This is a genomic window from Azospirillum sp. A1-3 (genome assembly GCF_023806445.1).
In the GTDB taxonomy this organism is placed as follows: domain Bacteria; phylum Pseudomonadota; class Alphaproteobacteria; order Azospirillales; family Azospirillaceae; genus Azospirillum.
Genome location: NZ_JAMSLU010000005.1, coordinates 56983 through 112786, shown reverse-complemented (window position 1 = coordinate 112786; position 55804 = coordinate 56983). Strand labels below are relative to the sequence as shown.

Here is a 55804-nt window from a genome sequence, read left to right as displayed (position 1 = left end):
TCAGTCGCGAGCCCGGCGATCAGCGGTGCGTGGCTGTTGGCCAGCAGCCGGGCCGCCTCGGCGACGGCATCGTCCATGGAAACGGCCGTACCGCCCATGCGGGCGTCCGTCGGCACCGTTGCGGACCGGCGGAACAGCCGGTCGGCTTGCGGACAGCCGCTCGGCCGGGGAGCGATGCCGGAATCGTCCTGGTCGATTCCGATGTCACCGCAGCCGAGGCCGCAGAACGGACAGAGAATGTCGGGGTGGAAGGTCATGGCCCCCCAATTCGGCTGAGCGGAAAGTCGCTTTTGCGGGAAAACGCAGTCAATCCGAGTAGTTCGAGAAGAGTGGCGGTCTTCGCCAGGGGGCGCCCAAGCACAAGGCCCGGAACAGAGTTGACAATATTCGGTCATGGTCGGTCATCGGCAGGCAGAGCGGTCCGGTCATGCCCGTTTTCCTCCCCGTGTTTCCGTGCCCCGTTTGGGTTACCGCGCGTGGATACTCGTTCGCGCTACGGACAATTTTGTTCGTAACGCTAACATTGTGCGGTGACCCGCGCAAAGGGAATGCAGATGAGCCACCAGCGCAATCGGATAGGAGAGGTGTGGGTCCGTGCGCCTGCACGCCTGCATGCCGGCTTCGTCGATCTCAATGGCGGGTTGGGACGCCGCTTCGGCAGTCTCGGCATCGCCATCGATCGGCCGGCCATCGTCCTGCGCGCCCGCCCGGCCGACCGGCTGACGGTCAGCGGGCCATCGGCCGACCGCGTCCGCCGCAGCATCGAACGGCTGGTCCGGGAAGCGGGCCTGCCGGATGCCGTCGCCGTGACGGTGGAGGAGGCGATTCCGTCCCATGTCGGCTTGGGCTCCGGCACCCAAACGGATCTCGCGGTCGCAACGGCGCTCACCTGCCTGGAGGGGCGGGGCACCGCCGCCCGCGATCTGGCCCGCGCCTTAGAGCGGGGAGCACGTTCCGGCATCGGGCTGGCTGCCTTCGAGCAGGGCGGGGTGCTGCTGGACGGTGGCCGGGGCGGGCTGGACGCCGCGCCGCCGGTGATCGCGCGGGCGCCTTTCCCGGAGGAATGGCGCATCCTGTTGCTGCTCCATCGCGGCGGCCACGGGCTGCACGGCGCGCCGGAAGTCGAAGCCTTCCGCCGGCTGCCGCCTTTTCCGCCCGACGCCGCGGCGCATCTCTGCCGACTGATGCTGATGGTTGCGCTGCCGGCGCTGGCCGAACGCGATGTGGAGCGGTTCGGCCAGGCTATCGGCGAGCTTCAGCGCACGGTCGGCGACCATTTCGCCCCGGCCCAGGGTGGGCGCTTCACCAGCCCCTTGGTGGCCGAGGCGTTGGCATGGCTGGAGGCGCAGGGGATCGCCGGAGTCGGGCAAAGCTCGTGGGGGCCGACCTGCTTCGCCATCGTCGGCGATGCGGCGCTGGCGGAACGGTTGGCCGGCGAGATGCGCGTGCGTTGGGCCGGCTCGCCGCTGGAGGTGATGGTCTGCCGCGGGCGGAATATCGGCGCGACGGTGCGGAACCTTTCGGCCGAGGCGGAACCGGCGCCCCCGATCCGGCGCGCCGCGGGTGAATGACCGGACTGGTGAACGATTGAAATGGAGGCAGGCATGGGCGCCCCTTACGTGCTGCACATGATTTCGCCGCTGGCGAATATCAGCCCGTTCGACGTCAACATGGCGGTGGATGCCGGCATCGACACGGTGGTCCCCTACACCGGCATCGAGACCGCCCAGGTCGAGGCGCTGACCCAGGACGCCATGTTCTCCCGCGATCCGAAGAACGCGGTGCGCACCGGCCTTTTCATCGGCGGGCGCGACGCGGCGATGGCGCTGGACATGCTCGACGTCGCGCGCAAGGCGATGTTTCCGCCCTTCCAGATCTCGGTCTTCGCCGACCCGTCCGGCGCCTTCACCACCGCCGCCGCCATGGTCGCCGTGGTCGAACGCGCCCTGCGGCGGTCGGGAGTCGATGGCCTCACTGGGCTGGATGTCCAGGTCTATGGCGCCACCGGCGTGGTCGGCGGCATCGCCGGATTGATCGCCGCACAGGCCGGCGGCAACGTCACCCTGGTCAGCCACCGCGGCGTTTCGGCCGTGCAGGGCAAGGCGGAGGAGTTCGGCCGGCGCTATGGCGTCAGGATGTCCTGCGCCGACACGTCCACCGGCGGCAAGGCGGCGCTGATGGACCGGGTGGAGGTCGTGCTGGCCTGCGGCAAGGCCGGGGTCACGGTGCTGACCGCCGACGATCTGCGCACTGCCAAGCGCCTGCGCGTAGCGGCCGACATCAACGCCGTGCCGCCGGCCGGCGTGGAGGGTATCGGCGTGCAGGATGACGGCACACCCTTGCCCGGCCATTCCAGCGCCGTCGGCATTGGCGCGCTTGCCATCGGCAACGTCAAGTTCAAGGTCCAGCACCATCTGCTGGAGCGGATGCAGACCGGCGGCACCGCCGTCGCCTTCGATTTCCAGGACGCGATGGACGCGGCGCGGACCATTGCGGGAAAGGCCAAGTGATGCAGCAGCGCCCCAGCCTGTCGGCCCTTGCCGGCCCGCTCGCCGCCGCCCTGGTCGCCGATGCGGCACAGTTGCGGCTCGGCATCGACAGTTTGGCCGGCGCGACGATCGTCGATGGCGGAATTGCCCGCTCCGGCGGTCTGGAGGCCGGGCGGCGTATCGCCGAGCTGTGCATGGGCGGCCTGGGCCGGGTGACGCTTCAGGCCGATACTCAGTCGGACCGCTGGCCTTTCCTGGTGGCGGTGCACAGCACCGATCCGGTGCTCGCCTGCCTGGGCAGCCAATATGCCGGCTGGAGCCTGTCGCACAAGGACGAGGCCGGGTCCTTCTTCGCGCTCGGCTCCGGCCCCGGCCGCGCCCTTGCCCGCAAGGAGACTCTGTTCGACGAACTGGGCTATGGCGACAGCGGCGATCACGCCGTGCTGGTGCTGGAAAGCGGTGCCGTCCCGCCGGCCCCGCTGGTCGAGCGGATCGCGGCCGATTGCGGGGTGGCGCCGGAGCGGCTGACGCTGGTCCTTACGCCGACGGCAAGCCTCGCCGGCACGGTGCAGATCGCCGCCCGCGTGCTGGAGGTGGCATTGCACAAGGTGCATGCGCTGGGCTTCCCGCTGGAGCATGTCGCCGATGGAGTCGGCGTGGCCCCCCTGCCGCCGCCCGGCAAGGGCTTTGTCGAGGCGATGGGGCGGACCAACGACGCCATCCTGTTCGGCGGCACCGTCCAGCTTTTCGTCACCGGACCGGAGGATGCCGCCGCCGATCTGGCGCGGCGCCTGCCCAGCACGGAGTCCCGCGACTACGGGCGTCCCTTCGCCGAGGTGTTCGCGGCGGTGAACAAGGATTTCTACGCCATCGATCCGCTGCTGTTCGCGCCGGCCCGCGTGGTGGTGACTGCGCTCGACAGTGGGCGCAGCTTCCATGGCGGGCGCCTTGCGCTGGACATGCTCGACCGCTCCTTCAGCGGGACAGGGGGTGGAGGGGCAGGGGCCAAAGAGGCGGGGGGATGAACGCCGCGGTGGCAGAGCTGTTCATGGCCGTCTGCCGGACGGAGGTGATGGCGCTGAAGCCCGGCAACGTCCATGTGCACGCCGCCGGCCACGGCATGACGGTGGAGGACTTCCTGCTGTCGGCGGAAGCCGCCGGGCCGGAGATCGCGCGGGCGCACGCTCCGGTTGGCGAACGCATTCTGCGGGCGGTGCAGGCGACCCGCGCGGTGGTGGGCTGCAACACCAACCTTGGCATCCTGCTGCTGTGCGCCCCGCTGGCCTACGCCGCCGAGATGCCGGCCGCGCGCCCTCTGCGGGATCGGGTGGGCGATGTGCTGACAACGCTGACGGTGGAGGATGCCGAGGCTGCGTTCGCGGCGATTCGCCTTGCTTCGCCCGGCGGGCTGGGCCAAGCGCCGGAGCATGACGTCGCCGGCCCGGCGACGGTGGATCTGCGCGAGGCGATGGCAGCCGCCCGGTCGCGCGACCGCATCGCCGCCCAATATGCCGACGGCTACCGCGACGTTTTCGACATCGGGGTCGCCTGCGCCCGGTCGCTGGCGAACAGGTCGGCGGCGGACGCCGATGCGGTGTCGCTGGCCGAAGCCGTTTACCTGGAATTCCTGACCGCCTTCCCCGACAGCCACATCCTGCGCAAGCATGGGGAGGTGATTGCCGCGGCCGTGCTGACCGAAGCCCGCGATGTGCGCAGGCAGGTGGCGGAGGCATCGTCGGCAGCCCTTCGGCGCGAGCATCTGTTCGTCTTCGATGCGCGGTTGAAATGGCAGGGCATCAACCCCGGCACGTCCGCCGACCTCACCGTCGCCAGCCTCTTCGCCTATCTGCTGGAAAAGCGCGAAGATGACCACACGGGAACACAGGCATGACCGCTGGTCTCGACATCGGCCTCCGACTGACCGTCGCCGCCGCGCTGTGCCTCATGGTGGCAACCGCGTCCGCATCGGCGGAACCGTTGGCGGTGACGGAGGTGGCGCCCGGCGTCTTCGTCCACCAGGGCGTCATCGCCGAACCGGCGCCGGACAACCATGGTGATACAGCCAACATGGGCTTCATCGTCGGCGACAGCGGGGTGGCGGTCATCGACGCCGGCGGCACGCCGGAACTGGGGCGGCGCCTGCGCGAGGCCATCGCCGCCCGCACCGACAGAAAGCCGGTGGTCGTCATCAACACCCACATGCACCCCGACCATGTCTTCGGCAACGCCGCCTTCGCCGACGTGCCGATCGCCGGCCATGCCAATCTCCGGGATGCGCTGGCTGCCCGGCAGGAGGTCTATCGGCAGCGTCTGGCCGACGAGTTGGGAGAGGACGCGGCTGCCGGCATCGCCCCGGTCCGGGTCGACCGGCCTGTTGCCGAGGAGGTGCGGATCGACCTCGGCAACCGCATCATCGTGATGACCGCCTATCCCACGGCGCACACCAACAATGACCTGACGGTCTTCGATCGCAAGACGGGTATCCTGTTCGCCGGCGACCTGCTGTTCGTCGATCATCTTCCGGCGGTGGACGGCAATGCGCTTGGCTGGCTGCGGGTGATCGACAGTCTGGAGCGGGTGCCGGCGGTGCGTGCCGTTCCCGGCCATGGTCCTGCGGTCGTCGATTGGCCGGGCGCGCTGGACGCCGAACGGCGTTACCTGACGGTGCTGGTGGAAGGAGTGCGGCGGGTGCTGAAGGCCGGCGGCAGCATCCAGGATGCCGTTGCAAGCGTGGCGGAGGACGAACGGGACCGCTGGCTGTTGTTCGATGCATATAACCCGCGCAACGTCACGGCGACCTTCGCCGAGCTGGAATGGGAATAGGAGCGGACGACACGGGACAAATCCAGGGAGGGAGCAATGACGCGATATCCGCTATCGGGGCCGCTGATGGGGCTTTTGGTCGTCTTGTCCACGCCTGTGCTCGCCGCTGGCGATGCGGCTGACGACTCGGCGCGCTGGGACGTGCTGCACGACATGTACTTCAAGGACCGCCCGATCGAGGAGGCTGGCGACCGCATCCGCATCGACGCGCCGGCCCGCGCCTATGACGCGGCGCTGGTGCCGGTGCGGGTCGAGGTCGAACCGTCGCTTCACCTGAAGACGCTGTCGCTGCTGGTCGACAAGAACCCGGTGCCGCTGGCCGCCACCTTCCGTTTCGGCCCGGCCAGCGCCGGCAGCGGCATCGAGACCCGCGTGCGCGTCAACGAATACACCAATGTCCGCGCCGTGGGAGAGACCCTGGACGGCCGGCTGCTGATGACGGAAGCCTACGTCAAGGCGGCCGGCGGCTGTTCCGCCCCCGCCGTCAAGGACCCGCAGGAGGCGATGGCGCGCCTCGGCCGCATCAAGGTGAAACTGCCGGAGACGTTGACTCCCGGCAGCCCGGCGACGGCCCAGGTCATGATCAGCCATCCCAACAGCAGCGGTCTGCAGTTCGATCAGGTCAGCCGCACCTATATCCCGGCCCATTATGTCCAATCCATCGCCATCCGGGTCGGCGGGCAGACGGTGCTGGAGGCGGACACCGACATCTCCATCAGCGAAGACCCGAACCTCCGCTTCAGTTTCGTTCCGGTGGAGGGCGGCAGCCTGGAGGTGGTCGCCCACGACACCAAGGGCGCCACCTTCACCCGTACCGTTCCCCTGGCCGCCGGAAGCGCCAAGGATGAGCCGGCGCTTTAGCCGCCGGCCGCGATCCTTTCGGAAGCACTGGTCAGAAGCACTGGCGGTCGGCGGCGACCTGGGCCTGGCGGAAGCGGTCCATCAGGTCCTTGGCCCAGCCCGCGCTGCGGAAGATTCCGGCGCGCTCGCCCGGCTGGTCGGCCATCACCTTCACCGTCTCGATGGCCGTATAGTCGTCATAGCTGATGCGGTTGGCGATGGCGTCGATGCTGCAGGCGCATTTCTCCATGACGATGTGCGACTGGCCGTTGGATGCCATGCAGGCGATCACATAATCGGCCCGCGCCGCCGTGGGATAGTCGTTCGCCGGGCTGGCGGCGGCAGGACCCGCCGACAGCAGGGCCGCCGCGAGGACAAACGCGATGCGAACAGGCATGGCCGGAATTCTCCCATCTTACCCATGGGTGCGTGCCGGGGAGGACGGTCCCATGGTTCAGCAATGATTGCTCTATATAACAATCACGGATGCGGATGGAATTGGGCCACTCAAAAGGGGTGGGTGTCTTTCGGGGTGGGCCGCGCGGCGCCATGCCCGGGCGCATTGCGGACGCACCGAAAACCACCCGCCCCTTGCCGGCTCACCCGTGTCAGATCTGGCGCTGTCCGCATTTCCAGCGGCGGACGGTGTATTTCGGGTGCTGTTCCGCCCATTCGGCGGCACGGAACATGCCATTGCGCGAACAGGCCATCACATTGACGAACGGTTCCTGGAATGCGGGGCGTTCGACAGTGCAGCGGTCGGGATCGGAAACGAGGCAGACCACGAGGAACAACTCGATCATGACATCTCCAGCCGTCATGGATGTTGGGGCGACCTCGGTTGGGCGCCTTGATTCGACGGCGGCCGTCCAGGTTCATGCACGGGGAATTATGTTGCACTGCACACAAATCCAGCGCCGGAGTCAAGGCGCATGGTTTATGGAAAACCAACTTTGTGTGAACACCCGGGACTGCAGATCGTCGCGGCGGGGAGCGTCTACGGCAGCTTGCGCATTGCGGGCAGGGTCACGTGGGCGTTCATCCCTGCATCGCCTTGGCCAGGAACCTGTCGATCATCCCGGCGACGGTCTCGCTGTCGAGATCGTCCAGCCGGCAGGTCCGCACATCGGTCGTCTTCACCGGCGTCAGGAAATTCTCGGACACCGAGGTCGTGCCGTCCTCTCCGACATGGAAGGTCATATAGGCGCGCGGGGCATCCATCCCGGTGTCGAGCGAGGTGAAATGGACGATGGCGCGCGGCATCTCGTGGACAAGGTCGATGTCCTCCTGGAACCATACTGTGCCGACATCGCGGACGATCGGTTGCCGCGAGACGGTAATGGGCCGGATGATGCGGTCGTGCAGGTCGCGGATGTCCTTCAGCACCGTCACCTTGCGGCCGTCACGAGCGCCTTCGCCAAAATGTTCGATGGCCTCGCGCCGTGCGGCGTCCAGCATGCGGCGGGTGCGGACCACGGCATCGACCAGCCGGCTGGTGGCGTCTGAATGCATCGCGTCTGCCTCCTCTTTTGCCGGATCAGCGGTTGCCCGGCTGGTGTTCGCGTCCCGTGGGCGCCGGCAGGTCGCCCGCATGCTCCACCTTGCGGGTCAGGTAGTCTGTCGCCGACAGCGCGAACAGCACGCCCAGCCAGAACAGCCCAGCCGCCGCAGCCGCGCGGGTCAGTGCCGGTGCCCGGAACAGCTTCATGAACAGCGCCAGCACCAGAAGCGCCTTCGCCACCGAGATGCCGAGCGCCACGACGAGGTTCATCGGCCCCGGCATCGGCACATAGGCAAGGCCGAGCGTCGCCGCCAGCAGTGCCAGCAGCGCCGCCCAGGTCAACAGCAGGGGGAGGGGGGGTGTCTTCATGGTCCGCTCCGTCCGACCAGATAGATCAGCGGGTAGAGGAAGATCCAGACGATGTCGACGAAGTGCCAGTAGAGCCCCGTCACTTCCACCGGGGTGTAATAGCGGGAGGAGAAGGCGCCGCGCCGCGCCCGCACCGCCATCACCGCGATCAGCCCGATGCCGATGGTGACGTGGATGCCGTGGATTCCCGTCAGCAGGAAATAGAGGAAATAGAACAGCTCGATCGTCTGGGCATGCGCGCTGTCCTCGTGAAAATTCAGCCCCGGCACCAGATGCTCGGTCCACTCCTTGTGGTATTCGTAGCCCTTCAGCCCGAGGAACAGCAGCCCGAGCAGAGCGGTGACAGCCAGCAGCCGGGTCAGAGCCTTGGCCCGGCCATGCTCCGCCGCATGGACGGCCCAGGCCATGGTGAGGCTGCTGGTCAGCAGCACCAGCGTGTTGACGGAGCCGATGACGATCTTGGTATGGCGCCCGGCCTCCGCCACGCCTTCCGGGTAGGTGGTGCGCAGCCATGTGTAGGCCAGCAGCATTCCTCCGAAGAACAGGATCTCCGTCGCCAGGAACACCCACATGCCGAAGGTTGCAGTCTCCGCCTGCTGTTCCGCCGTCGCGTATTGCGGTTCGGGCTGTGGGAGGGCGGGTGCGTCAGACATCCTGCGGCTCCGGTTCCGGCCGGTACTGGTAGGGCGGGCGGGTGACGGTGGGCGTCTTGTCGAAATTGTGGGCGGGCGGCGGGGAGGAGGTCTGCCATTCCAGCCCGGTCGCCGCCCACGGGTTGGCGCCCGCCCGCTTGCCGCGGAACAGCGACCAGCCGAGATAGAAGAAGGGCAGTGCATAGCCGACCGCCAGCACCGACGCGCCGGCCGACGAGAAGATGTTCCAGACCTGGAATTCCGGCGGATAGGAATAGTAACGCCGCTCCATCCCCAGATAGCCCAGGATGAATTGCGGGAAGAAGGTCAGGTTGAAGCCGAAGAAGATCAGCAATGCCGCGATGCGCGCCCACCATTCGGGATAAAGCCGCCCCGTCACCTTCGGCCACCAGTAATGCAGCCCGCCGAAATAGGCGCTGACCATGCCGCCGACCATGATGTAGTGGAAGTGCGCCACGACGAAATAGGTGTCGGTGACATGGACGTCGAACGCGAGGTTGGCGACGAACAGCCCGGTCAACCCGCCGATGGTGAACAGCCCGATGAAGCCCAGGGCATAGAGCATCGGCGCGTCGAAGCTGATCCAGCCCTTGTGCAGCGTGGCGGTCCAATTGAACACCTTGATCGCCGACGGCACCGCGATGACGTAGCTGAGCAGCGAGAAGACCAGCCCGGCATAAAGCGAGATCCCGGCGACGAACATGTGGTGCGCCCACACGAAGAAGCCGATGATCGCGATGGTGATGCTCGACCACACCACGAATTTGTAGCCGAATAGAGGCTTGCGGGCGAAGCAGGGCACGATCTCGCTGATCACGCCGAAGCCCGGCAGGATCATGATGTAGACCGCGGGGTGGGAGTAGAACCAGAACAGGTGCTGGAACAGCAGCGGATCGCCGCCCAGCGCCGGGTCGAAGATGCCGACCCGCAGCAGCCGTTCCACCGCCACCAGCATCAGCGTGATCGCCAGCACCGGCGTGGCCAGCACCATGATGACGGAGGTGGCGTAGTTCGACCAGACGAACACCGGCAGTCGGTACCACGTCATCCCCGGCGCCCGCATCCGGTGGGTGGTGACGATGAAGTTCAGCCCGGTCAGGATGGAGGAGAAGCCGACGGCGAACACGGCGGCCAGCGCCAGCACCACATAGCCGTTGGAATAGAGCGAGGAGAAGGGCGTGTAGAAGGTCCAGCCGGTGTCGACCCCGCCGATCAGGATGGCGAACAGTGCCAGGAAGCCGGCCCCGACATACAGGTACCAGCTGAGCAGGTTCAGGCGCGGAAAGGCCAGATCCTTGGCGCCGATCATCAGCGGGATCAGGAAGTTGCCCATGGTGTTGGGAATCGACGGGATCAGGAAGAACCAGACCATCACAATGCCGTGCAGCGTGAACAGACGGTTGTAGATGTCGGGTGTGAAGATGCCGGCCGGCGTCACCAGATTCAGCCGGATCAGCGTCGCCGCCAGCCCGCCGACGAAGAAGAAGAAGGTGATCGACAGGGTGTAGAGGATGGCGATCCGTTTATGGTCCTTGGTCAATAGCCAGGAGCGCAGCGTGACGCCTTCCTCCGTCAGGTAGTTCCTGGTGGCGACGACGGGTTCGTCCGGCTTTCCGGTCACGGTCGCGGTGGTCATTGGGTGGGCCTTTCCGCGCTGCCGGCCGCCTGGCCGGCTTGAGATTGTCCGGCCGCTTGGCCGGTCTGGGAGTTCTGGGCCGTCTTGTCGGCCAGCGATTTGATGTAGGCGACCAGCTTCAGCAGGTCGTCCTCGCCGATCTGCCCGGCGAAGGAGGGCATGACCGGCGGATAGCCGGCGGCGATCTCCGACTTCGGTTTCAGGATCGAATCACGGATATAGCGGTCGTCGGCGATGACGGTGCGGCCGTCCTCCAGCGGCACCGGGCGGCCGAACAGCCCCTCCAGCTTCGGTGCGTGGACGGTGCTGGCGGTGCCGTGGCAGCCGCTGCAGCCATAGCTGCGGAACAGCGCCTCCCCTTCCTGGGCGAGGCTGGGGCCGGGGTCCTGGCTGTCCAGCCAACGCTGGAAGTCGGACGGTTCCATGACGACGACGCTGCCGCCCATCCGGGCATGCCAGGTGCCGCAGAACTCCGCACAGAACAAGCGGTATTCGCCGACCTTCGTCGGTGTGAACCACAGCGTCTCGTACCGGCCGGGGACGGCGTCCTGGCGGACGCGGAAGGCGGGGATGGCGAAGTCGTGGATCACGTCCTGCGAAGTCAGCACCAGCCGCACCGGCTTGCCGACCGGGACATGCAGCGTGTCGATCTCGCGCTGGCCGCCGGGATGTTCGATCTTCCACATCCACTGCTTGCCGACGACATAGATGTCGGTGGCGTCCTTGGGCGGGCTGTGGATGCCGACATAGAGGTCCGCCCCCCAGAAATAGAGGCCGAGAAAGCCGATGAAGGTCGCGACGGTCCAGGCGGTCTCAACCCTCCAGGTGCGGCCCAGTCGGTTGCCGCGCTCCACTTTGCTGCCCTTCCGGTAGCGGACGCAGAAGCCGATCATCAGCCCGAAGACCAGCAGCAGGATGAAGGCGCTGGTGCCGATCAGGGCGGCGAACAGCCAGTCCATGTCGGCGGCATGGGCGGACGCGGTGGGGGGGAGGAGTTGCATGCTTCCCATGGCCGCCCTCACCCCTTTCCCGGCCGGCGGGTGGCCCGCCACACCAGCAGCCCGACGCCCAGGACCGACACGGCGCCGGTCGCCTGCATCAGGCGGCCCACCTGGGAGTTGTATTTGCCCTGCGCCGGATCGTAGCCGTAGCAGAGCAGCAGCAGATGGTCGGCCACCGAACCGACCATACCCTTGGAGGCGTCGACCAGCCCGAGCCGCAGGTCAGTGGGGTCGTAGCCGATTCCAAGGATATAGCGGGAGACCTCCCCACCCGGCGAGACCAGCACCACGCCGGCGGGATGGGCATATTGCCCGCTGGCCTCGTCCAGCTTGTAGGGGAAGCCGGCGGCGGTGGCGAGGCGGCGGACCTCCCGGCCGTCACCGGACTGAGCGGCGACCAGCGGATGGATGGCGGCGGCCAGCGCCGGATCGCGTTCGAAGTGCCGCGCCTTCATCGCCGCGGCGTCGGCCGGGGTGTCGTTGGGATCGATGCTGACCGCCATCACCGCGAAATCCTTGCCCGGCGTCAGCGGCACCTGTTTGAGGGCCGCCGCCAGATCGCCCAGAACCACGCCGCAGAGCGTCGTGCAGCGGAAATAGTCGAAGACCAGAACCAGCGGCTTGGCCCCATCGAACAGGGTCGCGGTGGTGACGGCTTGGCCGGTCTCGTCGCGCAGCCGGACGTCGCGGGGCAACTGCGCCCCCGGATGCTGGTCGAAGGCGAAGTCCTTGAAGCCGGACGGCAGCAGGGCCGCCTGTGCTGCGGTGGGCAGAGCCAGCAGAAGGCCGAACAGGGTAACGATGGCGAGCCGTCTCATCGCTGCCCCTCCTGCCTTGCGTCCGCCGGCCAGTCGGGAATGCCGTGCTCGGCGACGCGGCGCATCGCCTCGTCGATGGGAATGTGGGCGATGCCGCGCTCTCGGTCTGCCCAGCCGTAGCCGGTCAGCCGTTCCAAAGATCGCTCCTTGTAGCGCTTGAAGTCGGCGGGCGGATCGGTCTGCAGGCGTGGTTCCGGCATCGGCGTCGTCAGGCCGCGGTTCCGGTCGGTGGTCGCATCGGGGAAGATCAGCATCAGCGAGACCACGACCGTCCCGATCAGGCCGGCCGCCAGCGCGCCGAGCAGGACGAACAGCCAGGGCGGCGTGTCCCGCTTCTCGAAGCGCGTGTCGGGATTGCGGCCCTCCAGGTCCGGCCGCTTCGGCGAACGGCCGCGCCCCAGCCGCGTCCAGCCCAACAACATCGCCGCCGCGGTCCCGGCAAAACCGGGCCGGTTGAAGCGTGTGGCCTTATCCATGGCGAACGCCTTCCGCCATCAGGCCGTCGGCGCGGGTGGCGTGCCCGCTCCGGCCCGCGTGTCGTCGGTCGGTCCCCATGCGCCACAGGAACACCGCCATGCCGGTGCCACCCATCGCCAGTGCTGCGGCGGGGGCGAACCAGGTGAAGCCGCCCTCCACCCCCGGCAGGATCAGCCACCAGCATTCCAGCAGATGCGCGGCCAGCAGCAGCAGGCAGATGGCCGCCAAGCCGCCCCGGCTGCGCTTCACCGGCCACCAGATCAGGGCCGCGAACGGCAATGCTCCCTGCGCCAGCGCGCCGAGCACCGCGACCCAGCCCCAGCCGCCGGATAGGCGTGCGACGTACCACGTGATTTCGTGCGGCAGATTTTCCTGCCAGACGATCAGGAACTGCATGAAGGACAGGTAGAACCACAGCAGAATGGCGGCGATCAGAAGGCTGCCCAGGTCCCTCCTCTGCCCCGCGTCCGTCCGTCCGCCCAGGATTGCCGCCAGCGTCGCCAGCGCCAGGGCGCCCAGCAGTTGGCCGCTGACGATCATCATCCCATAGATGCTGGACCCCCAATCGGGCTCGATCGACATGAACCAGTCGAACGAAGCGAAGGTGACGGTCAGCCCCAGCAGGATCAGCCCCGGTGCCGCCAGCGGGTTGCGGCCCCGTCCCGAGCGCAGCAGCGCCGCCAGGGCCAGCCCAAGCCAGACCACGGCATAGACCGCCGCCCGTCCGTAGAAGAAGGGGGCGTTCAGGTAGAAGCGGTTCTTCAGATGCGCGGCCTCCGCCGCCCTTGCCCAAGGGTACAACTCCGGCAGCAGGATCAGCACCGGCACCAGAAGCAGCAGCGCCAGCGGCAGCACGGCGACCATGACGCGCAGGGGCGGAACCGCAGCAGACCCCCAGCGCCCTCCGGTCAGGTCATGGGCGAACAGCAGCATCATGGCGCCCAGTGGCAGCCCGATCCAGAAGGCGAAGGAGGCCAGCCAGCCGCGCAGCACCGCCTGCGGATCGAACAGCGCGCCGATGGCGCAGACCGCACCACCGACCAGTGCCGCGCCGATGGCGGCGAGAAGCGGGCGCCGGCTCATCGCAGCGTCCTCCGCACATCGTCCGGCAGCTCGGCCGCGGCGGTGTTCTGGCTGGCCTGCAGCGCCCGGATATAGGCGGCGATGGCCCAGCGGTCGTCGGGGGTGACGCGGTCGGCATAGGAATACATCGCCCCCCAGCCGTTGGTGGCGACGTCGTAGAAATGCCGGGTCGGAGCGTTGCGCAACGCCTCGCTGTGGAAGGAGGGCGGATGCGGAAAGCCGCGCTGGACGATCATGCCGTTGCCGTCGCCGAGATAGCCGTGGCAGGGCGTGCAGTAGATCTCGTAGCGCTCCTTACCGCGGTCGAGAAGGGCCGCCGTCAGCGCCGGCGCCGGTTGCGGTCGGTCCTCGCGTGCGACGGTGTTGGGCGCCGGCTCCGGCGGCCAAGCCCTGCTGCCCGAGTTGGCATCGGCGGGCGTCCAGGTCTTGTCGCGTGGCTGCTTCGCCATGTTGTCGCAGGCTCCCAGCAGCGTCGCCGCGCACAGCAGAAGGGCGAGAGGAAACAGGCGGGTCATGCCGGCACCTCGTCGATCCGTAGGCCTTCGCCGTGGGGCAGCAGCCGTTGCAACAGGTCGCTGTCGTCGCGCCCCTCCCGCTCTGCGATCCAGATCAGGAACCGGTCCTGCGAGGCATGCTCGAACCCGGGCGCATCGAAGATCGGATCATAGAGGCGCGGCAGCCGGCAGAACTTGCAGAAGGCGAAAAAGCCCACCAGCAGGATGGCCAGCGCCGCCAGTTCGAAGGTTGTTGTGCTGAAGGCCGGCCAGCTGTTCAGCGGCCGTCCGCCGATGTTCAGCGGATAGCTCAGCACCATGCCCCAATATTGCAGGAGGAAGCCGCCGACCGCCCCCACCACGCCGGCCGCAACGATGATCAGCGGCAAGGCCCGCGGCTTGCGGCCCAGCAGATCGTCCACCTCCCCCACCGCATAGGGGCTGTAGACCTCCAGCCGCGTGAATCCCTCCTGCCGCAGGCGGCGCAGGGTTTCCAGCATCGCGTCGGGGCTGTCGAAGGCGGCCAGCGTGCCGCGCACTGTGTGGCCGGTGCCGCGATGCGCGCTCATCGTCCGCCCTCCGCCTTCTTCTTGTGGAGGAGTTCGCGCAGTTCGAACATCGACACCATCGGGATGAAGCGCAGCGCCAGGAAGAAGCCGGTCAGGAACAGCCCCACCGACCCGGCCAGCGTCGCCCAGTCCCAGAAGGTCGGCATGAAGACGAACCAGCTCGATTCCGTGTAGTTCCGGTGCAGGCCGCCGACGACGATGACGTAGCGTTCGATCCACATGCCGACGACCACGCACAGCGCGACAAGGAACAGCAGCGGGCGGTTCAGCCGCAGCGGCCGGATCCACAACAGTTGCGGCACGACGCCGTTCAGGATGATCTTCGCCCAGTACCAGGGGGCGTAATAGCCGCCGAGTTCCGACATCACCACAGTGATCTCGTGCTCCTCCCCCCGGTAGAAGGGCATGAAAACCTCGATCAGATAGCAGTAGGACAGCAGCAGGCTGGTGGTCAGCATCAGCCGCGCCAGCACGTCGATGTGGCGGAGCGTGATGACGCCGGTGAGATCCAGCGCCCGGCGCAGCGGGATGACCAGCATCAGCACCACGGCGAAGCCGGACAGCGCGGCGCCGAAGACGAAATAAGGCGGGAACTGCGTCTCGTGCCATCCCGGCGTCAGCCCGCCTGCGAAATCCAGTCCGACGATGCTGTGGATGGAACAGACCAGCGGCGCCATCAGGGCGGCGAACAGCCCGTACAGGACCTTGAACTGGCGCCAGTGCCGCGACGATCCCTGCCAGCCCAGCGCCAGCAGACCGTACAGCACCCGCTGCCAGCGCCGCTGCGCCCGGTCGCGCAGGGTGGCGAAATCGGGGAGAAGACCGACATACCAGAACAGCACCGATCCGGCGACATAGACCAGGATGGCGACGAAATCCCAATGCAGCGGGCTGCGGAACTGCGGCCACAGCGCCATCGTGTTGGGATAGGGGAACAGCCAGTAGAAATACCACCAGCGCCCGAGATGGATGACCGGCATGATCCCGGCGCAGGCGACGCAGAACACCGTCATGGTTTCGGCGATGCGGCTGGTGGCGCTGCGCCATTCCGACCGGGTCAGGAAGAACAGTGCGGAGATCAGCGTCCCGCCGCTCGCCATGCCGACCCACCAGACATAGTTGCCGATGGCGAAGCCCCAGGCGACCGGCCAGTCGATGCCCCAGATGCCGACGCCGCGGATGAACAGCCAGCCGAGCGCCACCACGAACAGACCGAGCAGCCCAAGCGACAGCCCGAAGCCGACCCACCACCACAGGGGCGTGCGGCGTTCCAGCACGAGGTTGCTGACATGGACGGTCACCGACAGCGCGGTCACGCCCGGTTCGACGACCCTGTTCAGCTCCTGTCTGGTTTCGGGAGATGCGCCCACCGCCTTACATCTCCTGGATTTCGGGGTTGGGGTTGCGCAGCCGTGCTTCAAAAGTCGTGCGCGGCTTGGTGTTCAGTTCCGTCAGCACGCCATAGTCCAGCGGGCTCGCCTTGCGGCGGTTGACCGCGCTGTCCTTGTCGTTCAGGTCGCCGAAGACGATGGCCTCCGCCGGGCAGGCCTGCTGGCAGGCGGTCTTCACCTCGCCGTCGCGGATCGGCCGGCTCTCGCGGTCGGCGGCGATGCGGGCGTTGCGGATTCGCTGGATGCAATAGGTGCATTTCTCCATCACGCCGCGCGCCCGCACGGAGACGTCGGGATTCCAGGACTGCGACAGCCGGTTGTCGTCCGCCGAATAGTTGAAGTAGTTGAAGCGCCGGACCTTGTAGGGGCAGTTGTTGGAGCAGAAGCGGGTGCCGACGCAGCGGTTGTAGACCATCACGTTCAGACCGTCGGCATCATGCATGGTCGCCCCGACCGGGCAGACCACCTCGCAGGGCGCGTTTTCGCAATGCATGCAGGGCATCGGCTGGAAATAGGTCTGATCCGGCGCCTCCGCCTCGCCCTCGTACCAGGTGTCGATGCGGATCCAGTGCAATTGGCGGTTCCGCAGCACCTCCTCCTTGCCGACGACGGCGATGTTGTTCTCTCCCTGGCAGGCGGCGGTGCAGGCGCTGCAGCCGATGCAGGAGTTGAGGTTGATCGCCATGCCCCAGGCGTTCCGCGGATACTCGTAATCGGGATAGAGCGAGTGTTCCGGCTCCTTGCGCTTGGCGAAGTCGGGATTCTGGCGAAACTCGTCGAGCGTGGCGTGACGGACCACGTCGGGGCTGTCGATCAGCTGGTGGTGCTGGGTGGCGGCCAGCCGGTAGGTCTCGCCGGTCTTGCGCAGCTCCACCCCCGGCAGTTGCCAGAGATGGTCGAGCGGCCGCAGCCGGAAGGCGTCGAAGCCGACGTCGCGCCCGACCCGGCCCACCACCTTGCGGCCAAAGCCGAAGGGCAGGGTGACGCAGTCGGGGGCATGGCCGGTCACCCGCCACACCGGCGCGCGAAGATTGCCGGCGGCGGTGCGTACCTCCACCACATCCTCATTCTGCAGGCCCAGCCGCTCCGCGGTTGCCGGCGCCATCAGCAGGGCGTTGTCCCAGGTCAGGGTGGTGAAGGGACGCGGCAACTCCTGCAGCCAGCCGAGATTGGCGTAACGCCCGTCGCGCAGCCACGGGTCCGGCCGGAACAGGGCGGTCAGCGTGCCGCCGTCCGGCCGTGCCGGCGCCGGCAGCAGCCGGGTTGCGAGATCGGACGCAGGTGAAACGGAAACCGGTGCGGCGGCGCTGTCCGGCACCACGCCGGTGCGCAGGGCGTCGCCCCACAGCCGCTCCGCATCTCCCTTGCCCTGGAATCTTTCGATCCAGGCAGCGCGCAGGATGGCGTAGCCATCGGGCCGCGTCTCGCCGGTGAAGACCTCCAGCAGCTCGTGTGGCGACCAGCCGCCCCACAGGGGCTTGATCTGCGGCTGCTGGATGGTGACGGTGCCGTCGAAGGCCCGCGCGTCGCCCCAGCGTTCCAGTTCATGGGCCTCCGGCACATGCCATGTGCAGAGCATGGCGGTCTCGTCCACCGCGGTGCCGAGATGGACAGACAACGGGACCTTTCCCAACGCCCCGGCGAAATCGAGGTCGGCGGGCGCGGTGAAGACGGGGTTGCAGCCCAGGATCAGCAATGTGTCGACCCGGCCGGCCGCCATGTCGGCGACCAGTCCTTTCAGCGACTCGCCATGGTCGATCGGATCGGCCTCCACCGGTTCGATATGGCTCACCATATGACCGGGCGCGCCCAGCGCCTCATTGATGGCGTGGACCAGCGCATGGATCGCCGCGGATTGTGTCGGCCCGGCATGGACCAGCGCCGCGCCACGGTTGGCGGACAGGTCGCGAGCGACGGCGCCGAGCCAGCCGGGGGCACCCTGGCGCCACTCTGCTGGCCCGACGCCAAGTTCGGCGGCGAGCGCGCGCACCACCGCCTCCACCTCGTCCGGGCGGGCGGCGAAGCGATGGTCGGCGCGGGCACCGGCCAGGGTCGGCACGCTTTCCACCGCATAGAGCCGGCTCATTTCCTCCGGCCGGCCCTCCTCGGCTGCCCGGCGGCGACGGGCGAAGTCGCGGGCGTAGCGCAGATGGCCCGGCGCGCTGTCGAGGACGTCGCTTTCCACTGCCAGGATCGTCTTCGCCCGATCGAGATGCAGAACCGTATCCACCGGTCGCCCGAAGGCCAGCATCGCCCCGGCCCGCACCGTGTCACGCCCGTCTGCTTCCCAGCGGTGCCATTGCAGCGCCGGAAAGCGCTGCTTCAACGCGGCGATCTGCCCAGACAACGTGGGGGAGGTGACGGTGCCGGTCAGCAGCCGCAGCCCGTTGCCGCCGCGCGCGGTCAGGGCGGGCAGGCGGTCAACCAGCGCCTTGACCAGTCCATTGACGCTGGCCGCCCGGCCCGCGGTCAGCACGGTGCGCGAGCGGTCGGGGTCATAGAGGTCGAGGATGCTTGCCTGAATGATCGGATCGAGCGCGCCGAGGCTGGAGGGATGGTCCGGATTGCCCTCCAACTGGACCGGGCGCCCCATCTGGTGGACGGCCAGCACACCGTCGGCATAGCCGCCGCGCGTGACCGCCGTGGCGAAATGGCGGGCGACGCCGGGAACGAGACCGGGCGGCATCGTCACATAGGGGATCGCCTCATCCGCCGCCTCTCCTGGGCCGCATCCCGACAGCCCGGCCAGCGCGAAGGAGGCGCCCATCAGTTCCAGCAGCCGGCGGCGGCCGACGCGCGCCTCCGCAAGGTCCGGCAGGCCGGGGAACTCGGCGCGCAGCAACTCCAGCACCGCCGGCTCGCGCGACAGCTCCTCCAGGCTGCGCCACAGCGCCCGGCCGCTCCGCCCGGCCAATCGGCCCTCGATCCGCCGGGCCAGCTCCTCCCGCCGCTCTGTCATCGGTGGCACACCGAGCAGTCGGACAGGGTTTCCGGATGGATATGATAGCGCGCCATCAACTGCTTGCCGGATGGCGTCGCCGCGGTCCGTTTCCAGTCGGTGTCGAAGACCGCCTCCTTCGGGCGCAGGTTCGGGGCAGGGTCGCGGTGGCAGTCCAGGCACCAACTCATCTGCAGGCTCGCTCCCTTCCAGGTCAGGGGCATGGTGTCCACCGGCCCATGGCAGGTGGTGCAGGCCACGCCCTTGGCGACATGGATGCTGTGGTTGAAGAAGACGTAGTCGGGCAGCGTGTTGACGCGGTTCCAACGGATCGGCTTGCCGGTGGCGAGGCTTTGGCGGACCGGGGCCAGCAGCTCCGCGTTGGTCCAGATTTGCGAATGGCAGGTCATGCAGGTGTGGGTCGGCGGCAGCCCGGCGCTGGGCGACTCCTCCACCGAGGTGTGGCAATAGCGGCAGTCCAGCCCCAGACCGCCGACATGATGCTCGTGGCTGAAGGGCACCGGCTGCGGCTGCACAATGCCCTGCCGTGTCGCATAGGTGGTGCTGGGGAAGAACCACGCGCCGCCGACCAGCGTGACCAGTCCGGCCAGCAGCGTGTAGAGCACCAGCTTGGTCGCGATGTTGGCTGTGGGGCTGAAGACTCCCGGCACGGTTCAATCCCCCGTCACGCCGGCAGTTCCCAGAGATTTTCGACAGGTTGCGCGATGCGCGTCGGTCCTGCGGCAGCCACCAGTCCGGCTGCTGCGGCCGCTTTGAAGAAGCGGCGTCGGTCCATGGCTGTGTCTCCCTATTTTCCGGCCCGGCATCGTGTGGGCTCGACCGGGACGAGGAACGGGGCAAGGGAACGGCATCGGGGTTGGCGTTCATCCGTACAAGTCCCCCATCCGCGATCCGGTTCCATGGCTTCGGTCGGGCTAGCCCGACTGCTCCGGGCGCTTGGCACCATGCGGCCAAGCCATTGGAACAGCACTTCATCGGGGGGCTATCCGCTTTCGACGTAAAGCCCCGTCGGGACCTCCACCGACAGATCAGTTGCCCCATCCCGATCACCGTGATGACCTTTCCGATCCGGACGGCGGAACCAGAAGCGACGATGCGCCCCCGCACCTCCCGTGCGATTGGAAGGCGGGCAATCCGCCTGCGCCGCCGTAGGCGCCCCGGTCGTCGGCGGGGCACTGGCCACGCTGGACGGGGTGCATGCCGTCACCGACGTGACGGGGTACGGCCTGCTCGGCCATCTGCTGGAGATTTGCCGCGGGTCGGGCCTGTCGGCGGAGATCCGCTACGATGACCTGCCGTTCTTTCCCGATACGCTCGATCTGGCGCGGGCTGGCCACACCACCGACGCCTCCACCCGCAACCGGGCGAGCTACGGTTCGGAGGTGCGCCTGCCCGCCGATTGGGCGGACGAACAGGCGGTGCAGGCGTTCATCTTGGTCAGGGTCCGTTTCCCTGAAATCCCCAGCACGAGTTCCGGTTTCTGGTGCCGCCGCAGAAATAGGCAGTCCTACACCAATGCGCGCTCCTTGCTGGTGTGAGCAGACCCGGCCGTGGGAGTTGGCCCTGCGCAGGCACGCCCTGCAGGAAACGCAAACACAAAAGGACATGCCATGCGTATCGCAATGCTCATTCCCGTCATCGGCCTCGCCCTGACCGCCGGCACGCCGGCCTTCGCGCAGTCGTCCACCGGCCAGCAGAGCACGCAGAAGAACGGCAGCACCGCGGCCACCCAGACCCATTCGCAGTTCCAGGCGATGACCCAGGACAAGCTCCGCAAGCAGCTGGAGCAGGCCGGCTTCAAGAATGTGAAGATCATCGACGCCGCCTATCTGGTCCAGGCCGAGACCCAGGACGGCAATCAGGTGTTCATGACCATCAATCCGCCGTCGCAGATGTCGGGCAGTTCGTCGACCAGCTCCGGCAGCGCGACGACCGGCGGCCAGTCCGGGACCTCCACCACCGGCCATACCGGTTCGGGCAATAGCAGCACGGGCAACACCAGCACGGGCAGCACCAGCTCGGGCAGCGGCGCGACCAAGCAGTAAGGCGCTGTCCGCGTAGCCATGAACCGCGGGGAGACAGGCGGTCTCCCCGCCCTTTCCGCATGTCCGCAGCAATGAGGTTTCCGATGCATGTTCTTCCCGATCAACACCGGCTTATCGACCGGGGGCCGACGCCCGTACGGGGGCGCAGCCGGATGTGGCTCGTCGTGGCCGCCGGGCTTCTCCTTGCGCCGGCCGGCCCCGTGCTGGCGCAGGGCAAGTCGGGACCGGCCGGAGAAATGCCGGCCAGCTTCGCCGACCTTGCCGAGGCGAAGCTGCCGTCTGTGGTGACGATCACGGCCTCGACCGCCCCGGAACGGCCGCAGATGGCGCAGTCCGACCAGCAGGGCGGCGCAGGCCCCTTCTCCATGCTGCCCGACAGCCCGCTGCGCGACTTCATGGAGGAATTGTTGCGGCGGCAGATGCCGGGCGCCCCCGGCGGCCATGGGCAGGGTGTTCCGCGCGGGGATGTGCCGCCCCGTCCGCATGGCATGTCGCTCGGCTCCGGCTTCATCATCGACCCCAGCGGCTATGTCGTCACCAACAACCATGTCGTGGAGCATGCGGACAAGGTCGAGGTCACCCTGACCGACAAGCGCAAGCTGCCGGCGAAGATCGTGGGAACCGACACCAAGACCGATCTCGCCCTGCTGAAGGTGGAGTCCGATAAGCCGCTGCCCAGTGTCTCCTGGGGCGACAGCAGCGCCATGCGCGTCGGCGACTGGGTGGTTGCGATCGGCAACCCGTTCGGGCTGGGCGGCACCGTGACCGCCGGCATCATCTCCGCCCGCGCGCGAGACATCGGCGCCGGCCCCTACGACGATTTCCTGCAGACCGACGCCGCCATCAACCGAGGCAATTCCGGCGGCCCGATGTTCAACGTCAAGGGCGAGGTGATCGGCGTCAACACCGCCATCTTCAGCCAGTCCGGCGGCAACATCGGCATCGGTTTCGCCATTCCCGCGTCGCTCGCCCGCCCGGTCATCGACGAGCTGCGCAGCAACGGCCGGGTGACCCGCGGTTATCTGGGCGTTACCATCCAGCCGGTCACGCCGGACATCGCCCAGGCGCTCGACCTCAAGGACCAGTCCGGCGCGCTGGTCGCCGATGTGTCCAAAGACGCCCCTGGCGCCAAGGCCGGGCTGAAGAGTGGCGATCTCATCACCGAATTCGCCGGCAAGCAGGTGGTCGGCCCGCATGAGCTGACCCGGATGGTGGCGCAGACCAAGCCCGGCGATACCGCCCGCGTCGTCGTCCTGCGCGACGGCAAGCCGGTGACGTTGGAGGCGCGGATCGCGGAACTGCAACCGCCGGCGGAGCAGGCCGAGGCGAAACAGCAGCAGCCCGGCGGCGGCCAGCTCGGCCTGACGCTGGCGCCGATCACGCCCGAACTGCGCAAGGAGTTCTCGCTCAATTCCGACGTGAACGGTGCCGCGGTGGTCGAGGTTGCACCGGACAGCCCGGCGGCGAAGGCTGGCTTCGAGCCGGGTGACGTCATTACCCGGGCGGGGCAGCAGACGGTGGGTGATCCCAGTGACGTGGCAAATGTCGTCGATCAGGCCCGCAAGTCCGGGAAGGACCATGTTATCCTTCTACGGCGGCGGGATGGCCAGTCGCTGTTCGTTCCGCTTCCGCTGGGGTGATTGGAGTGAAGGGCCGCCTGCGTTATTACTGGATGTTTCTGCGCGAGAGCCTGTGGTTCGTGCCGCTGCTGATGAGCATCGCCGCGGTGGCGCTGGCGGTCCTTCTCGTCACCAGAGGGCCGGTGCTGCCCGACGGGGCGGCCGAGCTGTGGCTGGTCTACAGTGGCGATCCCGAAAGCGCCCGCCAACTGATGGGCGCCCTGCTGTCGGGCATCATCACGATGACGTCGCTGGTGGTCTCCATCACCGTGGTGGTGCTGACCCTGGCCGCCGGCCAGCTCGGCCCGCGTCTGGTGCGCAATTTCATCGGCGATCCCCAGACGCAGGCGGTGCTGGGACTGTTCGTGGCGACGATTCTTTATCTGCTTGTGGTTTTCCGCAGCATCGGAGCCCCGTCCGACAACGCGATCCCCCATTTCGCGATCACCGTCGGGACTGCGCTTTCGGCCTTATGCTTGTTCGTGTTGCTGTTCTTCGTCCACAAGCTGGCGCGGTCGATCATGTACGACAACGCGGTGCGCGACGTGTCACGCCAGTTGCGCGCGTCCATCGATCTGCTTTTGCCGGAGAATGCGGACACCGAAAAATCGCCGCCGCCAGTGCCGGAGGATGCGGTGTGGTTCGGGCTGGGAGAGGACGGCTATGTCCAGGCGGTCGACTTCGACATGCTCGTGCGCAAGGCATGCGAGGCCGACGCGGTTCTCTGGCTCGACGTCCGACCCGGGCATTTCGCTCTCGTCCGCGGCCGTCACCTTGCCGTGCATCCGCCGGAGGCTTGTGACGAGGCGTTCCGCCGCTCCATCCGGCAGGCCTTCATCGTCGGGACCGAGCGGACCCCAACCCAGGACCTGGAATATGGCATCCGTCAGTTGGTGGAGATGTCATTGCGGGCGCTGTCGCCGGGGATCAACGACGTCTATACCGCGCTGACCGTCATCGACATGCTGTCCTCGGCGCTGTCCCGCATCTTCGAACGGCCGCTGCAGGTGGCGGTGCTGTGCGACAAGACGGGCGCTTTGCGTGTGGTCCGTAACGTGACCGACCATGACGGGCTGGTGCGGGCGGCCTTCGACCAGATCCGGCAGGCAGGCGCCACAATGCCGGCCGTTCTGATCCGCGTGGCGGAAGCCCTTGAGGCTCTGGCGCCCTATGTCAGCGACGAGCCGCGCCGGCAGCCGCTGCTGGCGCAGATCGCCCTCATCGAGGCCGCGGGCGAGCGGAGCGACTTCCTCGACCGTGACCGCGAGGCGTTGCGCGTCCGCTGCCGCAGCGCGCGGGACAGTCTGTCGGATCGGACCGCCGACTGATGGGGCTCGGCCCGGAGCCGGTCTAACCGGCGGTTCGCCGGGCCATCTCCGAATATTCGGACGAACGGCCGGACATCGGCAGACCGGTATGCCGGGCCAGGGGTGGACGGCGCTGTGTCTCGCAGTCGGCCCGCAGCCGGTTGCGGGCGCGGGACAGGCGGGACCGGACGGTGCCGACCGACACGCCCAGCTCGTCGGCCGCTTCGAGATAACTGTCGCCATCGACGGCGACGATGCGGATCAGCCGCTGATGCTCCTCCGAAAGCCCGTCGATGGCAGTCGCTACCTCCCGCAGCAGGACTTGATGGTCCTGTGACGGTCCGCTGGCGATTTCGCCGTCCATCACCTCGACCTCGCCGAAGCGGCGCTTGCGGGTCCATTTGCTGTAGTGGACGTTCTTCAGGATGGTGCAGAGCCAGGCTTCCAGGTTCGTGCCCTGCTCGAACTTCTCGCGGTGGCGGAGCGCACGTTCCATGCAGTCCTGGACGAGGTCGTCGGCCTCGGCGGGGTTGCGGGTCAGGCTGCGCGCGAAGCGCTCCATCGCTGGCATGGACCGGATCAGGTCCCGGTCGAAGTCATAGGTCATCATGCGCTCCTTTTGGGTTGGCGCAGGGGGGTGGTCTCCCTGGTTTCGGGCCTAGTTCCGGGAAGTCCCCGGCGGCTGAAGGGAGGCGGAACGGTCGAAGCTGTTCTCGGCGATGCGGAACCATAGATGCTGGGCGTCGCGGAACGGCTTCCATGAGGCGTAGACCTTGCGGAAGCGGCCGTTGACCGAAGCCAGCGCCTCCAACTGCTCCTCGGTGGCCCGGTGGGCGGCCCGCAATATTTCCAGCGGAAAGGGACGAAGGATGGCCCCTTCGGCCGTCAGCTGCTTCAGGGCGGCGGGGTTGAGGGCGTCGTAGCGTGCGGTGACCCAGAGATTCGCTTCGGCGCAGGCGACCTCCACCGCCTCCCGGTATTCCGGCGGCAGCCGGTCCCAGGCCTGCCGGTTGACGTAGCAGGACAGCTGCGCGTTCCCCTCGAGAAAGCCGGGGTAGTAGCAATAAGGCGCAACCTTGTGCAGGCCGAGCCGCAGATCGTCATGCGGGCCGGCCCAGGCCGCCGCGTCGAGAGTCTTGTCCTCCAGCGCGGTGCGAAGCCCGGCATAGCCGGTTCGCTGCGGTTGGCCGCCCAGGCGGCGAAGCACGTCGGCGGCCATTCCGGACACACGGAATTTCAGTCCGTTCAGATCCTGTGCGGCGCGGATTTCCCGCCGGAACCAGCCTCCCAGTTGGGAGCCGGTATTGCCGACCGGGAAAGGGACCACATCGTGGTCGGCAAGCAACTCGCGCATCAGCGCCAACCCGCCGCCCTGGTACATCCAGGCATTCTGCTGCCGCGCGTTCAATCCGAAGGGGACCGATGTGTCGAAGACCAGCGCGGGCTCGCGGTCCATCGCCTGATGGCTGACGCCCAGCCCGATCGGCGCGCCGCCGCTGCCGACGAAATCGAGCATCGGCTGATCCGTCTTCGGCCGCAGGGAGGAGTCGCGGTCGATGACGAACCGGTTTCCGGTCAGCCGAGCGACCCGGCGGACGAGGACCTCCACCCCGCCGTTCAGGATGTCCAGTTCCCTCGGGAAGGTCGCGGCCAGCGGCCATCGGATCTGCGGCGGCCCTTGTGCGATCGCCGGGGTGGCGAGCACGGCTCCGCCCAGCCCGAGGCCCATGGCCGTCAGGAGATTGCGCCGCTTCATCGGTCCTGTTTCCGTCTCTGGTCGACACCGCCCGGGGACTGGGCGTCCGCATTAGCCCATCGGCGCAATGCGGTTTCCGGCGGCGCGAAGTGTTTCTCACTCGTTCAGAAAGCTATGTCGTCCCCCTCGTGACTTCCATGTGACTTTGGTTTAGCAGCGAAGCCAACAGGACCCGATCATGCCCACCCATATCGTCGTCGCCGACGATCACCCCATGTTCCGCGACGCCATGCGTCTCGCCATCGCCCGTGCGCTGCCCGAGGCCGAAATCGTCGAGGCTGGGACGCTGGACGCGGCGGCGGCGGCGCTGGAGGAAAGCCCGGACGCCGATCTGCTTCTTCTCGACCTGAACATGCCGGGGATGCAGGGCTTCGCCGGTCTGGTCTATCTGTGCGGCCGTTTTCCCGCCCTGCCCATCGCGGTGATCTCCGCCAACGAGGAGCCGCGGGTGATCCGCCGTGCGCTGGGGGCCGGCGCCTGCGGCTACATCCCGAAATCCGCCCCGTCCGACATGCTGGGCGAGGCGCTGCAGGCCCTGCTGGCGGGCGAATTGTGGCGGCCGGCGCTGCAGGAGCCGAACGGTGTCGGGGCGGAAGAGGATGCGGCCGCCCGGATCGCCAGCCTGACACCGCAACAGGTCCGGGTCCTGATGATGCTGAACGACGGGCTGGTGAACAAGCAGATCGCCCATGAGCTGGGCGTGTCCGAAGGCACGGTGAAGGCGCATGTCTCGGCGATCCTGCAGAAGCTGGGCGTCACCAGCCGGACCCAGGCGGTGATCCTGGTCCGGCAACTGGCCGAGGACGCCGATGCCCCGCAGGAGCTGATCCGCCGCGCGGCGGAAGAGCGGCGGGCCGGCTGAGGCCGGCCTATTCCGCTGCCGGCCGCGCATTGGTCAGGCGGCGCATCAGCGTGCGTAGGGCGGCAGGGCGGATCGGCTTGTTCAGCAGCGGCAGGCCGAGGCTCTCCGCCCGTTCCTTGACGCCGGCGGACCGGTCGGCGGTGATCAGGGCTGCCGGAACCGGCTGGCACAGCCGCTGCCGCACCGCCTGGACGCAGGCGAAGCCGTCCTCTGCTTCGTTCAGATGGACATCGGCGAGGATGAGATCCGGCGCTCCGCTCTCCGCTTCGGCCAGGGCGGCGGTAAGCCCGGTGGCGGTCCGCACCTGACAGCCCCAGCCGCCCAGCATAGTCCGCATCCCGTCCAGGATGGTGGGGTCATTGTCGATGCACAGGATGCTCGTCCGCTCGGCCGGCACCGCCTGCGCATCCGCCGGCTGACGCGCGGCTTGCGCATCCGGTTGGGACACACCGAGGGGGATGCGGACACCGAAGACCGTCCCGCGGCCGGGGATGGAGTGCAGCGTTACCGGATGGTCGAGCACGCGGCCGATACGCTCGACGATGGACAGCCCCAGCCCCAGCCCATGTTCCACCCCCGGTGCCTCGGCGAAGCGCCGGAACTCGCCGAAGACCAGGGATTGCTTGTCCTCGGGGATGCCGATGCCGGTGTCGCAGACCTGGACCACGACATGGCCCGCGGCCCGGCGGGCGCCCAGCAGCACCCGGCCCTGCGGCGTGTAGCGGATCGCATTCGCCAGCAGGTTCTGCAGCAGCCGATGCAGCAGGCGCCAGTCGCTGTCGACGGCGAGGCTGCAGGGCAGGATGCGCAGTTGCAGCCCTCGCTGTTCGGCCAGCGGTGCGAACTCCACCGCCAGCGTGGCGAAAAGTCGGCCGAGCGGGAAGCTCTGGCGCTCCGGCTTCACCGCGCCGGCATCGAGCCGGGAGATGTCCAGCAGCTCTCCCAACAGTTCCTCCACCGACGCCAGCGCGCCGTCCAGCTTGCCGACCAGCGCGTCGTTCGGCATCCGGTCGCCCAGGCTGGACGCATAGAGCCGCGCTGCGTTCAGCGGTTGCAGCAGGTCGTGGCTCGCCGCGGCGAGGAAGCGCGTCTTGTCCTGGCTGGCTTCCTCCGCCGCAGCCTTGGCACGGGCCAGTTCGGCGGTGCGCTGGCGAACCCGCTGCTCCAGCCGGTCCTTGGCTTCGGCCAGAGCCGCGGCGGCGCGGACACGCTCCGTCATGTCGGAGAAGGTGGTGACATAGCCGCCGCCGGGCATCCGGCAGGTGTGCATCTCCAGGACGCTGCCGTCCGGCCGGTGCTGCTCGATCGGGTTGGCGATGCTGGCAAGGAAGGCGTCAAGTTGCCGGGCGACGAGGGCGACGGGATCGCCCCGGCCGTAGAGCCCATGCAAGGCGCCGAAGCGCAGGATTTCCGGAAGGGCGATCCCGGCCGGTTCCATCTCCGCCGGGATGGCCAGCAGCCGGCGGAAGCGGCGGTTCCAGCTGACCAGCCGCAGATCCTTGTCGAAGACGGCGATCCCCTGAGCGACATTCTCCATGGTCGTCTGCAGGACGTCGCGGTTGTACTGGATGGCCGCCGTCGCGTCGTCCAGCAGCCGCAGCGCGTTGCCCTTGCCGACGCTGTGCCGTTCCAGCGTCAGGGCCATCACCAGCCGGGCGGAGGCGGCGCCGATGGCGCTCGCCAGCAGTTTCTCCGTCTGCCGGATCAGGCGCAGGTCGGCTTCTCCCGTGCTGTTGGACGCCGACAGGCCGGCGAAGCCATGCTCCGCCCGTTCGGGGCCGAGATAGCGGGCAGCGACCGTCCTCAGTTCTTCCGCCGTGACGGAGCCGGTGCGCGGTTCGAACCCGGCATGGCTCCACTGGAGGTCGGTGTCGGTGAAGGCGCCGGCCTGCAAACGCTCGATCGGCCGTGGCACCGTCCGCAGCGAGACCGCGATGTAGACCACGCTGTTGGCGAGCAGGCTCCAGGTCACGCCATGGACGAAAGGGTCGAAATGGAAGCCGAGCAGACGCTGCGGCGCCAGCAGGCCGGTTCCGAACGGACCGGTGGTCAGGATGGCGGACGACAGCCAGCCGGCCTCGATGATCGCCGGCAGCAGCAGCGTGTAGCCCCACACGATGAAGCCGGCGACGACGCCCCAGACGGCGCCGGTGCCGGTGGCGCCCCGCCAGATCATGCCGCCGATCAGGGCCGGCGCGAACTGCGCCACCGCGGCGAGGCTGACGAGGCCGATGGAGGCCAGCGGGAAGCCGGTCCCGATCATCCGGTAATAGACGTAGGACAGCAGCATCAGCACCAGGATCGTTGCCCGGCGGGTGGCCAGGATCAGCCGGCGCATGTCCAGCCGGTCGATCCGGCCGCCGCGGCGGCGCAGCAGGATGGGCACCACCAGATCGTTGCTGACCATGTTGGCGATAGCGACGGAGGAGACGATCACCATGCCGGTGGCGGCGGACAGGCCGCCGACGAAGGCGATGGTCGTCAGAATTTCCTGCCGGCCGGACATCGGCAGGGCTAGAACCGTCATGTCGCGGTCCACCGAGCCTTCCGGGAACAGCAGGAGGCCGGCTGCGGCGATGGGAACGACGAACAGGGCCATGGCCGCGAGATAGGCCGGGAACAGCCACGTCGCCTGCCGGATATGCTTCTCGTCGCGGTTCTCGATGACGGCGACGTGGAACATGCGCGGTAGGCAGAGGACCGACAACCCGGCCAGCGCGGTCATGGTGATCCAGCTGGAGCCGTTGACGCCGCTGGCGAACTGGTGCCGCAGGTCCGGCTCGGCCGATGCCAGACGCAGCAGGTCGGCCGGCCCGTCGAACAGTCCCCAGGTCGCGTAGGCGCCGATGGCGAGGAAGGCGGCCAGCTTCATCACCGCCTCCACCGCGATGGCCAGCATCATGCCCTCGTTGCGTTCGGTCGCGTCGACGTGGCGCGTGCCGAACAGGATGGCGAACAGGGCGAACACCACGGCGGCGACCAGGGCGCTGTCGGCCCAGATCGGGGAGGCCGCCGGCCGCTCCAGCATGACGATCTCGGGATAGCGCAGCAGGACGGCGAAGCTGGCCGAGACGGCCTTCAACTGCAAGGCCATGTAGGGCACGGTCCCGACGATGGCGCCCAACGTGACGATGGCCGCGACCGACTGGCTCTTGCCATAGCGGGCGGCAAGGAAATCGGCGATGGAGGTGATGTTCTGCGCCTTGGCGATCCGCAGGATCTTGTGGAGCAGCGGCCATCCCAGCGTGAAGATCAGGATCGGGCCAATGAAGATCGGCAGGAAGGCATAACCGCCGGTCGACGCCATGCCGACGCTGCCGTAGAAGGTCCAGCCGGTGCAGTAGACGGCCAGCGACAGCGCATAGACCAGCGGACCCGATCCCGCCCCCGGCTGCGTCCCGGATTGCGTGCCGTGGCGGCGCGCCCGGCGGTCCCCCCAGGAGGCGATGGCGAACAGGAACCCGAAATAGGCCAGCGCGATGGCCAGAGCCGCTCCACTCATCAGCATGCCTCCTGAGTTCGGAGGTGACGTCCTGCGGCACAACGGAAAAATCGGCGAGGGTCAGGGCAAAAGGGGCGGGTTCCAGCCTACATCCTCTCCTTCACGCCGGTGGAGATCAGCCACCAGTTGACCGGGTAGGATGTGACGAAGCCGCAGAGCATGGCGATCTGCATCATGAACCAGAATTCCGGGGAGGCCGGTTCCAGCTTTGCGCTCAGCACCGTGCCGAACAGGTAAAAGCTGGCGAAGGCCATGAAGCCGTACATGCCGACCTGCCATGCCGTCAGCGAGGCCGCATCGGCCTTCACCGCCTGCACCAGCCCTTCGCCGGGGGACAGGTTGCGCATCGGCTTGATGGTGAAATACTGGAAGGCGACGCCGATGACGAAGGCGAAGATGAAATCGACGATCCACACCGCGAACATCTTCTCGGCGAACAGACTGCGCCAGCCGAACCAGACCGCCACCGTAGGTGCGAACACCACCAGCCATTCGGCGATGATGTCGCCCAGCGTGCAGCCGCTGCCGCAATGGGCCGCCCCCTTGGCGACCATCATCGGGAAGGGCGTTTCGCGCTTGCTTGGCATTTCCTCGCCGCGCTCCTTCGCCTGCCGCATCTTCTCGTGGGTTGCCAGCCGGCCATAAGCGAAGTAGCCCCAGAGGGTGAGGACCGTCCCGAACAGGGCGGTCACCGGCCAGACGACGTTCATGATCCACATGTGCTGGGGATGGCGCACCACATCGACCAGCACGACCAGTGCGCACAGCCCGCCGACAAGCAGGGCGGCGATGGACAGCAGATGAAGCCAGTCGGGAACCATCGAAACAACCTCCGCGTCGCTGTGGACGGGGCGGGACGATGGCGTCCGACCCCGGGCGTCAACTCGGCACGGGGCAACGGGTTCCTGATGATGTCGGGGTATCGTTCGGAAAGGCAGGCTCATGTCCCCGGAATGACCTTCTGGAGCGCCAGGGTCAGCGGGAAACACAGTGCGGCGGCGAGGGCGAGCGGAGCGGTGGCACCGGCCGCGGCGGGCAGCATCGTCGGATCGGCCATCCCTGCTCCATATGCCACGGCTCCACACGCCCCCGCTCCACACACCATGGTCGTCATGGGTGCCGGCTCCTGCATTGCGACGTTCCATCGGCCGACAGCGCAAGTCCGGGTGCGGATGGCGGCCGCCTACACCCCATACGGGATGCATGAAACTTTGGTACGTCAACTAACGATACGTGCCGGCTCCGGGGAATGGATCGGTCGGGGGTGGAACGGCGTGGAACAGTTTCCGGCGGATGTTCCATCCAGCGGCGGCCGGGCCAGGATGGCGGCGATCATCTCCGGGTTGGGAGGGATGCGCTCGCGAAGGTCTCCGGGGAGGTCGTCGTCCAGTTCGGGGGCGGTGACGGCGGGCGGATCTTCCGGCCGGGGGGCCGGGGGTTCGGAGGCCGGGCGTTCGGCCGCCGGGGCGTCGAGGCCGGCGAACAGCCCCAGCCGCTCAGCCAGCCAGCGCACCGTCGCCGGATCGCCCATGGAGACCAGCCGCTCGATCTGCTCGGCCACCAGGGCACGGATCGAGGACAGGCGGAGTTCGGCCTCTCGGTTCAGCGCCTGCCGCTCCCACCACACCCTGTGACGAAAATCCTTGGAGCCGTAATAGGCGCGCCACAGCGTGGTGCGGCTGCAGCCCATGGCGCGGGAAACCTGGAGGAAGCTGCTGCCGCGTGCCAGCATGCCGGCGGCCATGATCCATTGCTCCTCGTGGAACTGGGAACCGGGGACCAGCGAGCCTTCGGACGGGACCGGCGGCTCTTCGGCCCAGCGGGGGAAACGGTCGTCGGCAAGGGTGCGGCTGTCGAGCGCCATGGTTTTGCTCCCTGGGTGGGTGGAACCTTTGCACGGGAATCGCTTGAAGACATTCATGTCTTTCCATGAATGAGAGCGCCGAGGTAATCGGTTGACCAAGCAGCCATTTTCCGACGCACCTTGAGGGAATTTCGATCCTGGGGGGCTTTGAGGAGGTTGATGGCCATCCGTTTGACCAGGGCCATATTCCTAGGGCCAAAGCGGCTGCGGACGCGGGCGTGATCGTCGCCGAACACCACGTCGAGCACCCAGTGCAGAGCGTTCTCGATGCCCCAGTGCCCGCGCACCACGGCACCGAATGCGGCGGCGTCGAGCGGGCGCGAACTGAGGTAATAGCGCCGCGACTGGCTGAGGGCGCCGTTGCACTCGACGCTGGCTTCAATCAGCGCCACCGCCGCCAACTGCGGCCAATCATGCCGGCCCTTCAGCCATGCCACATCGTGCAGCACGTAATGACGGCGCACTTCGATGCGCCCGTGGTCGCCGTCGGTGGTCTGCGCCACCACCAGTCCGAAGTCGCCGTGTAGCCGGCGCTCCTCGAAAGCACGCCGCACGCTGGCGTGCAGGCCACGCTGGTTGGCCTTGAGCGCCAGCACATAGTCTGCACCTTGTCCGACGATCTGCTCGGCCAACTCGCGCTGACAGCCGATGGCGTCGATGGTCACCAGACAGCCAGGCAGAGCCACCCGTTCGAGCAGGCGCGGCAACGCGGTGATCTCGTTCGATTTGTCGGCCACCGCTTCCTGCGCCAGAACCAGACGCTGCCGACTGGCCCAAGCCGAGACCACATGCAGCGGGCGCGCTCCGGTGCGCCGGCTGCCCGAGCGCCGCATGGTCTTGCCATCCAGCGCGACGATCTCCGGGGCGCCGCCACACACCTCATCCACCCAAGCGGCGAAACACTCTTCGAACAGATCGGCGTCGAGCGCGTTGATCACGTCGTTGAGCGTGTCATGGCTGGGAACCCCGCGGGTGAACGGTGCGAAGCCGCGCAGAAAGCCGAGATGCTGACGTCCCCAGGCAGCCATCTCGACGAAATCGTCACAGCCGCTCAACGTGCCGCACAGCACCACCAGCAATACCTCGCGCAACGGATACACCACTTTGCACGCTTGGCGAGGGTCCTCCAGACCGCTCAGATGCCACAGAACTCCACGAACCGCTTCTTCTCCCTCCATCCAAACCTCCCTCCATGCGGAGGTTCCTATGAATCACAACCGCGTCACCACGGGAATCCTACAAGCGATTTCTTCAAGCGATTGCCCTGGGAACCTTTGGCGGAGAGGTTATGGGAATTTGATCCTTTGCTGGGGAGTTTTGTGCAAAAGCCGGGGCGCTGCCCTGTGTCGCAGGGCTTGGCCCTTCCCAGCGGAGGCCGTCCGGGTCTAAAGCCATGGCGATGACCGGTGTACCGTACGACTGCGACGTTCTGGTGGTGGGTGGCGGGAACGCCGCGCTCTGCGCCGCCATCGCCGCCCGCCGGGCCGGCGCGGCGGTCCTGCTGCTGGAGGCGGCACCCAAGCCGCTGCGCGGCGGGAACGCCCGCCATTCCCGCAACATGCGGGTCATGCATGACGCGCCGACCCCGTGGGTGCGGGGACGCTATCCGGCCGACGATTATCTGGCCGACCTGCGGCGCGTGGCCGGGGATGCGGATGACGGGCTGGCGCGGCTGTTCATCGACGCCAGCGCCGACATCGTCGATTGGCTGGCCGGCAACGGCGTGCGGTTCCAAAGCTGTGCTGACGACGTTCTGCCCTATTCGCGCAAGACCGCCTTCTTCCTCGGCGGCGGGAAGGCGCTGGTCAATGCGCTCTATGCCACCGCAGAAGGGCTGGGTGTCGCCATCCGCTACGACAGCGACGTGCGGGCGCTGCATCTGCGCGATGGAGCGCCCGCCGTCACCGTGAGGGAGCCGGGCGTCACGGTGACGGCGCGGGCGCTCGTCGTCGCCTCCGGCGGGTTCCAGGCCGATCCCGGCTGGTTGCGGCGGGAGTGGGGCGAGGCCGCCGACCGATTTTCGATCCGCGGCACCCCGCATGCGACCGGCATTCCGCTGAAGGCGCTGCTGGCGGAGGGGGCGGAGCCGGTGGGGGCGGCGGACCGCTGCCATATGGTCGCGGTGGATGGCCGCGCGCCGCCCTTCGACGGCGGTATCGTCACCCGGCTGGACGGCATCGCCCACGGCATCGTCGTCGACCGCGACGGCCGCCGCTTCGCCGACGAAGGCGCGGTCGTCGGGCCGTCGCGCTACACGGCCTGGGGCGAACTGGTGGCCCGTTGCCCCGGCGCCGTCGCCTTCTCGATCTTCGATGCGGCTATAGAGGCGCGATTCCGGCCCTCCATCTTCCCGGCGATCCGGGCGGACAGCATCGGCGAACTGGCGCCGGCGCTGGGGATTTTTCCGCCGGCCTTGGAGGCCACGGTGGCCGGCTTCAACGCCGTGATCACCGGCGGAGGCGGCACGGCGGGCGTCGAGCCGCCGAAGACACGGCTTGCCGAACCGATCACGGTCCCACCCTTCGGCGCCTATCCGGTGCGGGCGGGCGTCACCTCCACCTGCCTGGGGGTGCGGGTCGACAAGCGCGCGCGGGTGCTGCGGCGCGACGGGGCCGCCTTGAAGGGGGTCTATGCCGCCGGGGTCGTCATGGCGCCCAACATCCTCGGCTGCGGCTATCTGGCGGGCGGCGCCATGACGGTCGGCGCCGTGTTCGGCCGCATCGCCGGAGGGGAGGCCGCGGCCCATGCCCTGCGCTGACGACGAGGCCGGCCGGATCGCGGCGGAGGCGCGGCGGGCGCTGGACATTTGCAACGCCTGCCAGTTCTGCGACGGCTATTGCGCGGTGTTCTCCGCGCTTAAATCGCGAAGGCTGGTCTTGGCGGAGGATCTGACCTTCCTGTCCAACCTCTGCCACAATTGCCGGTCCTGCTATCATGCCTGCCAGTACGCACCGCCGCATGCCTTCGACCTGAACCTGCCGAAAAGCCTCAGTCTGGTCCGGCAGCAGACCTACCGCGACCATGTCTGGCCGCCGGTGTTGCGGGGGCGCCTGCCCGGCGCGGGGTGGTCCTTCGTCGCTGCCGTCACGCTGGCCGCGATGGTGCTGGTGGCGCTGCCGACGGTCCTGAGCCTCCCGGCGGAGGTGCTGTTCGGACGGCATGCCGGGCCGGGCGCCTTCTACCGGCTGGTGCCGTGGGGGGCCATCGCCGGGGTCGCCGGGGCGGTGATGCTGTGGTCGCTGCTCGCCATCGGTTGCAGCGTGGCGTCCTTCTGGCGCGGCATGGGGCCGGCGCCGGCCGGGATGGCGCTGTGGCCGGCACTGCGAGAGGCGCTCCGCGATGCGGCCAGCTTGCGCAATCTCGGCGGCGGCGGGGCCGGCTGCAACGACCGGGACGAGCGCTTCTCCCAGGCGCGGCGGCGGTTCCACCACGCACTGTTCTATGGGGTGGCGCTTTGCTTCGCCGCCACCGGCGTGGCGACCGTCTACGACCATGGGCTGGGCTGGCAGGCGCCCTATCCGCTGCTGAGCCTGCCGGTCCTGCTCGGCGGCCTTGGGGGAGTCGGGATGGTGGTCGGTACCGTTGGGCTGGCGCTGCTGAAGCGGCGCGCCGATCCGGGACCGGTGGCACGGAGCCTGAGCGGTGCCGATGGCGCGTTGCTGGCGCTGCTGTTCCTGGTGGCGGCCAGCGGCCTCGGGCTGCTCGCGATGCGTGAAACGGCGGCGATGGGGCCGCTGCTGCTGGTCCATCTGGGGCTCGTGCTCGGCTGGTTCGCGACGCTGCCCTACAGCAAGTTCCTGCACGCGCCGTTCCGCGTCGCCGCCCTGCTGCGGGCGGCGATGGAACGGCAGGGCAGGGGGTGACGCGCCCCCGACCCGCCGGGTGGTCAGTCTTTTCCGAGCGTTCCGTCGATGCGCCGCCACAGCCCCAGCGGGTTGCCATCGCGCAAGGCCTCCGGCAGCAGGTCGGCGGGAATGTCCTGGTAGCAGACCGGGCGCAGGAAGCGGCGGATCGCCAGCGTGCCGACCGAGGTGCTGCGCGGGTCCGACGTCGCCGGGAACGGGCCGCCATGCACCATCGCGTGGCACACCTCCACCCCCGTCGGCCAACCATTCGCCAGGAGGCGGCCGGCCTTGCGCTCCAGCGTCGGGATCAATCCGGCCACCGTAGCCTTGTCCTCCGCATCCATCTGCAAGGTCGCCGTCAGCTGCCCTTCCAGCTTTTCCGCCACCGCTTTCATCGCCGCCACGTCCGGGCAGCGGATCAGCAGAGAGGCGGCGCCGAAGACCTCCTCCTGCAACTCGGTGTCGGCCAGGAAGGCGTCCGCCGTGGTGGTGAAGAAGGCCGCCTGCGCCTGGTTGGGGCCGCTGCAGGCCAGACCGCGCGCCAGCGCCGTCACCGCGCCGCTGCCGGCCAGCTTGGCGACACCGGCGTCATAGGCGGCGTGGATGCCCGGCGTCAGCATGGTGGACGCCGCGCTGCCGCCGAGAGCGTCCACCGCCGCCGCCACGAAGCGGTCGAGGTCCGGGCCTTCGACGCCGAGCAGGATGCCGGGGTTGGTGCAGAACTGCCCGGCGCCCATGGTCAGCGAGGCGACGAACGCCTTGCCCAGCCCCTCGGCGCGGGACGCCAGCGCCGCCGGCATCAGGAAGACCGGGTTGATGCTGCTCATCTCGGCATAGACGGGGATCGGCTCCGGCCGTTTGGCCGCCACCTCCATCAGCGCCAGCCCGCCGCGGCGCGAGCCGGTGAAGCCGACCGCCTTGATGCGCGGATCGGCGACCAGCGCCGTGCCGATCTCGTTGCCGGTGCCGAACAGCAGCGAGAAGACGCCTTCGGGCAGGCCACAGGAGGCAACCGCCGCCTGGATGGCGCGGCCGACCAGTTCCGAGGTGCCGGGATGGGCGCCATGGCCCTTCACCACCACCGGACAGCCGGCGGCAAAGGCCGAGGCGGTGTCGCCGCCGGCCACCGAGAAGGCGAGCGGGAAGTTGGATGCGCCGAACACGGCGACCGGTCCCAGCGCGATGTGGCGCTGGCGGATGTCGGGGCGCGGCAGCGGCGTGCGTGCCGGCAGCGCCGGGTCGATGCGGGCCTCGATCCAGCTTCCCTCGCGGACGACTTGGGCGAACAGGCGGAGCTGGCCGACGGTGCGGCCGCGTTCGCCCTCCAGCCGGGTGCGCGGCAGGCCGCTTTCGGCCATGGCACGGGTGATGAGGTCGTCGCCGATGTCGAGGATGTTCTGGGCGACCGCCTCCAGGAAGGTGGCGCGCTGCTCCAGGCCGGTCTCGCGGAAGCTGTCGAAGGCGGCCCAGGCGAGGGCGCAGGCGCGGTCGACTTCCGTAGCACCGCCGCCGCCGAAGACGGGGTCCAGCGTTTTCCCGGTGGCGGGGTCGACGGCGCGGAACTCGCCCTGGCTGCCGCGGTGGGCTCTCGCGCCGATCAGCATCTCGCCGGTGATGGTCATGTGGGGTCTCCTTTGTGGAGGGCGTTTTGCCCCCTCCCTAACCCTCCCCCGCTTCGCGGGAGAGGGGACTGCCGCCGTCCTTTGCTAAACTCCCGCAAAGCTCCTGCCCCCTCTCCCACCGAAGGTGGGGGAGGGATGGGGAGAGGGCAACGGACGACGCCAGCCTCATTCATCTGCTGGGCATGCCATCTATCATGTCATAACTCATCATACAAGTGTGCGGCCGCCAACCCGCCCATTTGAGCCGGGATCGCCCTGCCACCCTGGTTTGCTTGTCTATTGTCGTATAGGTTTTGTGGGTGTTAACTTTCCGGGTGGCGTGGTGACGGGCGTTCGGCCCGGAGCCTTAGGTTGGGTGAGGATGGTGATGACAGCGCGCAGGCGCCGGGATCCGCTGGCGAAGCAACTGGTGGATGCCCTGGCCGAACGGATTTCCAGCGGACAGTTCAAGAGCGGCGACCGGCTGCCGAGCGAACAGGATCTGATCGACGAATTCGGCGTCAGCCGCACCGTGGTGCGCGAGGCCATCGCCAATCTGAAGGCGGTCGGCATGGTCTCCACCCGGCAGGGGCTGGGGGCCTTTGTCCTGCGCGATGCCGCGATCCTGCCCTTCCGCATCGAGGAATCGACGCTGGAGGCGGTAAACGAAGCCATTTCCGTGCTGGAGGTCCGCATCAGCCTGGAATCGGAAGCGGCCTATCTGGCCGCCATCCGCCGCGACGACAGCCAGTTAGCCCGCATGCGTGAGGCGCTGGACACCATGACCGCGGCGGTGGAGGCCGGCGAGGACGCCATCGACGCCGATCTGGCCTTTCACAGCGCCATCGCCGCGGCGACCGGAAACAAGCATTTCCTGGCCCTGTTCTCCTATCTCGGGTCGCTGCTGATCCCGCGCGCCCGCGTGCGCTACGGCCATCTGGAGGGCGATTCGCGCCGGCAATATCTGCGCCGGATCAACGACGAGCACCAGACCATCTATTCCGCCATCGAACGCCAGGATCCGGAAGGCGCCCGTGCCGCCATCCGCCTGCATCTGAACGGCAGCCGCGACCGGCTGCGTGCCGGCGGCGACTTCAAGACGGCCGCCGCGGCGGGCTGAGCGCCCGTTCAAGGTCAGACAAAACAGAAAAGCTGTCGCCTGTTGCTCCCTCTCCCGCCCCGGGAGAGGGCTTTCGTCGCCTGCCGATTGGTGGGAAGGCTGATTGCCTTGGCGCTCATCAAACCACTTGTATGATGACTGATATGATGGTAGTCGTCCTGTCATCGGACGCCGCCGGTGTCGAACGGATCGCCGCAACACCGGCCCGCGGCTTCGTCTCCGCGGACAGTCACCACCGTTTTTCCAAGGATGCCCCCGATGGAACCGCAAGCCCTGAAGGCCGTCGTCAGCGAAGGTCTTCTGTCGTTCCCGCTGACCGATTTCACCGCCGACGGCACCTTCGAGCCGGGCGGCTATGCCCGCCGCCTGGAATGGCTGAAGCCCTATGGCGCATCCGCCCTGTTCGCCGCCGGCGGCACCGGGGAGCTGTTCTCCCTGACCCCGGACGAGCACAAGAGCATCGTGTCGCTGGCCGTCGAGGTCTGCGGCAAGGAGGTGCCGATCATCGCCGGCGTCGGCTATTCCACCCGCATCGCGATCGAGATGGCGCAGGCCGCCGAGAAGTCCGGCGCCGCCGGCATCCTGGTGCTGCCGCACTATCTGACCGAGGCCGACCAGGAGGGCGTCGCCGCCCATGTCGAGGCGATCTGCAAGTCGGTCGGCATCGGCGTCATCATCTACAACCGCGCCACCTGCAAGCTGGGCGCCGACCGGCTGGCCCGGCTGGCGGAGCGCTGCCCCAACCTGATCGGCTTCAAGGATGGGCTGGGCGACATCGAGATGATGACGACCATCCGCCGCCGGATGGGCGACCGCTTCAGCTATCTGGGCGGCCTGCCGACCGCCGAGGTCTATGCCGCCGCCTACCGCGCCATCGGCGTGCCGGTCTATTCGTCGGCCGTCTTCAACTTCATCCCGCGCACGGCGATGGAGTTCTACCGCGCGGTCGCGTCGGGCGACACGGCGACCACCGACCGGCTGCTCGACCAGTTCTTCCTGCCCTATCTGGCGATCCGCAACCGCAAGGCCGGCTATGCGGTCAGCATCGTCAAGGCGGGCGCCGCCATCGTCGGCCGTCCCGCCGGCCCGGTGCGCGCGCCGCTGACCGACTGCACGCCGGCCGAGGTCGAGGAGCTGCGCGCCCTGATCGAGGCGCTGGGTCCCCAGTAACTCCAATAAGCCACGGCAACACGCCATCGCCGGTCGGGCAGGCGCCGGGCTACAGTCCCCGACGCCGGACACAAGGTGCAGCCAATGATGCCGGATCCGTCGCACGGGTCCGGGAACGGACTGCCGCGCCTGCCCGCCCTCATGCCTTGAGGGAGGAAATTCCATGACAATCGAAAGCACCGCCGAGAACACCGCCGCCAACCGGACGTCCGGCACGTCCGCCTTTTCCGCCGCGGCGGCCACGGCCAAGCGGACCAACGTCCGTTACCTCATCCTCGCGATGCTGTTCCTGGTCACGGTCGTCAATTACGCCGACCGCGCCACCCTTTCGATCACCGGCCCGGTGATTTCGAAGGAACTGGGAATCAGCGCGGCGGAGATGGGCTTCATCTTCTCCGCCTTCGGCTGGGCCTATGTGCTGGGCCAGCTGCCGGGCGGCTGGCTGCTCGACCGCTTCGGGTCGAAGATCGTCTATGGGCTGAGCATCTTCACCTGGTCGGTCTTCACCCTGATGCAAGGCACCATCGGCTTCCTGGCCGGCGGGGCCGCGGTGATGATGCTGTTCGCCCTGCGCTTCGCCGTCGGCTTCGCCGAGGCGCCGTCCTTCCCCGGCAACAGCCGCGTGGTGGCGGCATGGTTCCCCGGCAACGAGCGCGCCACCGCGTCGGCCGTCTTCAACTCCGCCCAGTATTTCGCGACGGTGATCTTCGCGCCGCTGATGGGCTGGCTGACCCATTCCTTCGGCTGGCATTGGGTGTTCGGCGTCATGGGCGGCCTCGGCATCATCATGGCCGCCGTGTGGATGAAGACCGTCTATGCTCCCAAGGACCATCCCCGCATCAATCAGGCCGAGCTGGACTACATCGCCGCCGGCGGCGGTCTGGTCAACATGGATGACGGCAAGAAGGCGGTGGCGGCCCAGAGCAAAGCCCAGAGCGGCGCCAAATGGGATTACATCCGCCAGCTCTTCGCCAGCCGCATGATGGTCGGCATCTTCCTCGGCCAGTTCTGCATCAACGCCATCACCTATTTCTTCATCACCTGGTTCCCGGTCTATCTGGTCCAGGCCCGCGGCATGTCGATCCTGAACGCCGGCTTCATCGCCTCCATCCCGGCGATCTGCGGCTTCGCCGGCGGCATCCTGGGCGGCGTGATGTCGGATGCCATGCTGCGCCGGGGCTATTCCCTAACCGCGGCCCGCAAGACGCCGATCGTGCTGGGCATGGTGATGTCGATGGCGATGATCGCCTGCAACTACACCGATCTGCAGTGGATCATCGTGTCGCTGATGGCGCTGGCCTTCTTCGGCAAGGGCATCGGCGCGCTGGGCTGGGCGGTTATGTCGGACTGCGCGCCGAAGGAGATCACCGGCCTCAGCGGCGGCGTGTTCAACATGTGCGGCAACATCTCGTCGATCACCACGCCGATCATCATCGGCTACATCATCCAGACCACCGGCTCCTTCAACGGCGCGCTGGTCTTCGTCGGCGCCAACGCCCTGATCGCGGCGGTCAGCTATCTCGTCATCGTCGGCGAGATCAAGCGGATGGAACTGAGGACGTAACGGCCGGCGGGGCGGCGGCCGAAGGCTTGCCGCCCCCGGTCCGGTTCGCGTCGAACGGTTTGGCAGAGGGTCTTTCCCATGTATATCGGCGAACAGCTCATCAACCCCACCGACAAGCGCCTGCGCCTGTCCGCCCAACTCGGTGCCAGGGGCATCGTCATCGACAGCCGGCCGAACGTGCCGGTGATGGCCGACGACGATGTCGGGGCCGGCCTGTGGGACGGCCGCAAGGTCGCCGCCCAGCGCAAGTGGGTGGAGAGCCATGGCCTGACGCTGGACTGTCTGGCGCTGGACGTCGGCTCCATCCTGCTCGACAGCCTGCGGGCGCCGGAGAAGGCGGCGGCGGCGGCGGAGCGGCTGCGCCACAACATCCGCGCCGCGGCGGACGGCGGTGTCGACACGGTGAAATACACGGTCGCCATGGTCGGCATCACCCGCACCGGCGAGGTGGAGGGGCGTGGCGGCATGCGCTGCTCGACCTTCAAGGCCGACGAGTACCGGGCGGAGAACGACGCCCGCTTCTCCTATTGGGGCACCGTGCTGCCGGACGACGAGGATGCGCGTGCCGGCGGCGCTGCCGAAACCTGCGGGCAGGTAATGGCGAGCGAGGCCGGCGGCGTCAGCGAAGCCGACGGCTGGCGCGCCATCGAGTATCTGGTGGAGGCGATCCTGCCGACCGCCGAGAAGGCCGGCGTCAAGCTGGCCTGCCATCCGCACGACCCGGCTTATCCACCCGGCGGCCTGAACGGCGTGCATCATGTGCTGGGGTCGCTGGAGGGCTTGCGGCGCTTCGTCAATCTCGCCCCGGAGAGCAAGTCGCTCGGCTTCAATTTCTGCCAGGGCACCATCGCCGAGATGTCGCGCAATCCGACCGAGACGGTGCTGGAGGCGATCCGCGAGTTCGGCCCGCAGAACCGCATCTTCATGGTCCATTTCCGCAACATCAAGGGCGGTTACCTCGACTTCCGCGAGGCGATGCCGGACGAAGGATCGGTCGATATGGCGGCCTGCATCCGCGCCTATCGCGAGGTCGGATACCGGGGCATCCTCTGCCCCGACCATGTTCCCTTCTCCGAGGTCGATCCGGATCGCGAGCGCTTCTTCGCCTTCGCGCTCGGCTATACCCAGGCGCTGCTGCAGGCCGCCTGATCCGCTCTTTCCCGCATTTCCCGCTTTCGAGACCCCGCACCATGGCCACTCAGATGTCCTCGCCCAAAGTCACCGAAATGCTGGTCGTGCCGGTCGCCGGCCAGGACAGCATGCTGCTGAACCTGTCGGGCGCCCATGCGCCCTACTTCACCCGCAACGTGGTGATCCTGAAGGACAGCGCCGGCCACACCGGCGTCGGCGAGGTGCCGGGCGGCGAGAAGATCCGCCAAACGCTGGAGGATGCCCGCGCCCTGGTGGTCGGCCAGCCGGTCGGCGCCTGGAACGCCATCCTCAACAGCGTGCGCCGTGGCTTCGCCGACCGCGATTCCGGCGGGCGCGGTTTGCAGACCTTCGACCTGCGCATCACCATCCATGCGGTGACCGCGCTGGAAGCGGCGCTGCTCGACCTGCTGGGCCAGTTCCTGGAGGTGCCGGTGGCGGCCCTGCTGGGCGAGGGGCAGCAGCGCGATGCGGTGGAGATGCTGGGCTACCTGTTCTATGTCGGCGACCGCGGCAAGACCGATTTGCCGTATCGGGCGGAGTTGGGGGCCAAGGACGACTGGTTCCGCCTGCGCAACGAGGTGGCGCTGACCCCCGACGCGGTGGTGCGGCTGGCCGAGGCCGCCCATGACCGCTACGGCTTCAACGACTTCAAGCTGAAGGGCGGCGTGCTGCGCGGCGAGGAGGAGATCGAGGCGGTGACGGCGCTGGCCAAGCGCTTCCCGCAGGCCCGCGTGACGCTGGACCCCAATGGTGCGTGGTCGCTGGAGGAGGCGATCCGGCTGTGCAAGGGGAAGGGCGACGTGCTGGCCTATGCCGAGGATCCCTGCGGCGCCGAGCGGGGCTATTCCGGCCGCGAGGTGATGGCGGAGTTCCGCCGCGCCACCGGCCTGCCGACCGCCACCAACATGATCGCCACCGACTGGCGCCAGATGGGGCATGCCATCCAGTTGCAGTCGGTCGACATCCCGTTGGCCGATCCGCATTTCTGGACCATGCAGGGCTCCGTCCGCGTCGCCCAGATGTGCCACGAGTGGGGGCTGACCTGGGGGTCGCACTCCAACAACCATTTCGACATCTCGCTGGCGATGTTCACCCATGTCGCCGCCGCCGCGCCGGGCAAGATCACCGCCATCGACACCCACTGGATCTGGCAGGACGGCCAGCGCCTGACCAGGGAGCCGTTCCGCATCGAGGGCGGTCTGGTCGCCGTGCCGCAGACGCCGGGCTTGGGCGTCGAGATCGACATGGAGGAGCTGGCGAAGGCGCATGACCTCTACAAGCGGCACGGGCTGGGCGCGCGGGACGACGCCACGGCGATGCAGTACCTGATCGCCGGCTGGACGTTCGACAACAAGCGGCCGTGTCTGGTGCGGTGAGGGCCTTAGGGTGCGCGGCGCCGGGATGATCCCCTCTCCCCCCCGGGGAGGGTTAGGGTGAGGGGGACGCGCGGCGAGGATCTACAATCATCGCGCACTCCCCTATTTCCACCAAATCCATGCGATGCATCCCCCTCACCCCGACCCTCTCCCCGGGGGGGAGAGGGGGATTTTCCGACATAGTCAGGGCAAGCCATGACCCAGAAGCCTCTCTATATCCTGGTCCATCCCGAGGACAACGTCGCCATCGTGGTGAACTCCGGCGGGCTGCCGCCGGGGACGGAGTTCGAGTGCGGGCTGGTCCTGACCGACTTCGTACCGCAGGGCCATAAGGTGGCGCTGGCCGATCTGATTGAGGGGGCGTCGATCGTCCGCTACGGGCAGGTGATCGGCACCGCCGCACGGCCGATCCGCCGCGGCGCCTGGATCGAGGAATCGCTGGTCCGTCTGCCGGACGCGCCGGATCTGGACACGCTGCCGCTGGCGACCGCCGTGCCGCCGGATGCGCCGGCGCTGGACGGCTACACCTTCCAGGGCTACCGCAATCCGGACGGGACGGTCGGCACCAAGAATGTGCTGGGCATCAGCATCAGCGTGCAGTGCGTGGCCGGGGTGATGGATTTCGCCATCGACCGCATCAAGAAGGAGCTGCTGCCCAAATATCCCAACGTCGATGACGTGGTGGCGCTGAACCACACCTATGGCTGCGGCGTGGCGATCAACGCGCCGGGGGCGGTGGTGCCGATCCGCACGCTGCAGAACCTCGCCCGCAACCCGAACCTGGGCGGGGCGGTGATGGTGGTCGGGCTGGGCTGCGAGAAGCTTCAGCCGGAGCGGCTGCTGCCGGCCGGGGTGGAGCCGAGCATCGTCACGCTGCAGGACGAACGCCATCAGGGCTTCGGCGACATGGTCGCCTCCATCCTGGAGATGGCCGACCGCCGGCTGGCCCAGCTGAACGAGCGGCGGCGCGAGACCTGCCCGGCGTCCGACCTCGTCGTTGGGCTGCAATGCGGCGGCAGCGACGCCTTTTCCGGGGTGACCGCCAACCCGGCGCTGGGCTATGCCGCTGACCTGCTGGTGCGGGCCGGGGCGACGGTGATGTTCTCCGAAGTGACGGAGGTGCGCGACGCCATCCACCTGCTGACCCCGCGCGCCATCGACGAGGAGACCGGCCGCGCGCTGATCCGCGAGATGCGCTGGTACGACGACTATCTGCAGGTCGGGTCGGCCGACCGCAGCGCCAACCCGACCCCCGGCAACAAGAAGGGCGGCCTTGCCAACGTGGTGGAAAAGGCGCTGGGCTCCATCGCCAAGTCGGGCACCAGCCCGATCGTCGGCGTGCTGTCGCCGGGCGAGCGGGCGACACGCAAGGGGCTGCTCTATGCCGCCACGCCGGCCAGCGACTTCATCTGCGGCACGCTGCAGCTGGCGTCGGGCTGCAACATCGAGGTGTTCACCACCGGCCGCGGCACGCCCTATGGCCTCGCCATGGCGCCGGTCATCAAGGTGGCGACGCGGACGGAGCTGGCCTCGCGCTGGCACGACCTGATCGACGTCGACGCCGGCCGCATCGCCACCGGCGAGGCCAGCATTGAGGATGTGGGCTGGGAGCTGTTCCGCCTGATCCTGGAGGTGGCGAGCGGCAGCAAGCAGACCTGGGCCGACCATTGGGGCCTGCGCAACGCGCTGACCCTGTTCAACCCGGCGCCAGTGACCTGATTTGGTCTGACCTGATCGGCGACAGAATCTTAAACCCCCCTGCCGCGGAGATGACCGGAGCAACCGGCGCCCGCGGCGGATGGACATTCACACACAGGGAGGAAATCATGGGACGCCGTTACGGCATCGCGCTGGCGATGCTGCTGTCTTCCGCTGCCTTCATCGCAGCCGTGCCGGCGCAAGCCGACAGCTTCGCTTATGTGTCGAACGCCGCCAGCAACGACATCAGCGTCTTTCGCCTGAACGGCGAGACCGGTGCCATGACCCCGATGGGGACGGTGCCCTTCGTCGGGGTGGACAAGCCCGGCTCCTCCACCCCCCTGGCGGTCAGCCCGGACCGGCGCTTCCTTTATGCCGGCGTGCGCTCGCAGCCCTATCAGGTGCAGGTCTTCGCCATCGATGCGGCGACCGGAAAACTGAGCCATCTCGGCAGCGGTCCGCTGGCCGACAGCATGGCGAACATCGTCACCGACCGCAGCGGCAAGTACCTGTTCAGCGCGTCCTATGGCGGCGACAAGGTGGCGGTGAATCCGATCGGGCCGGACGGCAAGGTGGGGGCGCCGCAGCAGGTGGTCGCGACCGGCAAGAACGCCCATTCGATCCAGCCGTCCCCCGACAACCGCTTCGCCTTTGCCACCAATCTGGGAGCCGACCGGCTGGTGCAGTTCCGCTTCGACGCGGCCACCGGAAAGTTGAGCGAGAACGACCCGCCGTCGGTGACCCTGCCGGCGAAGTCCGGGCCGCGCCACATCGTCTTCCATCCCGACGCCCGCCATCTCTATCTGGTGGACGAGTTGGACGCCGCCGTCGCCGTGTTCGCGTACGATCCCAAGACCGGCACGCTGACGGAAAAACAGCGCCTGCCCTCGTTGCCGGCGGATTTCAAGGGCGAACCCTGGGCGGCGGACATCCATGCGACGCTGGACGGCCGTTTCCTCTACATCTCCGAACGGCGGACCAGCACGATCCGCTCCTTCCGGATCGACCCGGAAAGCGGCCTTCTGACCCCGCTCGGCAGCGTGGCGACGGAGGAGCAGCCGCGCGGCTTCGCCATCGATCCGACCGGCCGTTTCCTGGCGGCGGTGGGGGAGAAGTCAGACGGCATGACGGTCTACCGCATCGATGGCGGCAGCGGCGCGCTGACCACGCTGGCCCGCTATCCGACCGGCAAGCAACCGAATTGGGTGGAGTTCGTCAGCGTGAAGTGAGGCTGTGGCGCCGTCTCGGTGGGGGGCGGTCTCATCGCCGGCCCTTGGTCAGCGCGCTGCCGGCCGACGCGAACATGATGCAGGCGATGGCGGCCCACTGCACGGCGCTGAGCCGCTCGCTCAGCATCAGGAAGCCGATCAGCGCCGCCACGGCGGGGGAGGCGCTGACGGCGAGGCCGAAGACGTGGCTGGGCAGGCGGCGCAGCGCCATCATCTCCAGCAAATAGGGCACCATGCTGGACAGCACAGCCACGGCAAATCCTGTGAACAGCACGGCCGGGACCAGCAGCCCGGCGCCGGCATGGGCGATCCCCAGCGGGACGGTGAAGCTGGCCGCCACCAGCATGCCCCAGGCCACCGCCTGCCCGCCCGGCAGCGCGGAGGCGCGCTTGCCGAAGACGATGTAGAGCGCCCAGCAGAAGGCCGCCGCCGCCGCGTAGGCGATGCCGACGGGGTTCAGCGCGCTTGACGCCTCGCGCAGCGGCAGCAGCAGGACAAGGCCGACGGCGGCGCAGGCGATCCACAGGAAATCCTTCAGGCGGCGGGACCCCAGCAGGGCCACCGCCAGCGGCCCGGTCACCTCGATGGCGATGGCGATGCCGATGGGGATCAGCTCCATCGCCCGGTAGATCGACAGGTTCATCGCCCCCAGCGTGGCGCCGTAGACCAGCAGGTTGCCAAGGTCCGCCCGTCCCGGCAGGTGGCGCCAGGGCCGCAGGATCGCCAGCAGCATCAGCGCCGACAGCCCGACGCGCAGGCCGGTCACCCCCTCCGCGCCCACCAGCGGGAACAGCGACTTCGCCGAGGCCGCCCCGACATATTGCGACAGCAGCGACGCCAGCAGAAGCAGCAGCGGCAGCGCCGCCGGCTCTGCCTGCGCGGCGGTTGCGGATTCGATGGATGCGTTCGCCACGTGCCCGGCTCCCGGCAGAATTGGTCGGGTGAAAAGATACTGTGACGAAGGGGTGCCGGGGGCTTAAGTTTCAGGACTTTGACGCACTGTTCTTTCGCGAAAGCCGCCATGCGCTCAACGATCGCTCGCCCGCCCGACCAGTTGGCCAATCAGCTCGACGACCAGGACCGCGCGATCCTGCACATCCTGCAGCGCGACAATAAGACCTCGCAGCGGGAGATCGGCGAGGCGGTCCACCTCTCCGCCCCGGCGGTGCAGCGCCGCATCGCCCGGATGGAGGCGGCCGGAGTCATCCGCCGCAATGTGGCGGTGGTCGATCCGGCCGCAGTCGGGCAGGGGGTGACGGTGGTGGTGGAGGTCCAGACGGTCAACGACCGTTCCCCGACCATCGCCACCGCCAAGCGCCTGTTCCGCGAATCGCCGGAGGTGCAGCAATGCTATTTCATCACCGGCAAGGCCAGCTTCGTCCTGATCCTGCTGGTCCCGGACATGGCGAGCTACGAGGTGCTGTCGCGTCGCCTGTTCGCCGACAACGAGCTGGTGCAGTCCTTCCAGACGATGGTCGTGCTCGACCCGGTGAAGGTGACGCTGGAGGTGGATCTGTAGGGCGGCTGGCGGTTCATTTAAGTTCCGGTTCAGTCCGGCCACTCCTCGTAGCCCCAATCCTCGGCATCCGGGTCGGCGGTGCCCAGCGGGGCCACCGTGGCGCCGGCGTCGAGCGCTGAAGCCAGCCAGGGTTCGACGCTGGTGACGGGGGAGGTGCGGCACCAGCGACGGCGGCGGCCGTCCCAGCGGCAATGGCCCTGGCGCTTCATCTCCTCGCGCAGTTCCCAAGCGGGGATGGCGGGGAAGCGCAGTTCCAGGCCGCGCTCGTTCTGGGCGATCTCCACCAGCTCGCCGGCGGCGGTGGTGTGGGTCAGGCCGTCTTCCAGCACTTGGCGCAGGGCCGCGGCGCGGTCCTCGCGGATGCGCGCCTCCGCCTCGCGCTGGCGGCGGCGGTCGGCCATGGCGTCGGCGATCCAGTCCGGCGGCTCCTCCAGCACGCGGAAACCGGCGCCGCCGCGCGGGCCGGGCGCCTCTTCCAGCAGTCCCTCGCGCAGGAGGTCGGCAAGCAGGGTCTTCAGCCGGTCGCGGTCGGCGGGGATGCCGGGTTGGCGGTTGGCCGCGGCGTCGGCGACGGTGAAGCGGTCGCCGGCCGCCCAGCCCTCATAGATCGCGGCGGCCAGGGCGTGCAGTTCGGCGACGCGGCCTTTCTGGTCGATCAGGTGCGCGGCGACGATGGGGTTTGGCGGCTGATCGACCCGCCCGGTGAGGCCGCAGGTCCGGCATTGCCAAGCGGTGGGGTCGGACAGCAGCACATGGGGATCACAGCGGCGCTTGCGGCAATGCTCCTCGCTGCCCGGCTCCGGCAGGCCACGGCCGCTGTCCAGCAGAGCGCGGATGGCGTCGAGCGGCGTGTCGGCGACGCTGCGCAGCCGGTCCAGAATGTCGGCAGGCAGCCAGATTTCGGCGCCGCCACTGTCGTCCGCGGCTGCGAAGCGGCTTTTCAGGGCTTGGCGGCGGGCGGGCGTCAGCAGGGCAAGGACCCGTTCGGCGGTGTAGCTCTCGTCGAAAATGTCGGCGAGCAGCGCCTGCAGATCGCCGAGCATTGCCGGGGGCGCCAGCGCGCTTTCGTCCCCGGCGGCGAGGATGCGGCGGGCCTCGCCAAGAATTTCCGTGCTGTCGTCCACTCCCATCGCCGCTCCCATCGCCATCCGCGCCCTGGTCTCCATCCGTTCCGCGTAGCAAGCTGGGCATGGCCGGAATGGCAATCAAGCGCCGGCTGGACGGTCGGCAGTGGCCGTATGGGACCGGAACGGCCCGACGAAGCGCGGTGTTGACCGGGTGCAACGATCAGGCGTCAGAGACGGAAAGGCTTTCCTCCATGTCCAACAGTACGCATTTCGCCCCGCCCGGCCCGCTCGGCTTCGGTGGCGCGCCGCTTGGAAACATGTTCGAGGAGGTGTCGGACGAGACGGCCGAAGCCACGCTCGATGCCGCCTGGGACGCCGGCATCCGCTATTTCGACACCGCTCCCGAATATGGTCCCGGCATTTCGGAGCATCGCTTCGGCCATGTCCTGCGCAACTGGCCGCGCGACGAATTCGTGCTGTCGACCAAGGTCGGCCGGCTGCTGCGCGCCGATTCCAGCAAGGGCGGAAAGCATGGTCCGTTCGTGAAGGGACTGCCGTTCCGCGTCGATTACGACTACACCGCCGACGGCGTGCGCCGCTCCATCGAGGACAGCCTGCAGCGGCTGGGCATGGCGCGCATCGACGTCGCCTATATCCACGACTGCGCCGAGGACGCGCATGGCGACCGCTGGCTGGAGGTGTTCGACACCGCCATAAAGGGCGCCGCCGTGGCGCTGACCCAACTGCGCGAGGAGGGGGTGATCCGCGCCTGGGGCCTGGGCGTCAACCGGGTGGAGCCCTGCGTGATGGCGCTGGAGCGGGCGGATCCGGACGTCTTCCTGCTGGCCGGGCGCTACAGCCTGCTGAACCAGCCGGCGCTGGACGAGCTTTTCCCCCGCTGCGCCGAGCGCGGCGTGCATGTGGTGGTCGGCGGCCCCTACAACTCCGGCTTGATCGCCGGGGGCAAGACCTTCGAGTACCAGGAGGCCCCGTCCGACAAGGTGGCGGCGCGCGACCGGCTGGCGGAGATCGCCAAGCGGCACGGCGTCGATCTGCGCGCTGCCGCCCTGCAGTTCTGCGCGGCGCATCCGGTCGTCGCCTCGGTCATTCCCGGTACCAAGAACCCGGCGCGGGTGCAGGAGAACGTCGACCTGATGGGCCGGCCAATTCCCGCCGATTTCTGGCGGGAGCTGAAGGCGTCCGGCGTCCTGCCGGAACAGGCGCCGACGCCGGCTTGAGGATCCTCAGCCCTCCACCACGGTTCCGGGATGGCCGGCTTCGAAGCGGGCGGGGGCGATTCCGTGGGCGGCCAGTGCCGTGCGCAGCAGATGCGGCGGCTCGTCCCGCGCCTCGTCGGTCAGGGAGAAGGTGCCCCAATGGATGCCGACGGCCTTCTTCGCCCCGACATCCAGCATGATCCGCACCGCCTCGTCCGGGTCGCAATGCTGGGCGGACATGAACCAGCGCGGGTCATAGGCGCCGATGGGGATCAGCGCCAGATCGCAGGCCCCCAGCCGCTCGCCGATGGCGCGGAAGGCGGCGCCGGTGCCATAGCCGGTGTCGCCGGCGAAATAGACCGAGCCGGCCGGCGTGCGCAGGACGAAGCCGCCCCACAGAGCCATCCGGCGGTCACGCCCGGTGCGCGAGGACCAGTGGTTGGCCGGCACGATGTGGACCTCCGCTTGCCTCCCCAATTCGAACCGGCTCCACCAGTCGCCCGCCGCCGTCCGCACGCCGGGAATATGCTTGCGCAGGATGGTGTCGTTGCCGAGCGGGGTGACCATCAGCGGCGCGTCGCGCAGGTGCAGGCGTTTCAGCGTTGCCACGTCCAGATGGTCGTAATGGTTGTGTGACAGCAGAACCGCGTCGATCTTCGGCAGGTCGTGGAAGCGGATGGCCGGCGCGGTCACCCGCTTCGGCCCGGCGAAGCGGACCGGGCTGGCGCGGTCGGACCAGACCGGATCGGTCAGGACGTTCAGCCCCGCACCCTGGATCAGGGTCGTCACATGGCCGACCACCGTCACGCGCAGCCTATCGACGTGCCGGGCCGGCATCACCGGCGCGACCGGCACCCGCCGCGGCCATTTCGCCGAATTCCGGCCCCATTGCCAGCGGAGAAGCTGGCGCAGGCTGCGGTCGGTCTCCGGCTCGCCCGGATTGAAGAAGCGCAGCCCGTCGAAATTCGACGTGGCGGGACCCTGCCAATAGGGATTGCGCATGCGCATCGGTTCCTTTGCAACCATGGTCCCGGAGGAGATGGTGTCGCCGCGCTGAAGTTCTATGGACAAGTTCTATGGACTGGCGGTGCGTGCTCGGGCTACTGTGCCGTCTTCATTCATGGTTTGATCCCGGTTCGATCCAATGCAGTCCGACACCCCGACCGACGAGCAGCATCGCGCGATCCAGGCGATCGACGCCTGGTACAAGGACGATGACGCCCAGCAGGTCTTCTGGCTCGCCGGGGAGGCCGGGACCGGCAAGACCAAGACCACCGCCTTCGTGCTGGAGCATCTGCTGGAACGCCGCCGGCTGACCGACTATGTGGTGGGCGCCCCCACCGGCAAGGCGGCGCAGGTGCTGCGCCAGAAGGGGATCGAGGGGGCGGCGACGCTGCATTCGCTGCTCTACGCCCCGCGCAAGGACGGCGACACCGGCGAGCTGTTCTTCGCCCGCCGCAGCGACGGGCCGGTGGCCGACGCCGACCTGATCGTCTGCGACGAGGGGTCGATGATCGGCGACGATCTGGCGCGCGACCTGATGCGGACCGGCAAGAAGATCCTGGTCATCGCCGACGATTATCAGCTGCCGCCGGTCTCCGGCCAGGGGCTGTTCACCAGTGGCGAGCCCGATTTCCGCCTGACCGAGCCGCACCGCACCGCCCGCGAAAGCCCGGTGATCCGGCTGGCCCACCTGCTGCGCCGGCAGGAGATGCCCCGGCGGTTCGGCTCCGTCGGCAAGGTGCATGTCCTGCCGCTGGAAAACCGCACCCAATCGCTGGTGATGCGGACGTCGGCGCAGGCGATCTGCGGCACTCACCGCGTCCGCACCACCTACACCAAGCGGATGCGCAAGCTGCTGGGCCACGATTCGGTGATGCCGCAGGCGGGGGAGCGGGTCATCTGCCGGCGCAACCAGAAGGACGAAGGGCTGTACAACGGCATGATCGGCGCGCTGACCCGTCCGGCCGCCGAGGCGCAGGGCCGCGAGGCCGGCCTGTGGTCGCTGGGCGTGCAGATGGAGGACGAGGTGCGGTCGCGCGGCAAGCTGATCGTCCATCCCTGGATGTTCCAGGCTCATTACAGCGAAGGCATGGTCCAGCCGCGGGTGGGCAAGGACATCCAGCTCTATGACTGGGCGTGGCTGATCACCTGCCATGCCTCGCAGGGGTCGGAATTCCCGTCGGTCACGGTGGTCGACGATTCGGCCGCCTTCCGCGAGCATCGCTGGCGCTGGCTCTACACCGCCGTCACCCGCTCGCGCGAGGAGTTGGTGCTTCTGCTGCGCAACGCCGACCTAGGCGGGCCGTGGCAGGTTCCCGAATTCGACGACCGTCTGCCGGCCTGAACCAATAAATCCAGTTTATCGAACGCATCACTTCTTTGCGTTGGATGTGATCGGAAGCGGTCTCCATATTTCACGTGTCGGGACGGTATTTTCCGCTCCCGACCGCTTCCGGAGACTTCTTCCCATGGTTCGTGATACCGCAGCACCGGGAAGCCCCGTGCTTTCCCGCGTCGGCGGCCTTCTGCCCGGCCTTGCCCTGTGCGTCGCCGTTACCGCCCTGGCCTTCGCCGCGGCGGAGGCGGAGGTGGCGCTGTTCGGCCAAGCCTGGATCGAGGCGCTGGTCCTGGCGATCCTGATCGGCACCGTGATCCGCACCGCCTGGACGCCGTCCGCGCGCTGGCATCCCGGCATCGGCTTTTCCGCCAAGATCCTGCTGGAGGTGGCGGTCGTCCTGCTCGGCGCGTCGGTCAGCGCCGCCACCATCCTGTCGGCGGGGCCGGCCCTTCTGCTGGGCATCGCGGCGGTGGTGGCGATGGCGCTGCTGGCCGGCTTCGGCATCGGGCGGCTGCTTGGCTTGCCGGTGCGCATGGCGGTGCTGGTGGCCTGCGGCAACGCGATCTGCGGCAATTCGGCCATCGCCGCGGTGGCGCCGGTGATCGACGCGCACAGCGACGATGTCGCCGCCTCCATCGCCTTCACCGCCGTGCTGGGCGTCGCCGTCGTGCTCGGCCTGCCGCTGCTGGGATTCGGGCTGCAACTGAGCGGGGTGCAGTATGGCGCGCTTGCCGGGCTGACCGTCTATGCCGTGCCGCAGGTGATCGCCGCCGCCGCGCCGCTGGGCGCCACCGCCGTCCAGATCGGCACGCTGGTGAAGCTGGTGCGGGTGCTGATGCTGGGGCCGGTCTGTCTGCTGCTGTCGCTGCTGGCGCCCCGGCTGGGCGGGGAGGGGGCAGGGGGTGCTACCAGCGGCGTCACAGTGGAGCGTCCGCGCCGGACCCATCCGCCGGTCCACCATCTGGTGCCGTGGTTCATCCAGGGCTTCCTGACGATGATCGTCCTGCGCTCGCTGGGGCTCATTCCCCATGCCGCCCTGCCGGCGATGGAGCATGCGGCGACCCTGCTGACGGTGGTGTCGATGGCGGCGCTGGGACTGGGGGTCGATGTGCGGACGGTGGCGCGGGCCGGCGGGCGGGTTACCGCGGCGGTCGTCCTGTCGCTGCTGGTGCTGGGCGGCATCAGCCTGACGCTGATCCGGTTGATCGGGCTGGCCTGAAAATCGCCTGGGCCTGAAACGGGCGGGAGTCTACATCCGGCAACCAGGGAGCGCATTGATTCAGATTAATGCAGGATTCCGCCACTGTGCGATCCTGAGATCACCAACCCCTCTCGCCGGCCCCCCAAACCAATCGGCCGGACGGCGGGGTGGGCCCCGCGGGGGAGACGCCTTGCAGGTGCCGCTCCCGCGCAGAACAAGGAGTATGGTCATGCGTCAACCGGTGCAGATCGCCTTCCGCAACATCGACCCCTCTCCCGCCCTGGAGCATCTGATCCGCGAACATGCCGACAAGCTCGACCGCTTCTTCGGCGGCATCATGGCCAAGCGCGTGGTCTTCGAGGTGCCGCACCGCCACCAGCATCAGGGCAAGCATTACACCGTCCAGGTCGCGCTGACCGTTCCCGGTGACGAGTTGGTCGTGCACAGCGACAAGTCCGGCAACCACGCCCACGAAAGCGCCGATGCGGCGATCCGTGATGCCTTCGATGCCGCCCGCCGCTCGCTGGAGCGCTTCGCCGAAAAGCAGCGCGGCGAGTGAAGGCCGGCGCCTTCTGACAGACCTACCCTGAACCATCCCTTCCGCGCCCGTCCGGTCCGTCCGGACGGGCGCATTGCATTTCTGCGGCGGGACCATGCCGTGCCGATCCTGCTTGCAGGTGCGCTGCACACTATGGTTGTGTCAACCAGTGCGCATCGTCAGGGTCCTGAAATGATCGAAAACAGTTCCTCGATTCTGGAGAGCCACAATGTCTCCGTGGTCGGATCGGGGGCGGAGACGCTGGTCCTGATTCCCGGCTTCGGCACAGAACAGGTGGCCTGGCGCCATGTGGTGGCGGCATTCCGGGGCGGTTATCGCATCGTGCTGCTGGATCTGGCGGGTGTCGGGCCTGGAAGCCAATCCCACTTCGACCATGTCCGCTATGGCTCCCTGGACGCCTATGCCCGCGACGTGACGGCCGTCCTTGAAGCGCTGAGGATCGAGAACTGCGTCTGCGTCGGCCATTCGGTGGCGGGGATGGTGGCGGCGCTGGCCTCGATCAGGGCGCCGTACCTGTTCCGCAAGCTGATCATGCTGGGTGCGTCAGCCTGCTACTGCAATATCGGCGACTATCGCGGCGGGCTCGACGGCGCCGACATCAACGGCCTGATCGACAGCGCGACCCAGGACTATATGCAGTGGACGGCGCGCTATGGGCAAATGGTCGTCGACCGCCCGGCGGAGGACCCGACGGTGCGGGAATTCGTCGCCACATTGCGGGCGATGCGCCCGGACATGGCGCTGTCGCTGCTGCTGACCGTGCTGCGCAGCGATCTGCGCAGTCGCCTGGGCGAAGTCACGGTGCCGGCCGTCATCCTGCAGACCCGGCAGGATCCCGCGGTGACCATTGAGGCGGCGGAGTTTCTGCGCGACCATCTGGCGGACAGCGTGCTGGAGATCCTCGACGCGTCGGGCCATCTGCCCCACCTGTCGTCACCCGACACGGTGATCGCCGCACTTGCGCGCCATCTGTCCTGAATTTGCTAATTTAGTGATAGTCTTACGGAAATCTTACGCCGAACCATCAGAACCTAAACCAAGGTATAGGGTGGTTCTACCTAAACACTGCCGTGGTTAATCTGCGTCT

Annotated in this window: 52 protein-coding genes and 1 pseudogene (1 of these 53 cut by a window edge); 26 read left to right on the top strand and 27 right to left on the bottom strand. The window is 68.2% G+C overall.

Annotation, left to right across the window (positions count from 1 at the left end; translation table 11 throughout):
* Positions 1-257, bottom strand: partial view of a molybdopterin-binding domain-containing protein gene (locus M5E06_RS25095; protein ID WP_252140536.1) — the start only. The gene continues 1000 nt to the left of window position 1, outside the view; only the first 257 of its 1257 coding nucleotides appear in the window; its start codon is at positions 255-257; its stop codon lies beyond the left edge, outside the window.
* A gap of 297 nt (positions 258-554) precedes the next feature.
* Between M5E06_RS25095 and M5E06_RS25090 the strand changes: the two genes are divergently transcribed.
* Genes M5E06_RS25090 through M5E06_RS25065 form a run of 6 tightly spaced genes read left to right on the top strand, consistent with a single transcriptional unit; the run spans position 555 to position 6173 of the window.
* Positions 555-1571: a beta-ribofuranosylaminobenzene 5'-phosphate synthase family protein gene (locus tag M5E06_RS25090; RefSeq protein ID WP_252140535.1), complete on the top strand. Its 1017-nt coding sequence runs from the start codon at positions 555-557 to the stop codon at positions 1569-1571.
* 33 nt (positions 1572-1604) lie between these two features.
* The gene (locus M5E06_RS25085; protein ID WP_252140534.1) at positions 1605-2510 is read left to right on the top strand and encodes an NAD(P)-dependent methylenetetrahydromethanopterin dehydrogenase; all 906 of its coding nucleotides are present in this window, start codon (positions 1605-1607) and stop codon (positions 2508-2510) included.
* The gene (gene mch, locus M5E06_RS25080; RefSeq protein ID WP_252140533.1) at positions 2510-3514 is read left to right on the top strand and encodes a methenyltetrahydromethanopterin cyclohydrolase; all 1005 of its coding nucleotides are present in this window, start codon (positions 2510-2512) and stop codon (positions 3512-3514) included. Before M5E06_RS25085 ends, mch begins: the two co-directional genes overlap by 1 nt.
* Entirely contained in the window at positions 3511-4380 is an 870-nt protein-coding gene (locus tag M5E06_RS25075) for a triphosphoribosyl-dephospho-CoA synthase (RefSeq protein WP_252140532.1), read from the top strand. Before mch ends, M5E06_RS25075 begins: the two co-directional genes overlap by 4 nt.
* Positions 4377-5312, top strand: coding sequence for a quinoprotein relay system zinc metallohydrolase 2 (locus M5E06_RS25070; protein WP_252140531.1), 936 nt, complete (start codon positions 4377-4379; stop codon positions 5310-5312). The genes M5E06_RS25075 and M5E06_RS25070 overlap by 4 nt, the downstream gene beginning before the upstream one ends.
* A gap of 36 nt (positions 5313-5348) precedes the next feature.
* Positions 5349-6173, top strand: a complete 825-nt coding sequence (locus tag M5E06_RS25065) for a quinoprotein dehydrogenase-associated SoxYZ-like carrier (RefSeq protein ID WP_252140530.1) — start codon at positions 5349-5351, stop codon at positions 6171-6173.
* A 31-nt stretch (positions 6174-6204) separates the two neighbouring features.
* On the opposite strand, the gene M5E06_RS25060 is transcribed toward M5E06_RS25065, so the two are convergent.
* The 16 genes from M5E06_RS25060 to M5E06_RS24985 all read right to left on the bottom strand — a co-directional run bounded on the left by M5E06_RS25060 (position 6205) and on the right by M5E06_RS24985 (position 19878).
* Complete coding sequence (locus M5E06_RS25060) at positions 6205-6549, bottom strand: hypothetical protein (RefSeq protein WP_252140529.1); 345 nt, start codon at positions 6547-6549, stop codon at positions 6205-6207.
* A 211-nt stretch (positions 6550-6760) separates the two neighbouring features.
* Positions 6761-6955 carry a hypothetical protein gene (locus tag M5E06_RS25055; RefSeq protein WP_109075760.1) on the bottom strand — a complete coding sequence of 65 codons (195 nt, stop codon included), beginning with the start codon at positions 6953-6955 and terminating at the stop codon, positions 6761-6763.
* A gap of 235 nt (positions 6956-7190) precedes the next feature.
* Entirely contained in the window at positions 7191-7664 is a 474-nt protein-coding gene (locus M5E06_RS25050; RefSeq protein ID WP_252140528.1) for a hypothetical protein, read from the bottom strand.
* Between the two features lie 25 nt (positions 7665-7689).
* A complete protein-coding gene (locus M5E06_RS25045; RefSeq protein WP_252140527.1) occupies positions 7690-8022 on the bottom strand; it encodes a cytochrome C oxidase subunit IV family protein in 333 nt (110 codons plus the stop codon).
* Positions 8019-8675: a cytochrome c oxidase subunit 3 family protein gene (locus M5E06_RS25040; protein WP_252140526.1), complete on the bottom strand. Its 657-nt coding sequence runs from the start codon at positions 8673-8675 to the stop codon at positions 8019-8021. The genes M5E06_RS25045 and M5E06_RS25040 overlap by 4 nt, the downstream gene beginning before the upstream one ends.
* Complete coding sequence (gene ctaD, locus M5E06_RS25035) at positions 8668-10311, bottom strand: cytochrome c oxidase subunit I (protein ID WP_252140525.1); 1644 nt, start codon at positions 10309-10311, stop codon at positions 8668-8670. Before ctaD ends, M5E06_RS25040 begins: the two co-directional genes overlap by 8 nt.
* Entirely contained in the window at positions 10308-11312 is a 1005-nt protein-coding gene (gene coxB, locus M5E06_RS25030) for a cytochrome c oxidase subunit II (RefSeq protein ID WP_252140524.1), read from the bottom strand. The genes ctaD and coxB overlap by 4 nt, the downstream gene beginning before the upstream one ends.
* Before the next feature lie 17 nt (positions 11313-11329).
* Complete coding sequence (locus tag M5E06_RS25025) at positions 11330-12130, bottom strand: SCO family protein (protein ID WP_252140523.1); 801 nt, start codon at positions 12128-12130, stop codon at positions 11330-11332.
* A complete protein-coding gene (locus tag M5E06_RS25020) occupies positions 12127-12606 on the bottom strand; it encodes a hypothetical protein (RefSeq protein ID WP_252140522.1) in 480 nt (159 codons plus the stop codon). Before M5E06_RS25020 ends, M5E06_RS25025 begins: the two co-directional genes overlap by 4 nt.
* On the bottom strand, positions 12599-13690 hold the full coding sequence (locus tag M5E06_RS25015; protein ID WP_252140521.1) for a hypothetical protein: 1092 nt from the start codon (positions 13688-13690) through the stop codon (positions 12599-12601). The genes M5E06_RS25020 and M5E06_RS25015 overlap by 8 nt, the downstream gene beginning before the upstream one ends.
* On the bottom strand, positions 13687-14205 hold the full coding sequence (locus M5E06_RS25010) for a c-type cytochrome (RefSeq protein ID WP_252140520.1): 519 nt from the start codon (positions 14203-14205) through the stop codon (positions 13687-13689). Before M5E06_RS25010 ends, M5E06_RS25015 begins: the two co-directional genes overlap by 4 nt.
* Entirely contained in the window at positions 14202-14753 is a 552-nt protein-coding gene (locus tag M5E06_RS25005; RefSeq protein WP_252140519.1) for a DUF3341 domain-containing protein, read from the bottom strand. Before M5E06_RS25005 ends, M5E06_RS25010 begins: the two co-directional genes overlap by 4 nt.
* Complete coding sequence (nrfD, locus tag M5E06_RS25000) at positions 14750-16123, bottom strand: NrfD/PsrC family molybdoenzyme membrane anchor subunit (protein WP_252140518.1); 1374 nt, start codon at positions 16121-16123, stop codon at positions 14750-14752. Before nrfD ends, M5E06_RS25005 begins: the two co-directional genes overlap by 4 nt.
* A 4-nt stretch (positions 16124-16127) precedes the next feature.
* Positions 16128-19103 carry a TAT-variant-translocated molybdopterin oxidoreductase gene (locus M5E06_RS24995; RefSeq protein ID WP_252140517.1) on the bottom strand — a complete coding sequence of 992 codons (2976 nt, stop codon included), beginning with the start codon at positions 19101-19103 and terminating at the stop codon, positions 16128-16130.
* Positions 19100-19753: a cytochrome c3 family protein gene (locus tag M5E06_RS24990; RefSeq protein WP_252140516.1), complete on the bottom strand. Its 654-nt coding sequence runs from the start codon at positions 19751-19753 to the stop codon at positions 19100-19102. Before M5E06_RS24990 ends, M5E06_RS24995 begins: the two co-directional genes overlap by 4 nt.
* 14 nt (positions 19754-19767) lie before the next feature.
* Positions 19768-19878, bottom strand: coding sequence for a twin-arginine translocation signal domain-containing protein (locus M5E06_RS24985; protein WP_109155893.1), 111 nt, complete (start codon positions 19876-19878; stop codon positions 19768-19770).
* A 409-nt stretch (positions 19879-20287) separates the two neighbouring features.
* Here M5E06_RS24985 and M5E06_RS35910 point away from each other — a divergent pair.
* From M5E06_RS35910 to M5E06_RS24965, 4 genes and pseudogenes are all read left to right on the top strand, one after another.
* Positions 20288-20384, top strand: a pseudogene (locus M5E06_RS35910) (AIR synthase-related protein); the annotation flags it as partial.
* A 329-nt stretch (positions 20385-20713) separates the two neighbouring features.
* A complete protein-coding gene (locus tag M5E06_RS24975; RefSeq protein WP_252140515.1) occupies positions 20714-21148 on the top strand; it encodes a PepSY domain-containing protein in 435 nt (144 codons plus the stop codon).
* A 152-nt stretch (positions 21149-21300) separates the two neighbouring features.
* Positions 21301-22788 (top strand): DegQ family serine endoprotease, encoded by a 1488-nt coding sequence (locus tag M5E06_RS24970; RefSeq protein ID WP_252140514.1) that lies wholly within the window; start codon positions 21301-21303, stop codon positions 22786-22788.
* 5 nt (positions 22789-22793) lie between these two features.
* Positions 22794-24095 carry a DUF2254 domain-containing protein gene (locus tag M5E06_RS24965; RefSeq protein ID WP_252140513.1) on the top strand — a complete coding sequence of 434 codons (1302 nt, stop codon included), beginning with the start codon at positions 22794-22796 and terminating at the stop codon, positions 24093-24095.
* Positions 24096-24117: 22 nt separating this feature from the next.
* On the opposite strand, the gene M5E06_RS24960 is transcribed toward M5E06_RS24965, so the two are convergent.
* Positions 24118-24684, bottom strand: a complete 567-nt coding sequence (locus M5E06_RS24960) for a sigma-70 family RNA polymerase sigma factor (RefSeq protein WP_252140512.1) — start codon at positions 24682-24684, stop codon at positions 24118-24120.
* Positions 24685-24732: 48 nt separating this feature from the next.
* The gene (locus M5E06_RS24955) at positions 24733-25830 is read right to left on the bottom strand and encodes a TRAP transporter substrate-binding protein (protein WP_252140511.1); all 1098 of its coding nucleotides are present in this window, start codon (positions 25828-25830) and stop codon (positions 24733-24735) included.
* Positions 25831-26008: 178 nt separating this feature from the next.
* On the opposite strand from M5E06_RS24955, the gene M5E06_RS24950 reads away from it, so the two are divergent.
* Positions 26009-26692, top strand: a complete 684-nt coding sequence (locus M5E06_RS24950; RefSeq protein ID WP_252140510.1) for a LuxR C-terminal-related transcriptional regulator — start codon at positions 26009-26011, stop codon at positions 26690-26692.
* Positions 26693-26699: 7 nt separating this feature from the next.
* On the opposite strand, the gene M5E06_RS24945 is transcribed toward M5E06_RS24950, so the two are convergent.
* The 4 genes from M5E06_RS24945 to M5E06_RS24930 form a co-directional block, all read right to left on the bottom strand.
* The gene (locus tag M5E06_RS24945; RefSeq protein ID WP_252140509.1) at positions 26700-30194 is read right to left on the bottom strand and encodes a PAS domain-containing hybrid sensor histidine kinase/response regulator; all 3495 of its coding nucleotides are present in this window, start codon (positions 30192-30194) and stop codon (positions 26700-26702) included.
* Between the two features lie 86 nt (positions 30195-30280).
* A complete protein-coding gene (locus tag M5E06_RS24940; RefSeq protein ID WP_252140508.1) occupies positions 30281-31015 on the bottom strand; it encodes a DUF4396 domain-containing protein in 735 nt (244 codons plus the stop codon).
* Between the two features lie 398 nt (positions 31016-31413).
* Positions 31414-32058, bottom strand: coding sequence for a hypothetical protein (locus M5E06_RS24935; RefSeq protein ID WP_252140507.1), 645 nt, complete (start codon positions 32056-32058; stop codon positions 31414-31416).
* Positions 32059-32111: 53 nt separating this feature from the next.
* Positions 32112-33236: an ISAs1 family transposase gene (locus tag M5E06_RS24930; protein WP_252138221.1), complete on the bottom strand. Its 1125-nt coding sequence runs from the start codon at positions 33234-33236 to the stop codon at positions 32112-32114.
* Positions 33237-33394: 158 nt separating this feature from the next.
* Between M5E06_RS24930 and tcuA the strand changes: the two genes are divergently transcribed.
* Positions 33395-34816: an FAD-dependent tricarballylate dehydrogenase TcuA gene (gene tcuA / locus M5E06_RS24925; protein WP_286208992.1), complete on the top strand. Its 1422-nt coding sequence runs from the start codon at positions 33395-33397 to the stop codon at positions 34814-34816.
* Positions 34803-35921: a tricarballylate utilization 4Fe-4S protein TcuB gene (gene tcuB, locus M5E06_RS24920; protein ID WP_252140506.1), complete on the top strand. Its 1119-nt coding sequence runs from the start codon at positions 34803-34805 to the stop codon at positions 35919-35921. The genes tcuA and tcuB overlap by 14 nt, the downstream gene beginning before the upstream one ends.
* A 23-nt stretch (positions 35922-35944) precedes the next feature.
* Here tcuB and M5E06_RS24915 read toward each other — a convergent pair whose 3' ends face one another.
* Positions 35945-37525, bottom strand: a complete 1581-nt coding sequence (locus M5E06_RS24915; protein ID WP_252140505.1) for an aldehyde dehydrogenase (NADP(+)) — start codon at positions 37523-37525, stop codon at positions 35945-35947.
* A gap of 367 nt (positions 37526-37892) precedes the next feature.
* On the opposite strand from M5E06_RS24915, the gene M5E06_RS24910 reads away from it, so the two are divergent.
* From M5E06_RS24910 to M5E06_RS24880, 7 genes are all read left to right on the top strand, one after another.
* On the top strand, positions 37893-38624 hold the full coding sequence (locus M5E06_RS24910) for a FadR/GntR family transcriptional regulator (RefSeq protein WP_252140504.1): 732 nt from the start codon (positions 37893-37895) through the stop codon (positions 38622-38624).
* Positions 38625-38882: 258 nt separating this feature from the next.
* On the top strand, positions 38883-39794 hold the full coding sequence (gene kdgD / locus M5E06_RS24905; protein ID WP_252140503.1) for a 5-dehydro-4-deoxyglucarate dehydratase: 912 nt from the start codon (positions 38883-38885) through the stop codon (positions 39792-39794).
* A gap of 163 nt (positions 39795-39957) precedes the next feature.
* Positions 39958-41358 (top strand): MFS transporter, encoded by a 1401-nt coding sequence (locus M5E06_RS24900; RefSeq protein ID WP_252140502.1) that lies wholly within the window; start codon positions 39958-39960, stop codon positions 41356-41358.
* A gap of 78 nt (positions 41359-41436) precedes the next feature.
* Positions 41437-42507: a mannonate dehydratase gene (locus M5E06_RS24895; RefSeq protein ID WP_252140501.1), complete on the top strand. Its 1071-nt coding sequence runs from the start codon at positions 41437-41439 to the stop codon at positions 42505-42507.
* Between the two features lie 41 nt (positions 42508-42548).
* The gene (gudD, locus tag M5E06_RS24890; RefSeq protein ID WP_252140500.1) at positions 42549-43886 is read left to right on the top strand and encodes a glucarate dehydratase; all 1338 of its coding nucleotides are present in this window, start codon (positions 42549-42551) and stop codon (positions 43884-43886) included.
* Between the two features lie 195 nt (positions 43887-44081).
* On the top strand, positions 44082-45605 hold the full coding sequence (gene garD, locus M5E06_RS24885) for a galactarate dehydratase (protein WP_252140499.1): 1524 nt from the start codon (positions 44082-44084) through the stop codon (positions 45603-45605).
* Positions 45606-45712: 107 nt separating this feature from the next.
* Positions 45713-46813 (top strand): lactonase family protein, encoded by a 1101-nt coding sequence (locus M5E06_RS24880; protein WP_252140498.1) that lies wholly within the window; start codon positions 45713-45715, stop codon positions 46811-46813.
* Positions 46814-46844: 31 nt separating this feature from the next.
* Here the strand turns inward: M5E06_RS24880 and M5E06_RS24875 are convergent, their stop codons facing one another.
* A complete protein-coding gene (locus tag M5E06_RS24875; protein ID WP_252140497.1) occupies positions 46845-47726 on the bottom strand; it encodes an EamA family transporter in 882 nt (293 codons plus the stop codon).
* 108 nt (positions 47727-47834) lie between these two features.
* Here M5E06_RS24875 and M5E06_RS24870 point away from each other — a divergent pair, with 108 nt between their 5' ends.
* A complete protein-coding gene (locus M5E06_RS24870; protein WP_252140496.1) occupies positions 47835-48332 on the top strand; it encodes an Lrp/AsnC family transcriptional regulator in 498 nt (165 codons plus the stop codon).
* A gap of 29 nt (positions 48333-48361) precedes the next feature.
* On the opposite strand, the gene M5E06_RS24865 is transcribed toward M5E06_RS24870, so the two are convergent.
* Entirely contained in the window at positions 48362-49498 is a 1137-nt protein-coding gene (locus M5E06_RS24865; protein WP_252140495.1) for a hypothetical protein, read from the bottom strand.
* A gap of 152 nt (positions 49499-49650) precedes the next feature.
* On the opposite strand from M5E06_RS24865, the gene M5E06_RS24860 reads away from it, so the two are divergent.
* A complete protein-coding gene (locus tag M5E06_RS24860; protein ID WP_252140494.1) occupies positions 49651-50637 on the top strand; it encodes an aldo/keto reductase in 987 nt (328 codons plus the stop codon).
* Between the two features lie 6 nt (positions 50638-50643).
* Here the strand turns inward: M5E06_RS24860 and M5E06_RS24855 are convergent, their stop codons facing one another.
* Positions 50644-51618 carry an MBL fold metallo-hydrolase gene (locus M5E06_RS24855; protein WP_252140493.1) on the bottom strand — a complete coding sequence of 325 codons (975 nt, stop codon included), beginning with the start codon at positions 51616-51618 and terminating at the stop codon, positions 50644-50646.
* 142 nt (positions 51619-51760) lie between these two features.
* On the opposite strand from M5E06_RS24855, the gene M5E06_RS24850 reads away from it, so the two are divergent.
* The 4 genes from M5E06_RS24850 to M5E06_RS24835 all read left to right on the top strand — a co-directional run bounded on the left by M5E06_RS24850 (position 51761) and on the right by M5E06_RS24835 (position 55695).
* The gene (locus tag M5E06_RS24850) at positions 51761-52963 is read left to right on the top strand and encodes an ATP-dependent DNA helicase (protein ID WP_252140492.1); all 1203 of its coding nucleotides are present in this window, start codon (positions 51761-51763) and stop codon (positions 52961-52963) included.
* Between the two features lie 124 nt (positions 52964-53087).
* Positions 53088-54176 carry a YeiH family protein gene (locus M5E06_RS24845; RefSeq protein WP_252140491.1) on the top strand — a complete coding sequence of 363 codons (1089 nt, stop codon included), beginning with the start codon at positions 53088-53090 and terminating at the stop codon, positions 54174-54176.
* Between the two features lie 211 nt (positions 54177-54387).
* Positions 54388-54717, top strand: a complete 330-nt coding sequence (locus M5E06_RS24840) for an HPF/RaiA family ribosome-associated protein (RefSeq protein ID WP_136701983.1) — start codon at positions 54388-54390, stop codon at positions 54715-54717.
* Between the two features lie 171 nt (positions 54718-54888).
* Positions 54889-55695: an alpha/beta fold hydrolase gene (locus M5E06_RS24835; protein ID WP_252140490.1), complete on the top strand. Its 807-nt coding sequence runs from the start codon at positions 54889-54891 to the stop codon at positions 55693-55695.
* Positions 55696-55804 lie beyond the last annotated feature (109 nt).

Bases quoted from the DNA above. Each gene is read 5' to 3' on its own strand.
- M5E06_RS25090 (WP_252140535.1), top strand. From the start codon at position 555: ATGAGCCACCAGCGCAATCGGATAGGAGAGGTGTGGGTCCGTGCGCCT.
- M5E06_RS25085 (WP_252140534.1), top strand. From the start codon at position 1,605: ATGGGCGCCCCTTACGTGCTGCACATGATTTCGCCGCTGGCGAATATC.
- mch (WP_252140533.1), top strand. From the start codon at position 2,510: ATGCAGCAGCGCCCCAGCCTGTCGGCCCTTGCCGGCCCGCTCGCCGCC.
- M5E06_RS25075 (WP_252140532.1), top strand. From the start codon at position 3,511: ATGAACGCCGCGGTGGCAGAGCTGTTCATGGCCGTCTGCCGGACGGAG.
- M5E06_RS25070 (WP_252140531.1), top strand. From the start codon at position 4,377: ATGACCGCTGGTCTCGACATCGGCCTCCGACTGACCGTCGCCGCCGCG.
- M5E06_RS25065 (WP_252140530.1), top strand. From the start codon at position 5,349: ATGACGCGATATCCGCTATCGGGGCCGCTGATGGGGCTTTTGGTCGTC.
- M5E06_RS25060 (WP_252140529.1), bottom strand. From the start codon at position 6,549: ATGCCTGTTCGCATCGCGTTTGTCCTCGCGGCGGCCCTGCTGTCGGCG.
- M5E06_RS25055 (WP_109075760.1), bottom strand. From the start codon at position 6,955: ATGATCGAGTTGTTCCTCGTGGTCTGCCTCGTTTCCGATCCCGACCGC.
- M5E06_RS25050 (WP_252140528.1), bottom strand. From the start codon at position 7,664: ATGCATTCAGACGCCACCAGCCGGCTGGTCGATGCCGTGGTCCGCACC.
- M5E06_RS25045 (WP_252140527.1), bottom strand. From the start codon at position 8,022: ATGAAGACACCCCCCCTCCCCCTGCTGTTGACCTGGGCGGCGCTGCTG.
- M5E06_RS25040 (WP_252140526.1), bottom strand. From the start codon at position 8,675: ATGTCTGACGCACCCGCCCTCCCACAGCCCGAACCGCAATACGCGACG.
- ctaD (WP_252140525.1), bottom strand. From the start codon at position 10,311: ATGACCACCGCGACCGTGACCGGAAAGCCGGACGAACCCGTCGTCGCC.
- coxB (WP_252140524.1), bottom strand. From the start codon at position 11,312: ATGCAACTCCTCCCCCCCACCGCGTCCGCCCATGCCGCCGACATGGAC.
- M5E06_RS25025 (WP_252140523.1), bottom strand. From the start codon at position 12,130: ATGAGACGGCTCGCCATCGTTACCCTGTTCGGCCTTCTGCTGGCTCTG.
- M5E06_RS25020 (WP_252140522.1), bottom strand. From the start codon at position 12,606: ATGGATAAGGCCACACGCTTCAACCGGCCCGGTTTTGCCGGGACCGCG.
- M5E06_RS25015 (WP_252140521.1), bottom strand. From the start codon at position 13,690: ATGAGCCGGCGCCCGCTTCTCGCCGCCATCGGCGCGGCACTGGTCGGT.
- M5E06_RS25010 (WP_252140520.1), bottom strand. From the start codon at position 14,205: ATGACCCGCCTGTTTCCTCTCGCCCTTCTGCTGTGCGCGGCGACGCTG.
- M5E06_RS25005 (WP_252140519.1), bottom strand. From the start codon at position 14,753: ATGAGCGCGCATCGCGGCACCGGCCACACAGTGCGCGGCACGCTGGCC.
- M5E06_RS24995 (WP_252140517.1), bottom strand. From the start codon at position 19,103: ATGACAGAGCGGCGGGAGGAGCTGGCCCGGCGGATCGAGGGCCGATTG.
- M5E06_RS24985 (WP_109155893.1), bottom strand. From the start codon at position 19,878: ATGGACCGACGCCGCTTCTTCAAAGCGGCCGCAGCAGCCGGACTGGTG.
- M5E06_RS24975 (WP_252140515.1), top strand. From the start codon at position 20,714: ATGCGTATCGCAATGCTCATTCCCGTCATCGGCCTCGCCCTGACCGCC.
- M5E06_RS24970 (WP_252140514.1), top strand. From the start codon at position 21,301: ATGTGGCTCGTCGTGGCCGCCGGGCTTCTCCTTGCGCCGGCCGGCCCC.
- M5E06_RS24960 (WP_252140512.1), bottom strand. From the start codon at position 24,684: ATGATGACCTATGACTTCGACCGGGACCTGATCCGGTCCATGCCAGCG.
- M5E06_RS24955 (WP_252140511.1), bottom strand. From the start codon at position 25,830: ATGAAGCGGCGCAATCTCCTGACGGCCATGGGCCTCGGGCTGGGCGGA.
- M5E06_RS24950 (WP_252140510.1), top strand. From the start codon at position 26,009: ATGCCCACCCATATCGTCGTCGCCGACGATCACCCCATGTTCCGCGAC.
- M5E06_RS24945 (WP_252140509.1), bottom strand. From the start codon at position 30,194: ATGAGTGGAGCGGCTCTGGCCATCGCGCTGGCCTATTTCGGGTTCCTG.
- M5E06_RS24940 (WP_252140508.1), bottom strand. From the start codon at position 31,015: ATGGTTCCCGACTGGCTTCATCTGCTGTCCATCGCCGCCCTGCTTGTC.
- M5E06_RS24935 (WP_252140507.1), bottom strand. From the start codon at position 32,058: ATGGCGCTCGACAGCCGCACCCTTGCCGACGACCGTTTCCCCCGCTGG.
- M5E06_RS24930 (WP_252138221.1), bottom strand. From the start codon at position 33,236: ATGGAGGGAGAAGAAGCGGTTCGTGGAGTTCTGTGGCATCTGAGCGGT.
- tcuB (WP_252140506.1), top strand. From the start codon at position 34,803: ATGCCCTGCGCTGACGACGAGGCCGGCCGGATCGCGGCGGAGGCGCGG.
- M5E06_RS24915 (WP_252140505.1), bottom strand. From the start codon at position 37,525: ATGACCATCACCGGCGAGATGCTGATCGGCGCGAGAGCCCACCGCGGC.
- M5E06_RS24910 (WP_252140504.1), top strand. From the start codon at position 37,893: ATGACAGCGCGCAGGCGCCGGGATCCGCTGGCGAAGCAACTGGTGGAT.
- kdgD (WP_252140503.1), top strand. From the start codon at position 38,883: ATGGAACCGCAAGCCCTGAAGGCCGTCGTCAGCGAAGGTCTTCTGTCG.
- M5E06_RS24900 (WP_252140502.1), top strand. From the start codon at position 39,958: ATGACAATCGAAAGCACCGCCGAGAACACCGCCGCCAACCGGACGTCC.
- M5E06_RS24895 (WP_252140501.1), top strand. From the start codon at position 41,437: ATGTATATCGGCGAACAGCTCATCAACCCCACCGACAAGCGCCTGCGC.
- gudD (WP_252140500.1), top strand. From the start codon at position 42,549: ATGGCCACTCAGATGTCCTCGCCCAAAGTCACCGAAATGCTGGTCGTG.
- garD (WP_252140499.1), top strand. From the start codon at position 44,082: ATGACCCAGAAGCCTCTCTATATCCTGGTCCATCCCGAGGACAACGTC.
- M5E06_RS24880 (WP_252140498.1), top strand. From the start codon at position 45,713: ATGGGACGCCGTTACGGCATCGCGCTGGCGATGCTGCTGTCTTCCGCT.
- M5E06_RS24870 (WP_252140496.1), top strand. From the start codon at position 47,835: ATGCGCTCAACGATCGCTCGCCCGCCCGACCAGTTGGCCAATCAGCTC.
- M5E06_RS24865 (WP_252140495.1), bottom strand. From the start codon at position 49,498: ATGGAGACCAGGGCGCGGATGGCGATGGGAGCGGCGATGGGAGTGGAC.
- M5E06_RS24860 (WP_252140494.1), top strand. From the start codon at position 49,651: ATGTCCAACAGTACGCATTTCGCCCCGCCCGGCCCGCTCGGCTTCGGT.
- M5E06_RS24855 (WP_252140493.1), bottom strand. From the start codon at position 51,618: ATGCGCAATCCCTATTGGCAGGGTCCCGCCACGTCGAATTTCGACGGG.
- M5E06_RS24850 (WP_252140492.1), top strand. From the start codon at position 51,761: ATGCAGTCCGACACCCCGACCGACGAGCAGCATCGCGCGATCCAGGCG.
- M5E06_RS24845 (WP_252140491.1), top strand. From the start codon at position 53,088: ATGGTTCGTGATACCGCAGCACCGGGAAGCCCCGTGCTTTCCCGCGTC.
- M5E06_RS24840 (WP_136701983.1), top strand. From the start codon at position 54,388: ATGCGTCAACCGGTGCAGATCGCCTTCCGCAACATCGACCCCTCTCCC.
- M5E06_RS24835 (WP_252140490.1), top strand. From the start codon at position 54,889: ATGATCGAAAACAGTTCCTCGATTCTGGAGAGCCACAATGTCTCCGTG.